This is a genomic window from Mesorhizobium sp. M0166 (genome assembly GCF_040322255.1).
Lineage (GTDB): Bacteria > Pseudomonadota > Alphaproteobacteria > Rhizobiales > Rhizobiaceae > Mesorhizobium.
Genome location: NZ_JAMYTD010000012.1, coordinates 57,672 through 112,889, shown reverse-complemented (window position 1 = coordinate 112,889; position 55,218 = coordinate 57,672). Strand labels below are relative to the sequence as shown.

General features: G+C 63.1%; 57 protein-coding genes and 1 tRNA gene (2 of these 58 running past the window's edge). 30 read left to right on the top strand and 28 right to left on the bottom strand.

Annotated elements, in window-relative coordinates; genetic code table 11:
- A protein-coding gene (locus NKJ46_RS15830; RefSeq protein WP_352665901.1) for a Do family serine endopeptidase crosses the window boundary here: on the bottom strand, positions 1-70 show its 5' portion. The gene continues 1,487 nt to the left of window position 1, outside the view; the window shows 70 of its 1,557 coding nt (coding positions 1-70); the start codon lies at positions 68-70; its stop codon lies beyond the left edge, outside the window.
- A gap of 185 nt (positions 71-255) precedes the next feature.
- Between NKJ46_RS15830 and NKJ46_RS15825 the strand changes: the two genes are divergently transcribed.
- Positions 256-525: a CopG family ribbon-helix-helix protein gene (locus NKJ46_RS15825; RefSeq protein WP_352665900.1), complete on the top strand. Its 270-nt coding sequence runs from the start codon at positions 256-258 to the stop codon at positions 523-525.
- Positions 526-655: 130 nt separating this feature from the next.
- Here the strand turns inward: NKJ46_RS15825 and NKJ46_RS15820 are convergent, their stop codons facing one another.
- From NKJ46_RS15820 to NKJ46_RS15780, 9 genes are all read right to left on the bottom strand, one after another.
- Positions 656-1,117 carry a cytochrome c-type biogenesis protein gene (locus tag NKJ46_RS15820; RefSeq protein WP_352665899.1) on the bottom strand — a complete coding sequence of 154 codons (462 nt, stop codon included), beginning with the start codon at positions 1,115-1,117 and terminating at the stop codon, positions 656-658.
- A complete protein-coding gene (locus NKJ46_RS15815) occupies positions 1,114-3,102 on the bottom strand; it encodes a heme lyase CcmF/NrfE family subunit (RefSeq protein WP_352665898.1) in 1,989 nt (662 codons plus the stop codon). Before NKJ46_RS15815 ends, NKJ46_RS15820 begins: the two co-directional genes overlap by 4 nt.
- Positions 3,103-3,173: 71 nt before the next feature.
- Positions 3,174-3,617 (bottom strand): cytochrome c maturation protein CcmE, encoded by a 444-nt coding sequence (ccmE, locus tag NKJ46_RS15810; RefSeq protein ID WP_352665897.1) that lies wholly within the window; start codon positions 3,615-3,617, stop codon positions 3,174-3,176.
- A 3-nt stretch (positions 3,618-3,620) separates the two neighbouring features.
- Positions 3,621-4,757, bottom strand: a complete 1,137-nt coding sequence (gene ccmI, locus NKJ46_RS15805; RefSeq protein WP_352665896.1) for a c-type cytochrome biogenesis protein CcmI — start codon at positions 4,755-4,757, stop codon at positions 3,621-3,623.
- A gap of 223 nt (positions 4,758-4,980) precedes the next feature.
- Positions 4,981-5,415, bottom strand: coding sequence for an RT0821/Lpp0805 family surface protein (locus NKJ46_RS15800; protein ID WP_352665895.1), 435 nt, complete (start codon positions 5,413-5,415; stop codon positions 4,981-4,983).
- A 122-nt stretch (positions 5,416-5,537) separates the two neighbouring features.
- Positions 5,538-6,950 carry an ATP-binding protein gene (locus NKJ46_RS15795; RefSeq protein WP_352665935.1) on the bottom strand — a complete coding sequence of 471 codons (1,413 nt, stop codon included), beginning with the start codon at positions 6,948-6,950 and terminating at the stop codon, positions 5,538-5,540.
- Positions 6,951-6,960: 10 nt separating this feature from the next.
- A complete protein-coding gene (locus NKJ46_RS15790; RefSeq protein ID WP_023718390.1) occupies positions 6,961-7,626 on the bottom strand; it encodes a response regulator transcription factor in 666 nt (221 codons plus the stop codon).
- 64 nt (positions 7,627-7,690) lie between these two features.
- The gene (locus NKJ46_RS15785) at positions 7,691-7,990 is read right to left on the bottom strand and encodes a hypothetical protein (protein WP_352665894.1); all 300 of its coding nucleotides are present in this window, start codon (positions 7,988-7,990) and stop codon (positions 7,691-7,693) included.
- Between the two features lie 374 nt (positions 7,991-8,364).
- Positions 8,365-8,775: a DUF3168 domain-containing protein gene (locus NKJ46_RS15780; RefSeq protein WP_352665893.1), complete on the bottom strand. Its 411-nt coding sequence runs from the start codon at positions 8,773-8,775 to the stop codon at positions 8,365-8,367.
- A gap of 234 nt (positions 8,776-9,009) precedes the next feature.
- Between NKJ46_RS15780 and NKJ46_RS15775 the strand changes: the two genes are divergently transcribed.
- Both NKJ46_RS15775 and NKJ46_RS15770 read left to right on the top strand, forming a co-directional pair.
- A complete protein-coding gene (locus NKJ46_RS15775) occupies positions 9,010-9,258 on the top strand; it encodes a hypothetical protein (RefSeq protein ID WP_352665892.1) in 249 nt (82 codons plus the stop codon).
- A gap of 43 nt (positions 9,259-9,301) precedes the next feature.
- Entirely contained in the window at positions 9,302-9,439 is a 138-nt protein-coding gene (locus NKJ46_RS15770) for a hypothetical protein (protein WP_352665891.1), read from the top strand.
- 66 nt (positions 9,440-9,505) lie between these two features.
- Here the strand turns inward: NKJ46_RS15770 and NKJ46_RS15765 are convergent, their stop codons facing one another.
- Both NKJ46_RS15765 and NKJ46_RS15760 read right to left on the bottom strand, forming a co-directional pair.
- Entirely contained in the window at positions 9,506-9,772 is a 267-nt protein-coding gene (locus NKJ46_RS15765; RefSeq protein ID WP_254819951.1) for a DUF1488 family protein, read from the bottom strand.
- Positions 9,769-10,041: a hypothetical protein gene (locus tag NKJ46_RS15760; RefSeq protein WP_292658482.1), complete on the bottom strand. Its 273-nt coding sequence runs from the start codon at positions 10,039-10,041 to the stop codon at positions 9,769-9,771. Before NKJ46_RS15760 ends, NKJ46_RS15765 begins: the two co-directional genes overlap by 4 nt.
- 244 nt (positions 10,042-10,285) lie before the next feature.
- Here NKJ46_RS15760 and NKJ46_RS15755 point away from each other — a divergent pair, with 244 nt between their 5' ends.
- The 3 genes from NKJ46_RS15755 (at position 10,286) to NKJ46_RS15745 (ending at position 12,610) form a co-directional block, all read left to right on the top strand.
- The gene (locus NKJ46_RS15755) at positions 10,286-10,648 is read left to right on the top strand and encodes a co-chaperone GroES (protein WP_352665890.1); all 363 of its coding nucleotides are present in this window, start codon (positions 10,286-10,288) and stop codon (positions 10,646-10,648) included.
- Positions 10,649-10,750: 102 nt separating this feature from the next.
- Positions 10,751-12,370: a chaperonin GroEL gene (gene groL / locus NKJ46_RS15750; RefSeq protein ID WP_352665889.1), complete on the top strand. Its 1,620-nt coding sequence runs from the start codon at positions 10,751-10,753 to the stop codon at positions 12,368-12,370.
- A gap of 78 nt (positions 12,371-12,448) precedes the next feature.
- Positions 12,449-12,610, top strand: coding sequence for a hypothetical protein (locus NKJ46_RS15745; RefSeq protein WP_352525670.1), 162 nt, complete (start codon positions 12,449-12,451; stop codon positions 12,608-12,610).
- Positions 12,611-12,690: 80 nt separating this feature from the next.
- On the opposite strand, the gene NKJ46_RS15740 is transcribed toward NKJ46_RS15745, so the two are convergent.
- Positions 12,691-13,395: a TetR/AcrR family transcriptional regulator gene (locus NKJ46_RS15740; protein WP_352665888.1), complete on the bottom strand. Its 705-nt coding sequence runs from the start codon at positions 13,393-13,395 to the stop codon at positions 12,691-12,693.
- Between the two features lie 19 nt (positions 13,396-13,414).
- Between NKJ46_RS15740 and NKJ46_RS15735 the strand changes: the two genes are divergently transcribed.
- The 4 genes from NKJ46_RS15735 to NKJ46_RS15720 all read left to right on the top strand — a co-directional run bounded on the left by NKJ46_RS15735 (position 13,415) and on the right by NKJ46_RS15720 (position 17,782).
- Positions 13,415-13,990, top strand: coding sequence for a cupin domain-containing protein (locus NKJ46_RS15735; protein WP_352665887.1), 576 nt, complete (start codon positions 13,415-13,417; stop codon positions 13,988-13,990).
- 410 nt (positions 13,991-14,400) lie between these two features.
- Positions 14,401-16,560 carry a transglycosylase domain-containing protein gene (locus NKJ46_RS15730; protein WP_352665886.1) on the top strand — a complete coding sequence of 720 codons (2,160 nt, stop codon included), beginning with the start codon at positions 14,401-14,403 and terminating at the stop codon, positions 16,558-16,560.
- A gap of 96 nt (positions 16,561-16,656) precedes the next feature.
- The gene (locus NKJ46_RS15725; protein WP_352665885.1) at positions 16,657-17,241 is read left to right on the top strand and encodes a DUF1214 domain-containing protein; all 585 of its coding nucleotides are present in this window, start codon (positions 16,657-16,659) and stop codon (positions 17,239-17,241) included.
- Positions 17,234-17,782, top strand: coding sequence for a DUF1254 domain-containing protein (locus tag NKJ46_RS15720; protein ID WP_292658433.1), 549 nt, complete (start codon positions 17,234-17,236; stop codon positions 17,780-17,782). The genes NKJ46_RS15725 and NKJ46_RS15720 overlap by 8 nt, the downstream gene beginning before the upstream one ends.
- Positions 17,783-17,796: 14 nt before the next feature.
- On the opposite strand, the gene NKJ46_RS15715 is transcribed toward NKJ46_RS15720, so the two are convergent.
- The gene (locus tag NKJ46_RS15715) at positions 17,797-17,982 is read right to left on the bottom strand and encodes a hypothetical protein (protein ID WP_352665884.1); all 186 of its coding nucleotides are present in this window, start codon (positions 17,980-17,982) and stop codon (positions 17,797-17,799) included.
- Between the two features lie 187 nt (positions 17,983-18,169).
- Between NKJ46_RS15715 and NKJ46_RS15710 the strand changes: the two genes are divergently transcribed.
- Positions 18,170-19,180, top strand: a complete 1,011-nt coding sequence (locus NKJ46_RS15710; RefSeq protein WP_352665883.1) for a DUF2336 domain-containing protein — start codon at positions 18,170-18,172, stop codon at positions 19,178-19,180.
- A gap of 10 nt (positions 19,181-19,190) precedes the next feature.
- On the opposite strand, the gene NKJ46_RS15705 is transcribed toward NKJ46_RS15710, so the two are convergent.
- From NKJ46_RS15705 to NKJ46_RS15695, 3 genes are all read right to left on the bottom strand, one after another.
- Positions 19,191-19,538 carry a DUF1491 family protein gene (locus NKJ46_RS15705; RefSeq protein ID WP_352665882.1) on the bottom strand — a complete coding sequence of 116 codons (348 nt, stop codon included), beginning with the start codon at positions 19,536-19,538 and terminating at the stop codon, positions 19,191-19,193.
- Positions 19,539-19,633: 95 nt separating this feature from the next.
- A complete protein-coding gene (locus NKJ46_RS15700) occupies positions 19,634-20,407 on the bottom strand; it encodes a peptidoglycan-binding domain-containing protein (RefSeq protein ID WP_352665881.1) in 774 nt (257 codons plus the stop codon).
- A complete protein-coding gene (locus NKJ46_RS15695; protein WP_352665934.1) occupies positions 20,382-22,127 on the bottom strand; it encodes a sensor histidine kinase in 1,746 nt (581 codons plus the stop codon). The genes NKJ46_RS15700 and NKJ46_RS15695 overlap by 26 nt, the downstream gene beginning before the upstream one ends.
- A 519-nt stretch (positions 22,128-22,646) precedes the next feature.
- On the opposite strand from NKJ46_RS15695, the gene NKJ46_RS15690 reads away from it, so the two are divergent.
- Together NKJ46_RS15690 and NKJ46_RS15685 are read left to right on the top strand one after the other, a co-directional pair.
- On the top strand, positions 22,647-23,015 hold the full coding sequence (locus tag NKJ46_RS15690) for a DUF5330 domain-containing protein (protein WP_352665880.1): 369 nt from the start codon (positions 22,647-22,649) through the stop codon (positions 23,013-23,015).
- Between the two features lie 113 nt (positions 23,016-23,128).
- Positions 23,129-23,557, top strand: a complete 429-nt coding sequence (locus NKJ46_RS15685; protein ID WP_352490832.1) for a SufE family protein — start codon at positions 23,129-23,131, stop codon at positions 23,555-23,557.
- A 102-nt stretch (positions 23,558-23,659) separates the two neighbouring features.
- Here NKJ46_RS15685 and NKJ46_RS15680 read toward each other — a convergent pair whose 3' ends face one another.
- On the bottom strand, positions 23,660-24,085 hold the full coding sequence (locus NKJ46_RS15680; protein WP_023677844.1) for a Ros/MucR family transcriptional regulator: 426 nt from the start codon (positions 24,083-24,085) through the stop codon (positions 23,660-23,662).
- Positions 24,086-24,757: 672 nt separating this feature from the next.
- On the opposite strand from NKJ46_RS15680, the gene NKJ46_RS15675 reads away from it, so the two are divergent.
- The 3 genes from NKJ46_RS15675 (at position 24,758) to NKJ46_RS15665 (ending at position 28,122) form a co-directional block, all read left to right on the top strand.
- Positions 24,758-26,884, top strand: coding sequence for a S9 family peptidase (locus NKJ46_RS15675; protein ID WP_352665879.1), 2,127 nt, complete (start codon positions 24,758-24,760; stop codon positions 26,882-26,884).
- Positions 26,885-26,966: 82 nt separating this feature from the next.
- Positions 26,967-27,593, top strand: coding sequence for a LysE family translocator (locus NKJ46_RS15670; protein ID WP_352665878.1), 627 nt, complete (start codon positions 26,967-26,969; stop codon positions 27,591-27,593).
- 145 nt (positions 27,594-27,738) lie between these two features.
- Positions 27,739-28,122, top strand: coding sequence for an SET domain-containing protein (locus NKJ46_RS15665; protein ID WP_352665877.1), 384 nt, complete (start codon positions 27,739-27,741; stop codon positions 28,120-28,122).
- A gap of 11 nt (positions 28,123-28,133) precedes the next feature.
- Here the strand turns inward: NKJ46_RS15665 and NKJ46_RS15660 are convergent, their stop codons facing one another.
- From NKJ46_RS15660 to NKJ46_RS15645, 4 genes are all read right to left on the bottom strand, one after another.
- Entirely contained in the window at positions 28,134-29,084 is a 951-nt protein-coding gene (locus NKJ46_RS15660; RefSeq protein WP_352665876.1) for a cytochrome c, read from the bottom strand.
- Positions 29,085-29,093: 9 nt separating this feature from the next.
- A complete protein-coding gene (locus tag NKJ46_RS15655; protein ID WP_352665875.1) occupies positions 29,094-29,537 on the bottom strand; it encodes a c-type cytochrome in 444 nt (147 codons plus the stop codon).
- Positions 29,538-29,712: 175 nt separating this feature from the next.
- Positions 29,713-30,309 (bottom strand): superoxide dismutase, encoded by a 597-nt coding sequence (locus NKJ46_RS15650; protein ID WP_023677850.1) that lies wholly within the window; start codon positions 30,307-30,309, stop codon positions 29,713-29,715.
- 107 nt (positions 30,310-30,416) lie between these two features.
- Entirely contained in the window at positions 30,417-31,295 is an 879-nt protein-coding gene (locus NKJ46_RS15645) for a branched-chain amino acid aminotransferase (protein WP_352665874.1), read from the bottom strand.
- 152 nt (positions 31,296-31,447) lie between these two features.
- On the opposite strand from NKJ46_RS15645, the gene NKJ46_RS15640 reads away from it, so the two are divergent.
- On the top strand, positions 31,448-32,110 hold the full coding sequence (locus NKJ46_RS15640; RefSeq protein ID WP_352665873.1) for a haloacid dehalogenase type II: 663 nt from the start codon (positions 31,448-31,450) through the stop codon (positions 32,108-32,110).
- A 174-nt stretch (positions 32,111-32,284) separates the two neighbouring features.
- Positions 32,285-33,109 carry a L,D-transpeptidase gene (locus NKJ46_RS15635; protein ID WP_352665872.1) on the top strand — a complete coding sequence of 275 codons (825 nt, stop codon included), beginning with the start codon at positions 32,285-32,287 and terminating at the stop codon, positions 33,107-33,109.
- A 356-nt stretch (positions 33,110-33,465) separates the two neighbouring features.
- Here NKJ46_RS15635 and NKJ46_RS15630 read toward each other — a convergent pair whose 3' ends face one another.
- Positions 33,466-34,998, bottom strand: coding sequence for a helicase HerA-like C-terminal domain-containing protein (locus NKJ46_RS15630; protein ID WP_352665871.1), 1,533 nt, complete (start codon positions 34,996-34,998; stop codon positions 33,466-33,468).
- A 274-nt stretch (positions 34,999-35,272) separates the two neighbouring features.
- Between NKJ46_RS15630 and NKJ46_RS15625 the strand changes: the two genes are divergently transcribed.
- From NKJ46_RS15625 to NKJ46_RS15610, 4 genes are all read left to right on the top strand, one after another.
- Positions 35,273-36,715, top strand: coding sequence for a methylmalonyl-CoA mutase family protein (locus NKJ46_RS15625; RefSeq protein ID WP_352665870.1), 1,443 nt, complete (start codon positions 35,273-35,275; stop codon positions 36,713-36,715).
- Entirely contained in the window at positions 36,712-38,835 is a 2,124-nt protein-coding gene (gene scpA / locus NKJ46_RS15620; RefSeq protein ID WP_352665869.1) for a methylmalonyl-CoA mutase, read from the top strand. The genes NKJ46_RS15625 and scpA overlap by 4 nt, the downstream gene beginning before the upstream one ends.
- Before the next feature lie 73 nt (positions 38,836-38,908).
- Positions 38,909-39,130 (top strand): AbrB/MazE/SpoVT family DNA-binding domain-containing protein, encoded by a 222-nt coding sequence (locus NKJ46_RS15615; RefSeq protein ID WP_352665868.1) that lies wholly within the window; start codon positions 38,909-38,911, stop codon positions 39,128-39,130.
- Complete coding sequence (locus tag NKJ46_RS15610) at positions 39,127-39,516, top strand: type II toxin-antitoxin system death-on-curing family toxin (RefSeq protein ID WP_352665867.1); 390 nt, start codon at positions 39,127-39,129, stop codon at positions 39,514-39,516. Before NKJ46_RS15615 ends, NKJ46_RS15610 begins: the two co-directional genes overlap by 4 nt.
- Here the strand turns inward: NKJ46_RS15610 and NKJ46_RS15605 are convergent.
- Entirely contained in the window at positions 39,513-39,986 is a 474-nt protein-coding gene (locus tag NKJ46_RS15605; RefSeq protein ID WP_352665866.1) for a GreA/GreB family elongation factor, read from the bottom strand. The two genes, NKJ46_RS15610 and NKJ46_RS15605, sit on opposite strands and share 4 nt — an antisense overlap.
- A 131-nt stretch (positions 39,987-40,117) precedes the next feature.
- Between NKJ46_RS15605 and NKJ46_RS15600 the strand changes: the two genes are divergently transcribed.
- Positions 40,118-41,494, top strand: a complete 1,377-nt coding sequence (locus NKJ46_RS15600) for a TIGR03808 family TAT-translocated repetitive protein (protein WP_352665865.1) — start codon at positions 40,118-40,120, stop codon at positions 41,492-41,494.
- Here NKJ46_RS15600 and NKJ46_RS15595 read toward each other — a convergent pair.
- Both NKJ46_RS15595 and NKJ46_RS15590 read right to left on the bottom strand, forming a co-directional pair.
- Entirely contained in the window at positions 41,487-42,491 is a 1,005-nt protein-coding gene (locus tag NKJ46_RS15595; protein WP_352665864.1) for an asparaginase, read from the bottom strand. The genes NKJ46_RS15600 and NKJ46_RS15595 overlap by 8 nt on opposite strands.
- A gap of 25 nt (positions 42,492-42,516) precedes the next feature.
- A complete protein-coding gene (locus tag NKJ46_RS15590; RefSeq protein WP_352665863.1) occupies positions 42,517-43,683 on the bottom strand; it encodes an acetyl-CoA acetyltransferase in 1,167 nt (388 codons plus the stop codon).
- Positions 43,684-43,907: 224 nt separating this feature from the next.
- Between NKJ46_RS15590 and betI the strand changes: the two genes are divergently transcribed.
- The 5 genes from betI to betB are packed head-to-tail and all read left to right on the top strand — an operon-like array spanning position 43,908 to position 50,210.
- Complete coding sequence (gene betI, locus NKJ46_RS15585) at positions 43,908-44,498, top strand: choline-binding transcriptional repressor BetI (RefSeq protein ID WP_352490810.1); 591 nt, start codon at positions 43,908-43,910, stop codon at positions 44,496-44,498.
- On the top strand, positions 44,495-46,024 hold the full coding sequence (gene betC, locus NKJ46_RS15580; protein ID WP_352665862.1) for a choline-sulfatase: 1,530 nt from the start codon (positions 44,495-44,497) through the stop codon (positions 46,022-46,024). Before betI ends, betC begins: the two co-directional genes overlap by 4 nt.
- On the top strand, positions 46,024-47,031 hold the full coding sequence (locus NKJ46_RS15575) for a threonine/serine dehydratase family protein (protein ID WP_502903407.1): 1,008 nt from the start codon (positions 46,024-46,026) through the stop codon (positions 47,029-47,031). The genes betC and NKJ46_RS15575 overlap by 1 nt, the downstream gene beginning before the upstream one ends.
- A gap of 3 nt (positions 47,032-47,034) precedes the next feature.
- The gene (betA, locus tag NKJ46_RS15570; protein ID WP_352665860.1) at positions 47,035-48,687 is read left to right on the top strand and encodes a choline dehydrogenase; all 1,653 of its coding nucleotides are present in this window, start codon (positions 47,035-47,037) and stop codon (positions 48,685-48,687) included.
- Between the two features lie 59 nt (positions 48,688-48,746).
- Positions 48,747-50,210 (top strand): betaine-aldehyde dehydrogenase, encoded by a 1,464-nt coding sequence (gene betB / locus NKJ46_RS15565; protein WP_352665859.1) that lies wholly within the window; start codon positions 48,747-48,749, stop codon positions 50,208-50,210.
- Here the strand turns inward: betB and NKJ46_RS15560 are convergent.
- The gene (locus NKJ46_RS15560) at positions 50,174-52,444 is read right to left on the bottom strand and encodes an AGE family epimerase/isomerase (RefSeq protein ID WP_352665858.1); all 2,271 of its coding nucleotides are present in this window, start codon (positions 52,442-52,444) and stop codon (positions 50,174-50,176) included. The two genes, betB and NKJ46_RS15560, sit on opposite strands and share 37 nt — an antisense overlap.
- 17 nt (positions 52,445-52,461) lie before the next feature.
- Positions 52,462-53,976, bottom strand: a complete 1,515-nt coding sequence (locus tag NKJ46_RS15555; RefSeq protein WP_502903406.1) for a phosphomannomutase/phosphoglucomutase — start codon at positions 53,974-53,976, stop codon at positions 52,462-52,464.
- Between the two features lie 204 nt (positions 53,977-54,180).
- Between NKJ46_RS15555 and NKJ46_RS15550 the strand changes: the two genes are divergently transcribed.
- Both NKJ46_RS15550 and NKJ46_RS15545 read left to right on the top strand, forming a co-directional pair.
- Positions 54,181-54,257: transfer RNA gene (locus tag NKJ46_RS15550), tRNA-Pro, on the top strand.
- A 237-nt stretch (positions 54,258-54,494) separates the two neighbouring features.
- Positions 54,495-55,218, top strand: the 5' portion of a protein-coding gene (locus NKJ46_RS15545) for a site-specific integrase (protein ID WP_352665856.1). Its footprint extends 566 nt past the window's final position; 724 of the gene's 1,290 nt are visible here — the first part of the coding sequence; the start codon lies at positions 54,495-54,497; its stop codon lies off the right edge, out of view.

Here is a 55,218-nt window from a genome sequence, read left to right as displayed (position 1 = left end):
TGGCCAGGGATGCGGCTGCGGCCAGCAGGCGTTTGCGGGTGCGAAGATATGAATTGGGGGCAACATTCATGGTTCTCGTATCCTCTTTTCAAGGGACGCCCCTTGATTGGCATCCTCGACAAAGGAAATAGCGAGCCGCACATTACGGCGCCATTTCCGGTACATGAAACTTTCGTAATGTATCACCGACAAAGGCGCATAAATCTCTGGTCGTGCCCGTCCGGTGCCCTATCAATTCAGCACAAGGCTTTCACTGTGACAGCAAACGCCACCATCACGATTCGGGTTTCGTCCGAAACCAAGCTGAAGCTTGAGCAGATCGCCGCTGTCACTCGGCGCAGTAAATCCGTCCTCGCGGCCGAGGCGGTTTCGGCCTATGTCGATCGCGAGCTTGAGATCATCGAAGGTATCAAAGGCGGCATGGCCGACGCGGCAGCCGGCCGTGTCATGTCCCACGACGAAGCCATGGCGGAAATCGACGCCATCATCCAAGCGGTGGAAGCCAAGCGCGCGGACAAGGCGTGAAGCGGTTCGTCGCCTGGTCGCGCGAAGCACTGGACGACATTAAACAGCAAGTCGCCTTCGTCGCACGAGAGAGCCCGGCCGCCAGACACGTCGCGCGACTGGCCGCCGGAGGAATGGCCGGATTAGCGGACTAGCTATCCAGCATCTTGTCCAGCGCCGCCTGTTCCTCGGCAGTTAACGCAGCGGTCGCCACAGAGCGGCGCGAGCGGGCGGCCAGCAGCATGAACGTCCCGCCAACGAGCAGCAGAAGAACTGGCGTCCCCCAGAGCAAGACATTGCGCAGATTGAAGCGTGGCTTCAGCAGCACGAACTCGCCGTAGCGCGAAACGACATAGTCCATCACCTGCTGGTCGGTATCGCCAGCGACCAGGCGCTGCCGCACAAGGATGCGCAGGTCGCGGGCGAGGTCGGCATCGGACTCGTCGATCGACTGGTTCTGGCAGACCATGCAGCGCAGGCCTTCCGACAAAGCGCGCGCCCGCGCCTCGAGCGCCGGGTCGGCGAGCACTTCGTCGGGCTTGACCGCCTGCGCGGCGCCGGCAAACAACAGCCCCAGCAGCAGGATCAGCGAGGCCAGTGTGACCCTGCTCATTGCGGGCTCGCCGATGGCACGGCGGCCGCGGCCTTGCGGCGCGACGGTGCGCCGACGCGCAGGCGACGGTCGAGCAGCGACATCGCCGCGCCCGCCATCATCACCAGTCCGCCGCCCCAGATCAGCGTCACCAGCGGCTTCCACCACAGACGAACGACCACGGAGCCATCGCTGCCCTCGTCGCCAAGCGAAAGATAGAGCTGGCTGAAGCCGATCGTCCTGATGCCGGATTCGGTCGTGGTCATCTGGCGCACCGGATATGAGCGCTTGGCCGAGGTGATCTCGCCGGTGACGCTGCCGTCGGCGCCAAGCAGGGCGAAGCGGCCGCGATCCTCACTGTAGTTAGGCCCCTGGGCCGGGTAGAGCCCCTCGAAGCGCAGCTTGTGGCCGGACAGTTCGACGGTCTCGCCGGCATGCATCGCCAAGATTTTTTCGGTGCCGAAGCAAAGCGTGCCGACAATGCCGAGCGTCGTCAGACCGAGGCCGAGATGCGCAAGCGCTGTGCCGAAGACCGAGCGCGGCAGGCCGGCGAAGCGCCTGAGCATGGCGGCGGGCGCGACGGTGCCGAAGCCGGATTTGACGGCGAGATCGGTGAGCGCGCCGCAGATCAGCCAGAAGGCAACGCCGACACCAAGTGCCGCCAACACCGATGCGCCATCGATGAACAGGGCCGTCACCAGCACGGCGAGCAGCGCCGCCGCGAAAGCCGCCATTAGGCGCTGGGCGACCGCGAAAATGTCGCCGCGCTTCCAGGCGAGCAGCGGCCCGAACGGCACGACGACCAAGAGCGGCACCATCAGCGGGCCGAATGTCAGGTTGAAGAACGGCGCGCCGACCGAAATCTTGTCGGCAGACAGGGCTTCGACGACGAGCGGGTAGAGCGTACCGACCAACACGGTGGCGGTGGCGGTGGTCAGGAACAGATTGTTCAGCACCAGCGCGCCTTCGCGCGAGATCGGGTGAAACAGGCCGCCGGCCGTCAGCCGGGAGGCGCGCAAGGCAAACAGCGCCAGCGAGCCGCCGATGAACAGCGTCAGGATGCAGAGGATGAAAACGCCGCGCGTCGGATCGGTGGCGAAGGCGTGCACCGAGGTCAGCACGCCGGAGCGAACCAGGAAGGTGCCGAGCAGCGACAGCGAGAAGGTCAGGATCGCCAGAAGCAGCGTCCAGATCTTCAGCGCCGAGCGCTTTTCCATGACGATCGCCGAATGCAGCAGCGCCGTGCCCGCCAGCCACGGCATGAAGGATGCGTTCTCGACCGGGTCCCAGAACCAGAAGCCGCCCCAGCCGAGTTCGTAATAGGCCCAGTAGGAGCCCATGGCGATGCCGCCGGTGAGGAACATCCAGGCAACCAATGTCCACGGCCTTACCCAGCGGGCCCACGAAGCGTCGATGCGGCCCTCGATGAGGGCAGCGACCGAGAAGGAAAAGCAGATCGAGAAACCGACATAGCCGAGATAGAGCAGCGGCGGATGGATGGCGAGGCCGAGGTCCTGCAGGATCGGGTTGAGATCGCGGCCCTCGATAGGCGCCGGATTGAGCCTGACGAACGGGTTCGACGTCGTCAGGATGAACAGGAAGAAAGTGGCGCCGATCGCGCCCTGCACGGCAAGCACATTGGCCCGGAGCGTCGCCGGAAGATTGCCGCCGAAGACGGCGACAAGCGCGCCGAAGAAGGTCAGGATCAGCACCCAGAGCAGCATCGAACCTTCGTGATTGCCCCAGGTTCCGGTGATCTTGTAGATCAGCGGCTGCAGCGAATGCGAGTTCTCCCAGACGCTCTCAACCGAAAAATCGGAGCCTGCGTAGGCGGTCGCCAGCGCCACGAAAGACAGCGCCGTCAAGGCAAAGCCGGTCAGCGCGGCCGGTGCGCCGACGGCCATCATCTTGTGGTTGCCGGTGCGCGCACCGAACAGCGGCACCATCGTCTGCACCAAGGCCAGTGCAAACGCCAGGACCAGGGCGAAATGTCCGGTTTCAACCATTGTCGCCGCGCTCGCTAGATCTTGCCGCAGGTTCTTGCCGCAAAACCGTGGAACACTTTTGCGGAACCTTCCTAGTCACTCTTGCTCTCCTGCCAAACGCCCTTGGCCTTGAGGCCGTCGGCCACTTCCTTGGGCATATAGGTCTCGTCATGCTTGGCCAGCACGCTATCGGCGACAAAGACCCCGTCAGGGCCGAACGAGCCTTCGGTGATCACGCCTTGCCCTTCCCGAAAAAGGTCGGGAAGAATGCCGGTATAGGTAACCTTGACGTCCTTCTGGTTGTCGGTCACCGAAAAGGCGACGGTGGCGCCTTGGCTACGCTCTACTGTGCCTTTTTCGACGAGACCTCCGAGCCTGATGCGCTGGCCAGGCTGAAGGCTGGCGGTGGCCAGATCGGCCGGCATGTAGAAATAGGAGGCCTTCTGGCCAAGCGCATAGAAGGTCAGTCCGGTTGCAACACCGAGAAACGCCAGCCCCGCGGCGATCACCGACAGTCGTTTCTGCTTGCGCGTCATCGTCTACTCCGTCGCCGTCACGCCGAGCGAGGCGGCAAAGGCGGTGAATTTCCTGGCCTGGTCGCTGTCGGCGCCAAAGACGGCGATACCGCGATTGAGCGCATCACGCGCCTGATCTGTCTTGCCCAGTACGGCATAGGAACGAACGAGCTGCATCCACCCTTCCTCGTCGCGCGGATTTTGCCGAAGCCTTTCGTCGAGGCCGGCAACCATGGTGCTGATCATGGCTTGCCGGTCCTGCGGCGACATCGAGGAGGCAGCATCGATATCCTCGGCGCTCGGCCCTTTCGCAGGCGTTTCCGAAGCGACGCTGCGGACGGCGGATTCGGCCAGCGCCTGCTCGACGGCGCCGCGCCACGGCGAGCCCTGCGGCAAGGCGGCAAGCATCTTTTGCCAGGCCGCCGTGGCTTCAGCTAAGCGGCCTTCCTGTGCCATGCCCATGGCGAGATAGAACGAGGCCTTCGGATTGGCCGGATCGAGCTTCAACGCCGCCTCGAACGCCGCCTGCGCCTCGGCCGAGACAATGCCGCCGGCCGCATTGGCGATCGCCTCGCCAAGACCCGCCTGGCGGGCGGCGCTGTCGCCGTCGAGGCGGATGGCATTGCGATAGGCGGTCACCGCATCGGCGTATCGCTGCATGCGCAGATAGACCGGCGCCAGCACGTCCCAGCCGCGGCCATCGGATGGGTTGGCCGCCAGGTGCGCCTCGGCGCGGGCTATCAGCTCGTCGACCGAGCTGTCGGCGGGGTTCTTGGCCAGGCGCTCGCTGAGTGGCTGCGACGGCAGGTCGGGTGAGCCGAGCTGGCCATAGAGGCCCCAGCTGACCAGCGGAACAACCAGCACGGCAGCCGTCGCCACCAGCCTTGCCGACCGCGACGGCTGCGTCGCCGTGTCGCCGGCCTGGCCGGCATTGCTCAGGCGAAGGATGCGGCGGGCGATTTCGGCGCGAGCCTCTTCGGCCTCCATTGGCTGGATCAGGCCACGCGCCATATCACGGTCAAGCTCGGCCAGCTGGTCGCGATAGACTTCAAGGTCGTGATCGCCGGCAGCGGACGCGTTCTTCGAGCCGCCGGTCAACGGCAGCAGCACCGCCAGGCTTGCGCCCAGCGTCAGGATTGCGGCTATGACCCAGAACAGCATGGCTCTTCCAATAGAACGAGACCCTTGCCCTGCCAACACAAGCGTGCTGCGACGCTTTGGCGGGGCCGCTCCGATCGATAATGCATGTCGCGCAAAAGTGTGCAGCGGTTTTGCGATAACGACCATGCATCAAAACAAGAACTTAAAGCGCGTCGCACGAGGCCGGTCGAACGCGCCGCGCTTTAGTGCCGGACCGGAATCGGCGGATCGACGGCCGGACCAGCTACGTCAGCGGCGTCCAGCTGCCGTCGGCATTGCGGCAGGCGGTTCCGCGGGCGGTGGCGCTAGCGGTGCCGGTAAACACCGTATGGGTGTATTGCCGGCAGTCCTGCGATCCGACGCGATAGGGCTGGGCGGCAACCACTTCGCCGCGATGGGCCGAACTGTCGCTCTTCCAAGCCACTTTCTGGCCGCTCGCCGTGTATTCAAGCGCCTTGTATTCCGCCTCGAGCGCGCTGCGCTTCTCGGTCTCGCTCAGGCCGGCGCCGATCGAGCTGCCGACGAGGCCGCCGCCCATGGCGGAGATGATTGTCGTCGCCACCTTGGCGCCGCTGGGGGGCGTCGCGGCCGGCGTCGCCGTAACGGCCGGGCCCTTGCCGAGCGTCGTGCAGCCGGAGACGGCGAGCAGGGCGGAAACGAGCGCGACGCGAATCTTCATGCCAATACCGGCTTTCTTGAGCTGGACCGCCGCGCTGTCAGCAGGCTGACGCGGCCATAATGTCGATGTTTGTCGGAAATTTGGCCGCAGCCGGCCACCAGGAAAAGCAATCTGGAAAAGCATTACTGAAGGCTCCGCAACCGAACCATCGCCTTCAATCCACCCATGACGGATCGTTCCAGCGCCAGAACGCCTCCATACTCGTTGACAAGGTCGGCGACAATGGCAAGTCCGAGCCCGCTGCCCGGTTTTGTCTCGTCGAGACGCCGGCCGCGCTGCAACACCTCGCGCGCCTTGTCGTCGGGAATGCCGGGGCCGTCATCCTCGATGCTGATCTCGAACAGATTGGCCGCGCCTTCCTTGCCGGCAACGGGCTTGACGGAAACGGCGACGGCGCTCCTTGCCCATTTCATCGCATTGTCGAGCAGATTGCCGAGCAGTTCCTCCAGATCCTCGCGTTCGCCGGCAAAGACGATGTCGGTGGCCGGCAGCGACAGCGACAGCGCTGTCTGCGGGTTGAGCTTCTGCAGCACCCGCACCATGCGCTGGACCAGCGGTGTCACCGGCGTCCGGTAGACGACGCTGTCGCGCTGCGCGGCGACGCGGGCACGTTGCAGATAGTGGTCCACCTGCTTTTGCATGGAGGCAGCCTGCTCAGCGATCAGCTGGCCCTTGGCGCCACCCAGCGCCCGCCCCTCATTGAGCAGCACGGCAAGCGGCGTCTTCAGCGAGTGCGCCAGGTTGCCGACCTGCGTGCGCGACCGCTCGACGATGCGCCTGTTGTTCTCGATCAGCGCATTGGTCTCGTTGGCGAGCGGTTCGATCTCGGCCGGGAAACGGCCGTCTAGGCGCTGCGCGGTTCCTTCGCGCACCATGGCAAGCGCGTTCCTCACCCGGCGCAGCGGCTGCAGGCCGAGCAGGATGGCAATCGCATTGATGGCGATCATGCCGACGCCGAACAGCGACAGATAGGTCAAAAGGCGCCGCTGGAAGGTGGCGATTTCCTGCTCGAGCTCGGTCTGGTTGCCCATGACACGGAAGCGCGCGGCGCGGTTTTTCGCATCGAGGACGAACTCGCTCTCGAACACCTCCAGTTGTTCGCCTTCGATGCCGTCCGCTGAATAGCTGCGCTGGAAGCTGGCATTGAAGGGCACCTCGGCAACGCTTGGCGACGGGATCGCCTTGGTCATCGACGACGAATGGAGATCGCCGTGCACACCTTCCGAGGCGGGCTCGACCGACCAGTACCAACCGGAATTCGGCTCCGAGAACCTCAAATCGCCAAGGTCGGGGGCGCCCGTCAACTGGCCGCTTTCGGAAACGCCGACCGAGCCGATCAGGTTGAACAGATGCGCCGAAAGCAGGCTGTCGAAACCGCGCTCGCTAGCCTGGCGATAAAGCGTGGTGATCAAGGTGAAGATGACGACCAGAGTGAGGATCGCCCAGACCGTGGAAAAGGCGATGACGCGAAACGCCACCGAACGCGGCCATGACCGCAGCGACGGCGTGTTCGAGACGGCGGGTTTTGTAGGCAGCGGTTCCGCGTTACGCCTCCGGCTTACGCATGCGGTAGCCCATGCCGCGAACAGTTTCGATCATGTCGATGCCCATCTTCTTGCGAAGCCGTCCGACAAAGACCTCGATCGTGTTGGAATCGCGGTCGAAGTCCTGGTCGTAGAGATGCTCGACCAGTTCGGTCCGGGAAACGACCTCGCCCATATGGTGCATCAAATAGGCAAGCAGGCGGAATTCGTGCGAGGTCAGCTTCAGCGGCACGCCGTCAACGTCGGCCTTGGAGGCCTTGGTGTCGAGACGCAGCGGCCCGCAGGTCAGCTCGGACGAGGCATGCCCGGCAGCACGCCGGATCAGGGCGCGCACCCTGGCCAGGATTTCCTCGATGTGGAAAGGTTTGGTGACGTAGTCGTCGGCGCCGGCGTCGATGCCGGCAACCTTGTCGCTCCAGCGGTCGCGTGCCGTCAGGATCAGCACCGGCATCTTGCGGCCGCCGCGCCGCCAGCGCTCGACCACGCTGATGCCGTCCATCTGCGGCAGGCCGATATCGAGCACCACGGCATCGTAGGGCTCGGTGTCGCCGAGAAAGTGCCCTTCCTCGCCGTCGAATGCGCGGTCGACGACATAGCCGGCATCGACCAGCGCGTCGCCGATCTGCCGGTTGAGATCCTTGTCATCTTCGACGACGAGTACGCGCATGCGGAAGGCCTGTTGAAGCTGTTCAGATATAGGCCGATTCCGGCAGACTGGGAAACGGCACGGTTCAGTTCAGCGGAACGACGATCTCCGAGCGACGGGGACGCTGCCCATCCTTGCCCGGAACGAGCACGACGATGACGCAGACCGGCTGGCCGCCGCGTGTCGACTGCGAGGCCTTGGCCAAGGTGCCGCCATTCTGCTCCGCCACCTGCTGGCCGATCGCGTAGCAGTCGGACGCGGCGAGGACGACTGGCTGAGTCCACTCGGGCGCGACAGCGGGGATCGCCATCGCTTGCGACGCAAGCAGGCCGGCGGCTGAGAGCGCCAGTGCCGCGGTCCGGAAGTGGAAGCGAAGGGTTTTCATGGCCAGCGTTCTAACGCGCCGGTGCTGAACGTGATATGAACGGTGAACGCTCGAATGCATGCCCGCCACACCCCTGAAGCGCGAGATTACCGGATTGCCATTTCGCCGCCCGGCCCCGCGAAATCGCCAATGTTTAACCTAGCCCTCCAATCCTTCGCCGACAACCGGCATCATCTGGCGGGCAGGACCATTTGGGAGGACGAAGCATCCGGCCCAAGGCAACCGATGGCAGTTCAGGCGAACCGAACCTGAAACAAAAAACCCGCCTCTGCGGCGGGTCGCTGGCGCCATCAGCACCATAGTTGAATTAGTAGCATAGCTGCCGGCACAAAGCAAGAACAAAATTGCCCGATTTGCGAAAAGGTGCCCGGTGGTCAGCCCTCGTCCTTGATCACGGCGCGGAAGCGCAGCAGCCCGTGATGGGCCGAAAGGTCCTCGTCGTAGCGGGCTTCAGCGAATTCGAGCTTGAGGTGGGCGCGGCGATGTCCGCCAAGCGAGAGTGCCGTATCGCGCAGGCGGGTGCTGACCAGGTCCATGATGTCATTGGTTTCCTTGCTGGCCTCTGATTTCGACCAGACATGCAACGTCAGCAACTGTTCTGTGTCGTTCTCCATCCCCGTTGCCCAATCGTAGACGCTGGTGCGGCCGAAGGTCATGTGGGGGAACGCAACATTTTCCGGCGCATGGTCGAACAGTCTTGCATCGCCCAGTGCCGCCGACAGGTCGGGATCGCCGTTCACTGCCTCGAATATGGCCCTCTGCAATTCGACGGCCGGCGCGGTCATCGTCTTTCCCTTCGCCCGTCGCGTCGACCTCCCGGCTGCGTAGCTGCGTTGCATGAAGGCATCCCGGCAAAGCTCGAATCAGCGCGTCTCATGCGGATTATGAACCTTCATGCTCTCAGGAATAAGCCCTACTCCTGCAACCCGCGATCCCGCGGCCTTTCGCGCCACGGACGCCCTTGAGAGTGACGCGAATTCATTTGGCATGCAGGGAGTTCGAAGAACGATGCTATGAAGATGTCTGGTTTCCAAACATTCGAGGTCGTTTTCGTACGCGAGCCACCGCTGCTGCCTGTTTTCGGAAAGCTTGGGTTCAGGGCGCCGACGGTCGCGATTGCGGCGCCGACCATGTCGATGACCATCGAAAATTTGGTCAACCGCACGCGGGAGGTGCTCTCGGCGCACGGTAGCCTGGCCCTGAAGCTGTCCGTCGTTTTGTGGACGGTGCTTGTCCTGGCGGCAGTATTCTTCGTCGCCCAAGCCTGACCGAGCGACACTCATCGATCGGGCGGAACTAAAGGACGCCAAGATGGCAAACCGCTACGCGCTGCGTATGGAACGTTCTCACTGCTGGACCGTCACCGGCCAGCCGGTCGAGCTCAAGCAGCAACCCATGGTCGGCATAAACACGCGCGATGCGGGCGGTCGATCGGCTGAACAGTCGTGACATCGCGGCGGGCGAAGGCGGACCGGAAGCGCCGAGAAAGCGTCTTGTGGACGGATCGCGACGGATCTAGCGAAAATCGGCCGCAGTCAGCACATATATGCTCCTGCGGGTGCGGGCATAGGCATTCCTGGCAACATCGTGGATCGAGTTGGAAGCCGTGTCGAATGCCGCCAGGTAGGTAGCTTCCGAGGCCGCCGTTCCCGGCTGCATCTTGGAGATGGCATCGGTTGCGACCGAGAAGGAAATCTGGAACATGCCGTCATGGCCGACGAAGCGGATGCGTTTGCTTGCCTCGTCGTAGCTGCGGCTGGGATTGGGAAATGTCAGGCTCATGATTTGGCCTCCGTCGATGCGGATACGGCATGCTTGACTGTCCGCGCCGCCCGCTTCTTCTTTGGGGCGACCGGATTCAGAGCTGCCGCCGCGCGATCCGCCTCTTCCTTGGCCAGTCGCAATTCCCTCAGCTTCGCCGTCTTGATCATCCTGGCCTTCGCCTCCGAGAGATATTCGGCAGTTGCTTTGTTCCGCTCCGCTGTTTTCTTTTGATTTTCCATGAAGCGAGCCTGAGCTTTTTCCATGATGTTCTGATTGCCTTCGGCCATCGGTAAAATCTCCCTTGCAGCGAAAGTCGTGAATGTGAGCTTCACCGTAAAATAGGTGTTCAAGGACAGAAATTCAATTTCATTAATATTCGGCAAGGCCCCGAACACCGGGGGATGGCCAAGCAAAATAATACATTCAATATTTGACATGCCCTATGAATATTTTTTGGCACTCCTATCAATCGAGTGCCAGAGCGCCTATAGAGAGGGGCGGCCGCCTAAGCCGGCCCCAGAAAGAGTCCCCATGAAATTCCGGCCACTCCACGATCGCGTCGTCATTCGGCGCGCCGAAAGCGACACCAAATCCAAGGGCGGCATCATCATCCCCGACAATGCCAAGGAGAAACCGCAGGAAGGCGAAGTGATCGCCGTCGGGCCGGGTGCGCGGGACGAAAGCGGCGTGCTGATGGCGCTCGACGTCAAGGCCGGCGACCTCATCCTGTTCGGCAAATGGTCCGGCACCGAGGTCAAGATAGACGGCGAGGACCTTCTGATCATGAAGGTGGCCGACATCATGGGCATCATCGACAAGAGCGAGATGGGCATCATCGACAAGAGCGAGATGGGCATCATTGCCAAGAGCGTGGCTGCCAAGAAGGCCGCCTGATTGGAATGCCGCGCGCCCAACCGGGCGCGCAAAGGATGCTCCAAGCTTTGATTCAGGCGCGCTGCAAGCGTCTTGCCACGACCAACCGAACTGGAAAAAATCATGTCTGCCAAGGAAATCAAATTCTCCACCGACGCGCGTGACCGCATGCTGCGCGGTGTCGAAATCCTCAACAACGCCGTCAAGGTGACGCTCGGCCCCAAAGGCCGCAACGTCATCATCGACAAGGCCTATGGCGCGCCGCGCATCACCAAGGACGGGGTGACGGTGGCCAAGGAAATCGAACTTTCCGACAAGTTCGAGAACATGGGCGCACAGATGGTGCGCGAAGTGGCCTCGAAGACCAACGACCTCGCCGGCGACGGCACCACCACCGCCACAGTGCTTGCCGCTTCCATCCTGCGCGAGGGCGCCAAATTCGTCGCCGCCGGCATGAACCCGATGGACCTCAAGCGCGGCATCGACCTTGCCGTCAGCGCCGTCGTCAAGGAAATCCAGGCCCGAGCCAAGAAGGTCAAGTCCTCAGGCGAGATCGCGCAGGTCGGCACCATTGCCGCCAATGGCGACACCAGCGTCGGTGCCATGATCGCCAAGGCGATGGACAAGGTCGGCAATGACGGCGTCATCACCGTTGAGGAGGCCAAGACCGCCGAAACCGAACTCGACGTCGTCGAAGGCATGCAGTTCGATCGCGGCTATCTCTCGCCTTATTTCGTCACCAATGCCGAAAAAATGCGCGCCGAGCTGGAAGACCCCTACGTGCTCATCCACGAAAAGAAGCTCGGCAATCTGCAGGCGCTGCTGCCCATCCTCGAAGCCGTGGTGCAAAGCGGCAGGCCGCTGTTGATCATCTCCGAGGACGTCGAGGGCGAAGCGCTGGCGACGCTGGTCGTCAACAAGCTGCGCGGCGGCCTCAAGGTCGCGGCCGTCAAGGCACCTGGCTTCGGTGACCGCCGCAAGGCGATGCTGGAAGACATCGCCGTGCTTACCGCCGGACAGATGATTTCCGAGGATCTCGGCATCAAGCTGGAGAACATCACCATAGACATGCTCGGCCGCGCCAAGCGCGTGCTGATCGAGAAGGACACCACCACGATCATCGACGGCGCCGGCGAGAAGACCACGATTCAGGCGCGCGTCCAGCAGATCAAGGGGCAAATCGAGGAAACCACTTCCGACTATGACAAGGAGAAGCTGCAGGAACGTCTCGCCAAGCTGGCGGGCGGCGTTGCCGTCATCCGCGTCGGCGGCGCCACCGAATCCGAGGTCAAGGAAAAGAAGGACCGCATCGACGATGCGCTGAACGCCACGCGCGCCGCCGTCGAAGAAGGCATCGTTCCCGGCGGCGGCGTCGCGTTGCTGCGCGCCAGGGCTGTGCTGAACGGGCTGACCGGAGCCAATGCCGATATGACGGCGGGCATTTCGATCGTGTCGAGAGCGCTCGAAGCGCCAATCCGGCAGATCGCCGAGAATTCCGGCGTCGAAGGTTCGATCGTCGTCGGCAAGCTCGCCGATAGCAAGGACCACAACCAGGGCTTCGATGCCCAGAACGAAGTCTATGTCGACATGATCAAGGCCGGCATCGTCGACCCCGCTAAGGTGGTGCGGACGGCGCTGCAGGACGCGGGCTCCATTGCGGCGCTCCTGATCACTGCTGAAGCCATGATCACCGACGTTTCAGCCAAGGAAGCCGCTGCTTCGACCGGCGGCATGGGCTATTGACCAGCTGCCGGAAACAAGCCTGAAAGACAGCCGCCGGGGTATCTTCCCCGGCGTGCCCCTCGGCAAGGAGATCGATCCATGATCGCATTCGTCCCGAAGCCAAATGCGGCGGCGAAGACCAAAGTGGCCGAGGAAAGCCGCTTCGATCGCATTCGCAGGCTTGCCGACAAGCACAGGAAAGCCGACGCCGGCACAATAGGCCGCGACCCGAAAAAGATCGCGGACAAGCGTCCCATGTGATCCGCGAGATCAGCGTCAGATCATGAGACCGGCGGCTAAAAGTCTACAGGCATCCGTTTCCAGCGCCGACGGTTGTCAAGTCAACGGCTTGTTACCTCGGCATCCCGCAAACTCGACCTGACGCTGCGGACGAGGACGAGCATGGTTTCCACCGCCTCTTCGTCAGAGAGGCCGTGGTTCTCGACAAGCGACAGCCAGGTCGTGAAGTCCAGCGCATGTCCTATCGCGGCAACGAGCAACCTTGCAGTTCCGCCATCCGGGTCGAGGTAGCCTTGTGAAAGGATCGCGACGCCTTTTGCGAGAACCTCTCGCCGGCGGGCCAGCGCGGCAGCGACAACCGGCATTTCGGCATCGCGATACAAATTGGCTAGGAGCTGCCGCTTGCGCCTGTAGTAGCTGTACAGTTGGAAAAGCGCCGTCCGGAGCCGGACTTCCGGTTCGACGATCGATCGCCAGGCTTCAGGGTTGGGGGGCGGGTCCTGGCCGAACGAATATGCCGAGCAAGCATTGAAGACCGCTTCCTCGTCGGGAAAATGGCGGTAGACGGTTAGCCGTTGCACCCCCGCTTTCTCGGCGATGGCGCTCACCGTCGTTCGCGATGGACCCACCGAACTGTGCAGATCGAATGCTGCGCGGGTGAGCGCAAGATGGGTCTCGGCCTGCTTGATCGCGCGTCGCTGCAGCCGGTATGAGCGACGCTGGCCTTCTTTCAGTGAACTCATATGATCACCGATATTGACTTGGGTGTGAATGGCTCGTAGAAATGGGTGATCGGCAGCGTACACCCATTTTCAGGAGGATGATATGGAACGCGCAGTGCCTGATCCAAGCCTCCAACGTGCGACGGCTTACTCGCCTCACAGCCATTCATCGGACCCCATCACAATTCTGCCTGGAGCTGGTGACCGCTTTGACTTGGGCGGTTTCGGCATCCACTGGAAGATAGACGGATTCCACACCGGGGAGCGCTTCTCCATCGTGCACCATCCGCTCGCCCCTCGTGCGCTGGCCGCGCCCTTGCACCGGCATCACCGTGAAGACGAATATTCATATGTGCTGAGCGGCAGTTTGGGCGCGTTGCTTGGAGAGAACGTTGTTACCGCCGGGCCGGGCACATGGCTGTTCAAGCCGCGAGGCGAATGGCATACGTTCTGGAACGCGGGCGACACGCAGTGCGAAATCATCGAGGTGATTTCGCCCGCTGGCTTCGAGAACTATTTCCGCGAACTGGCCGTCATCTGGCCAGACAGAACAAAGTCGGGCGAACTTTTGCGGAAGTACGAACTGGATATGGACTTCGATAGTGTTCCAGGCCTCTGCACCCGATTTGGACTGACATCCGCACGCACCGCCGCTGCAACGGTCGCACGGCAGAAATAGATACACGCCTGATCGCCTTGCGAGTGCATGCCGTTCGCGACGGCAGGCCGCTGCAGCAGACCCGCGAAGGTTTGACTGATTCCGCTGAAAATCACTGGGTGTGCGGGCGGCGGTACCAGGCCATTATCGCGTCTCGCCGCTGATCAGCCCGGCACGGTTCTTGACGACCGTCGCAACGAAGCGGATGACGGCGCGCACCGGCGCCTCTCGCGCAGGGCCGTCAGCATCTCACTGACGCCGCACGGGAGCCGTCTTCCCTTCGACAAACCTCCCGCTCATCTTCATCGCCCTCATCTTCATCGCCCTTGTAGGCAGCGCCAAAATGGACGAATAGTCATAGCGGCGCGCCGCCGTGAAATTGCCGGCATGCGGTTTCTCAGTTGGCGGCATCGCCGCAGCCGGATCCTGGAATGGCCAGTCCTTTGGAACCACGCAAGAGAAGAGGTCCAATCGCCGCAAGGCTGCTGGCGGTGGATGCGTGGATCGATTCCTCGGCCTACGAAGTCGGCTTCAGGGCGCGCCAGTTCTGGGAGGCGGCGACCATCTTCTCGCGGCGTTTCCGCGTCGGCGGCTGGCGCCGCGGCCTGATCGAACTGTTGAGTGAAGGCTTTACGCTCGGTGCCGGCGGCATCGTCGTGCTTTTGGCGCTGGCCTTGCCGGCCTTCCAGATAACCGCCGGCGACTGGCGCACGCAAGGCGACTTCGCCGTCACCTTCCTCGACCGCTACGGCAACGAGATCGGCCAGCGCGGCATTATCCAACGCGATTCGGTGCCGGTCGACGAGATGCCCGACCATGTCATCAAGGCGGTGCTGGCCACCGAGGACCGCCGTTTCTTCGACCATTACGGCATCGATGTGCTCGGCCTGTCGCGCGCCATATTCGAGAATGTGCGGGCAAATTCCGTCGTCCAGGGTGGATCGAGCATCACCCAGCAGCTGGCCAAGAACCTGTTCCTGACAAATGAACGGACGTTCGAGCGCAAGATCAAGGAAGCCTTCCTGTCGCTGTGGCTCGAAGCCAATCTGTCGAAGAAGGAAATCCTGCAGCTTTACCTCGACCGCGCCTATATGGGCGGCGGCACATTCGGCATCGAGGCCGCAGCCGATTTCTATTTCGGCAAGAGCGTCAAGGACCTGAACCTCGCCGAGGCAGCGATGCTGGCCGGCCTGTTCAAGGCGCCGACCAAATACGCGCCGCACATAAACCTGCCCGCTGCCCGGGCGCGGGCCAACGTGGTGCTGTCCAACCTGGTCGATTCCGGCTTCATGACCGAAGGCCAGGTGCTGCAGGCAAGATTGCACCCGGCCGAAATCGTCGACCGTGGCGAGCAGAAGAGCCCCGACTATTATCTCGACTGGGCCTTCGACGAGGTCAAGAAGATCGCCGCCAATGGCGGCCCGCACTCGCTTGTCGCCCACACCACCTTCGACGCCAACATCCAGAAGGCAGCCGAAGAATCGATGGAGTTCCACCTCCGCCAGTTCGGCAAGGAATACAACGTCACCGAGGGCGCCATCGTCGTCATCGAGACCAATGGCGCGGTTAGGGCGATCGTCGGCGGCCGCGACTACGGCGCCAGCCAGTTCAACCGCGCCACCAAGGCACTTCGCCAGACCGGCTCCTCGTTCAAGCCCTATGTCTATGCGACAGCGATGGAGCATGGCTTCACGCCGGATTCGGTGGTTTCCGGCGGACCCATCTCCTGGGGCAGCTGGTCGCCCCACAATTACAATGGCGGGTCGGCCGGCAACGTCACGCTGATCACGGCGATGGCCAAATCGATCAACACGGTGCCGGTGCGGCTGGCCAAGGATTATCTCGGCATCAAGCCGATCAAGGCGATGGCCGAGGCGATGGGCGTCGAGTCGCCGCTGGAATCGCATAAGACCATGGTGCTCGGCACGTCGGGCATGACCGTGATGGATCAGGCGACGGGCTACAGCGTGTTCGCCCAGAACGGCTTTGCCGGAACCCGGCACGGTATCAGCCAACTCTTCACTCGTACCGGCGAGGTCGTCTACGACTTCGCCAAGGATGCGCCGCCGCCGCACCGGGTGCTGTCGGAGCAGGCGCTCAAATACATGAACACTATGCTGGCTGCCGTTCCGGTGATCGGCACTGCCCGGCGCGCAGCCCTTCCAAACATCGTCGTCGCCGGCAAGACCGGTACGACCCAGTCCTACCGCGATGCCTGGTTTGTCGGCTTTACCGGCAACTACACGGCTGCCGTCTGGCTCGGCAATGACGACTTCACCGCGACCAACAAGATGACCGGCGGCACGCTGCCGGCCATGGTGTGGCAGCGGCTGATGCTCTATGCGCACCAGAATATCGACCTCAGACCGATCCCCGGCCTCGATCACCCCTTCGTCGATGCCGAAATCGCCGCCAAGGCCAAGGAAGCGGAAAAGAAGAACGCCGAACAGGCAGCAGCCGATGCCGCCGCCGAGCGTCCGCCGGTGCTGTCCAGCCGGACCACCCAGACCCTGAAGGAACTGACCAAGCTGTTCCATGCGGCACCCGTGCTCGATGCGCCCGCTGCGCCGGAGACCCTGTCGGCGCTGTGACGACCAATTCCGCGAGGCCGCTTGCCACAAGGCCCTGCGCCGCGATATCCCCGAGCGGCAATCTTTCAGTCCCGGCCTTCGGTTCCCTGCCTCCTCATGCTCAAGAACGCCTTCCTGACACTGCTCTCGATTGCCATCGCCGTCGTCGGCGGTGGCGGCAGCGTCTGGTATGCACTGAAGCTGCAGGACGGCGTCGGCGCCATCAGGATCGGCCAATGGACCGCCTTCCCGGATATCGGCACGCCGACGGCAGATCCCTATTCGAAGGCCCGCGTGGCTCGCGAAGGCGTGCTGGCGCTCGGACAGGCGGAAGGACTGTCCTTCATAGCCGAGCGCGATTCCGGCGGCGAACAGCTCAAGCGGCAATGTGCCTACAAGATTGCGGGCGGCTTTCCCACCGCCCGGTTCTGGACGCTTTATGCCGCCGACCAGTCGCTTGGCGTGGTCGGGACCGGCAAGCCGAGGCTGGCTGCGCTGCAGTCCTATCAAGTGCTGCGCCAGGCTGACAATTCGGTGGTCATTTCCGTCGGCAGCCGCCCTGCGCCCGGCAATTGGCTGCTGACCAGCGGCGCCGGCAAGATGTACCTGGTGCTTACGTTCTACGACACGCCGATCGCCAGCAGCACCGGTCTCTCGGACGTAACGCTGCCGCAGATCCAGAAGGTCGGCTGCAATGCGTAGCCTGCTGCACGCCGTGCTGCTCGGCCTGCTCGGCGCCGGCATCGTGCACATCATCGTGCTGCTGCTCGTCCCCGAGTTTTCCGAACGCGACGCCTGGTCGCGATTGGCCATGGCTTCGGATCTCTACAAGATGACCAGGCTCGACGCGGAAGCCGGCGGCGCGCCGGTGGTGAAATCGGTCGATCCGCTGTTTTATGCGGCGGCTTGCCGCTTCGACCTTGCCGAGGGGATGGTGCGGGTCAAGGCGCCGGGCAAGGTGCCGTTCTGGTCGATATCGGTCTATGACCGCGGCGGCCACAACATCTACTCGTTCAACGACCACAGCGCGACCGCAGGCGTGCTCGACACCGTTGTGCTGACGCCCGCCCAGATGATCGAGGTGCGCAAGGATCTTCCCGAGGAACTGCAAGGGGCCATCTTCGTCGAGGCGCCGATAGAGGAAGGCGTCTTCGTCATCCGTTCGTTCGTGCCCGACGACAGCTGGAAGCCGATCGTCTCGCGGTTTCTCGAACAGAGTTCCTGCGAACTGCAGGATTTTTAAGCCGGTTCCGATGCTCAGTGATGAGGTACCGGCAATGTCCCCGAAGGTCCAGGCTTGTCGGGGCCGGCCGGCCGCGTGTCGCCCGTCAGCGGCCGCTGCTCGTAGCGCACCCCGGGAAAGATGATCACTGCCGCCGGCGCGGTTTGTTGTGCTCGATTGGTTGCCGCCGTTCGCGGCACGAAAGACAGTACCATGCCCATGGTTCGCGTATTCCTCTCGGTTGCCCCGGAGCACAACGCAACGCCTCCGTAGTCGATTAAGAAGGCAGTAGGTTAACGGAGCGCTAACGGATCGCCGCTAAATTGATCTTTGTTCTTGGGAAACGCGAAACCGGTACAGCCCGGCAGAGCGCTGTCCAGATCGTGTCGAGTGTCGGGCGTATCCTTCGTGTCAGCTTCGGATTTCAGGCAAATCGCAGCAGGAGCTGAATCGGGAAAGGCCGAAAGGCTGTTTCGCGCCGCCGTGTCGGCATTCTGTTCGCTCACCCGCCCTTCGCGCCGCGAGATCGCGCAGCTCGAAGATCTGACGCTGCCGCTGTTCGATAATGTCTCGGTCGAATCGCGCCGCTACGTCGCGGCAGCCCTTTCCGAATGCGAATATGCACCCGCCGCGCTGGTGCGGCGGCTTTGCCAGGAGCGGGTCGACATCGCCGCTCCGCTGCTCATCCGCTCGCGTGCCCTCAGCGACGTCGACCTTATCGCGCTGATCGGGCGTCACGGCCTGCCGCATGCCCGTGCTATTGCCCGCCGCAAGGATCTCAATCAAACGATCGCGGATCTCATCAAAGTGCTCGAAAGGCCGACGCTGGTACGGTCGCAGCAGCCCGAGGCGACTGCCAACGCCGCGTCTGAAAACGCCGAAGTGGTTGCGGCCGATGCCAACAGGCAGGAGGCTTCCGATGCCGCCGCCGAAACTGTCCGCCACAGGCTGCGATCCATGATGCGCGCCGAGAGCGGCACCGCCATCGGTTCGTTCGTCGAGCCGCAAACCTACGTCAAGCTGCGCGAAACCGCACTGACCGGCAATGCGGCGTTCTTCCAGACAGCGCTCGCCGATGCGCTCGAAGTCGATTTTTCAACGGCGCGGACGCTTACCGTGAGCCACAACTACGCGCCGCTGCTGGCCGCCCTGCGCGCGCTCGACCTCAGCGAAGACAAGGCGTTCCTGATCACGGCCGCAATCTATCCGACCGCGTTTCCGCACCCGCAGGCGATCCGCATCTTCCTCGACCGCTACCGCCTGCTGCACCGCGACGCGGCATTGGATAGGCTCCGCGGCTGGAAGGCAGACACCGTGTCGAAAATCGTTCGCAAGCCCGGGCGCGTCGCCGCAAATGCCGACCTGCGCAAGCCGAACAACGCCGATATGACCGCCGCCCCAAAGGCGCGTCGCGTCTGAAGGCTTGCCGTTACGACGCCTTGACCGAGATAAGCTCCTCGACGGGAATGGCGCCCGCCTCGATTTCGACCACCCAGATATCCGGATCGAATCTCTTCTCGCGCTCCAGCCTCGCGTCAAAGATGGCGGCATCGTCGCCTTCGCCAAGCAGGCTGAAAAAACGGTCGTCCGGCCTGGCCGAATCGTAGCTCGTCTGCGGCGCCGGCCCGAACAGCGCCATCTCCCCCAGCCTGCCCCGCGCTAGCACGAAAACCGCGCCGGCTTCCGTCGCGCCGCGCTTGACCACGGCGGCAAAGCCGCCGGAGCTGAAAACCCGGCGCAACAGCGCCGACACCCACAGATCGGTGGTTACGCGCATAAGAAATTCCTGGACATGCGGCGGTCCTTACAGCATCGGCCGGAAGACCGTAAACGGTCTTTGCCGAGCCTACCGCCAAGCGGCCGTCACGACCCTCAGTTGGTCAGGCCGATCTCGCGCATCTTGACGTAAACGATTTCGTCGGGCTCGCCGGTCTCGGGCAGGCCGAACAGCGCCTGGAATTCCTTGATCGCCGCCTTGGTGCGCGCGCCGACGACGCCATCCAATTGCATGTCGTCATTGCCGAACGCTTTCAGTCCGGCCTGAATCTTGACGATGCGCGGATCAGGCGTTTGCGCTGCCGCATTTGCCGGTGCGGACACCGGAATGGCGGCCGGAGCAGCGGCCGTTTCGACCGGCCGCGGCACGGGATGCGGAACCACGGCCGCGGTCTTTGGCGTGGCGCCCAGTTGATCCAGCAGAACGCCGTCGATCTCGCCGGAGGCATTCAATCCGACCTTCTGCTGATAGGCTTGGATGGCCTTGCGCGTATTCGGTCCGGGAATACCGTCGACGGTGCCGGAATAGAAATCGAGATCCTTCAATATGCCCTGGACCTGTTCGACGACCGGGTCGCTCTTGATCGGCGCAGCGGCCGGACGCACGATGTTGATGGTGGTTTCGGGCTCGTCGCTGTCCGCCCGCGGAAAGCGCTCGATGCTTCTGGTGGCGAAAAACGCGCCGGCATGCGGAAAGGGCTGGTACCAAAGAGCGTTCGCCGAGACGTAGAACAGTGTCACCAGGAACGCGGTGGAGCCGCCGACCACAACAGGATTGCGCGAGATCAGGCTGCCCAGGGCCATCGCTCCGTGCTCGAAGGCATTGCCGCGGCGTTTGACCGCCTTAGGCTGTTTTGCGGAGCGACCCATTGCTCTCCCCTTTGCCACCGTCCGCTCTGACTTTGGCCGCGGACATCGGCACCACGCCGGTCTTCTCCCCCGAGCGGCCCGTCGGGCCGCTCACGGGAAGGCTGATCGTCACCGTGGTGCCCTCGCCCGGCATGCTTTCGATCGACATGGTGCCTTCGTGCAGCGCCACCAGCCCCTTCACCAGCGAAAGCCCGAGCCCGGTGCCTTCGAAACGGCGGGTATAGTCGTTCTGGATCTGCATGAACGGCTTGCCGAGATTGGCGAAATCTTCCTCGGCGATGCCGATGCCGGTGTCCCGGACCCAGAAATGCAGCCGCGAGCCGATGCGCTTGGCGCCGATGACGACATTGCCGCCTTCGGGCGTGAACTTGATCGCGTTAGAGACAAGATTGATCAGGATCTGCTGCACGGCGCGACGGTCGGCATTTATTTCGCCTGCGTCCGGCGCGATCTGGGCCTGCAAATCGATGGCCTTTGCCTCGGCTTGCAGGCACATCATCGACTGGCACATCTCGACCGCTTCGCGGAAGCGGAACGGTTCCGGTTCGGTCGCGTAGGCGCCCGATTCGATCCGCGACACGTCGAGTATTGAGGTGACGACGGCAAGCAGGTGCTGGCCCGAATCCCTGACCAGCCCGACATATTCCTTCTGGCGCGGATCCTTGAAGCTGCCGAACATCTCGTGCAGCAGCATGTCGGAAAAGCCGATGATCGCATTGAGCGGGGTGCGCAACTCATGGCTGACGACGGCAAGGAAACGTCCTTTTGCCACCTCGGCGGAGGCAGCCGCCTCATTGGCGGCGGCAAGCTCCTGGCGCAGTCCGGCCAGTTCATCGTTCTCGCGCAGAAGAAGCGTAAAGACAGTCCCCTGCGCCGGCGCGCGCATCATCTCGAGCGAGAACGGCCGGTAATTGTCGGCTGTCACGCCGCTGCTCTGCGGCAGCCGGACGCGAAGGTCGAGCCGGCGCGACAGGGCGCCATCGCGCATATCGGCCAGCGCACTGAGATACGGGACGCGGTCGGACAGATGGATGCGATCGAAAAGTCCGGTGCCGAAAAGCAACTCCGGTGGCAGCCTCAGCATCGTGCGTGCCTTGGCCGAGACGTCCAGAACCTCGCCATGCGCCGCGATTCGCAGCACGACGGCGTCGATGAGGTCTTCGAGCCGGTCGCTGCCGGCCGGATCGAGCTGTGCGCTGGCGGCGCCACGAAGCGGAGCGATACGCGGAATGAGCGTGAGTGCCCAGGCCAGTGGTACCAGCCAGTGGCATGCGGCGATTTCGGTCTGGTCGAGCGGCAAGACGGAACCGGCTAAAGGCTGCAGCAAGACTGCGACAAAGGCCGATATGGCGCCCCAGATCACGGCACGGCGCGACTGGCCGATCCACCAGGCTTCAAACGGCAGCGCCACCGCGAGCAGGGCAACCGGCGATGCCACACCGCCGGCAGCAGCGATAAGGGCACCGAGCGCAACGCTGCCGACGACCAAGGCGAGTTGGCCGGCCAGAGTCATCTTGCCCGATGCAGCCACCAGCAGGGCGGCGAACCAGCAAAGGCCGAACGCCGCAAAGATCGCAGCCACAGTCACGGCCGCACCCATGCCCGACGTGACCAGCGTCACCGCTGCACCCGCGCTGAAGAAAGGGGTCGCCAGCATGACGCCAATGAACCGGCTGTGGCGGCGACGATCGCTCTGGCCGAGCACGGACGGATGAACCATCCGTTCGCAACCGGCGGCTATCGCGCCCGGCAACTCGGCGTATCTGGCCTTGATCGCACTCAACTCAACGCACCCGGTCCTGAACGGCCCTGCTTTGCAGGCGGCTTTTGTCGATCCGAAACTCGCATCCAGCGTTTAAGGAATGGATAAGGCTGGACCGATCGTCCCCCGGCAGGCTGCAAATATCGGGATACCGGCGGGGAAAAACCGGGGCAATTGCCGCCATAGTAAACGGAGCGTTATCCGGACCGCCCGCGCCTGGCGTTGCGGCCGATGGCATCAAACTGTCACCAATGCAAAAAATAACGAGGAAAAACAAGTGGTTGGACGGTTATCATTTGCTGAATAAAATCTGAGCCTTTCGAGGCTAATGAACTTCAAAACGCTTCGTTTCGAATCTGCCTAAAATTTGAGGAAAACTGTTGCTTTCGGGACAAGCCGTCCTTTGCGCGTCTGTGCCAGTATCGCGGTACAAGGGTCGTGCGGTTCGGAGGCACGACCGTCATAGAGGACAGACAGATGGGCTTTCTGATAAGAGCTGCTTTCTGGTTTTCGCTGGTGCTTCTGGCGCTCCCACTGGGTGTCGGCGCCGATGATGCGGGCCGCGAAAGCGTCGGGCCGCTCCAGGCGCTGTTTGCCGCGCGCGAAGCCGTCGGCGACATCGCCGGTATCTGCGAGCGCAAGCCGGACGTGTGCGAGACCGGCAAATCGGCAATGCACACCATCACCGCCCGGGCGAAGGAGACCGCCAAGATTGCGGCCGCCATGCTGGACGACAAGGCCGCTGAACCCGATACGGTGACGACTACCGGCAGCGTGCCCGAGGAAATGGTCTTGCCGGCGAAAGTCGATTTGCCGGCGAAACTGCATTTGCCGGCGAAGAACTGAGACGGTTTTCGGCCGAATCCATCGCCAGACCGCAAGGCTACTCGCTTTCGGCGCCTTCGGCGTTTCTCCTCTTTTTCCGTGACGTGGCAGCGCCGGATGACTATATCCGGGGAATGACGACGACGATCCAGACCATCCGCGAGGACTTTTCCCTGCTCGACGAGTGGGAAGACCGTTATCGCTATGTGATTGAACTGGGTGAAGCGCTGCCGCCGTTTCCCGACGAGCAACGCATACCCGCCAACAAGGTGCCCGGCTGCGTCAGCCAGGTCTGGTTGACCACCGAACAGGGCGAAGGTGCCGACCCCGTTGTCACCTTCAAGGGCGATTCCGACGCCCATATCGTGCGCGGCCTGGTCGCCATCATGCTGGCGCTGTTTTCGGGACGGCCGGCCAGCGAAATCCAGAGGACTGACGCAGAGGCAACGCTAAAGGCACTCGGACTTGACGAGCACCTGTCGCCGCAGCGCGCCAATGGTCTTCGCTCTATGGTCAAGCGCATCAAGCGTGATGCCGAAGCAGCGTTGAAGCAGACCGCCTGACCGGACGGCAGTTGCCGGCACCATGGCGGGTTCGACCTTCACCCATAATACGAAACGGCGCCCGCAGGCGCCGTTTGAGTGTCAAACCGGAAGAGCCGCTTGTCAGCGTCCCTTGCGCTTGCGGCCGAGACCCATCTTCTTGGCGAGTTGCGAACGGGCGGCCGCATAATTGGGCGCAACCATCGGATAGCTCGGGTCCAGGTTCCACTTTTCGCGATACTGGTCCGGCGTCAGATCATAGTGGGTCATCAAATGACGCTTGAGCGACTTGAACTTCTTGCCGTCTTCAAGACAGATGATGTAGTCGTCATGCACCGAACGCTTCGGATTTACCGCCGGCTTCTGCTTGTCGGCAGGCGGCTGCTCGGCGGCCCCGCCCACGCGCCCGAGAGCGGCATGGACATCGGCGATGAGGTTCGGCAATTCGCCGACCGGCACGGGATTGTTGCTGACATAGGCGGCTACCACGTCGGCGGTGAGCTCGATCAGCGCGTCACTGTTTCTGGAAGGTGTTTCGGTAATATCCATGGCGTTCAGGCCCCAACGAGAATTGTTTCTGTTTGCGCCCGTTTCGATAGTTGGGCATCGCGCGAACTTGTGCAGGAAAAAGCCTCCGCGATTCGCGTCGCGGCATCTTAATGGGCCGGGCCGCCAAGTAAGTCAATTCGCTTCTTTCGGTCTATTCAGCGATACAAGTCAAATCTTCCATATTCAGCTTCACTCTTTCGTGCAAAGCGTAACTTTGCCGTTTTTTCTGGCCAGACAGCATCGACTGACGCCGCGGCAAGCACCCATTACACAAACGGCAGCAGGTAAATAGAGTTCGATGCTTGACCCTGCCGGCGGCATTACAGCCTGGATGATCGGCGAATTCAGTAAAATCATAGGTTGCGAAGCGTTACTGTTGCTCGCGAGCCGTCGCCGGTGCGGCGCGCCGTTCATTGAAATGGGGTAATGTATTTCCGTAGACCCAGCCATATCGGCCACTTGCCAAGCCGCGAAGGCAGTTGCATGAGATTGACCGGCACTGGCAGGGGTCATCGCAGCGACGGCGAGAACCGCGGCAGTCCGAGAAGAACATTCGTTATCCGCTCCTCCAGCCCGTCCCCTCGAGCCCCCACGACAATAGATCATAGCCCTTGAACCCGCGCTGCTCGGCGTGTTCATTCGCCATTCAAGTAGCTTCCACAGCGAGACGCAATGACCAAAACCCCAGTGTTTCCGACCGCCACGTTTCCGACCGCCACCCCGCCGCAACCGGAGAAGCGGCCGATCTTCGACACGCATCACGGCATGACGCGGACGGATGACTACGCCTGGCTGAGGGCCACCAATTGGCAAGAGATGTTCAGGGATCCGTCCCTGCTCGACGGCCAAATCCGCGCCAACCTCGAAGCCGAGAATGCTTACCAGGCGGCGCTGATGGCCGATACGCTCCAACTGCAGAAGCAGCTTTTCGCGGAAATGAAGGGACGCATCAAGGAAGACGATTCTTCCGTGCCGACGAAGGACGGGCCTTACGCCTACGGCTCCTCCTTCAAGCTTGGCGGCCAGCAGCCGCGTTATTTCCGCACGGCGCGTGACGGCGGCGACAAGCAGATCTTGCTCGACGGCGATGCCGAGGCCGAGGGCAAGCCGTATTTCCGCCTGGGCGGCGTCGATCATTCGGACGACCACAGCAAGCTGCTCTGGGCCTTCGACGACAAGGGTTCCGAATTCTACACGCTGCGCGTCCGCGATCTGGCCGGCGGCAACGATCTGGCGGACAGGGTCCCGGACACCGGCGGCGGCGGTGTGTGGGATGCCGGCAATGACGGTTTTTTCTACACCCGCCTAGACCCCAACCACCGTCCTTCCAAAGTGCTGTTCCATGCGCTTGGCGATGGTCCTGAAAACGACCGGCTGATCTACGAGGAGACCGATCCCGGCTTCTTCATGGATGTCGGCGGCACGCGCTCCAACGAGTGGATCATGATCGGCATCAACGACCATGAGACCTCGGAATACCGCATCATGAGCGCCAACGATCCGTTCGCCGCGCCGAAGCTGGTTGCGGCGCGCCAGACCGGCCTGCAGTACGAGCTCGAGGAAGGCGGCGACATCTTCTTCATCCTCACCAATGCCGACGGAGCCAAGGACTTCAAGATCATGACGGCGCCGGCCCATGATCCGGTGCGCGCCAACTGGCAGGAACTGGTGCCGCACGAAGCGGGACGGTTGATCCTGTCGGTGATCGGCTTCAAGGACCACATGGTCCGGCTCGAGCGCAGGGAAGGCCTGCCGCGCATCGTGGTGCGCGACCGCAGGAGCGGCGAGGAGCACCTGATCTCCTTCGACGAGGAAGCCTTCTCGCTCGGCCTGGCCGGCTCCTACGAATACGACACCGAGATCATGCGCTTTTCCTATTCGTCGATGACGACCCCGGCGCAGGTCTTCGATTATAACATGCGCACCCGCGAGCGCGTGCTGCTCAAGACCCAGGAAGTGCCGTCCGGCCATGACCCGGAACACTACGTCACACGCCGGCTGATGGCACCCGCCGCCGACGGCGAACTGGTGCCGATCTCGCTGCTCCATCACCGCGACACACCGCTCGACGGGTCGGCGCCTTGCCTGCTTTACGGCTACGGCTCGTATGGCATCACCGTGCCGGCCGCGTTCAACACCAATCTGTTTTCGCTGGTCGACCGCGGCTTTGTCTACGCGATAGCCCATGTTCGCGGCGGAAAGGACAAGGGCTATGGCTGGTACGACGATGGCAAGCGAGCGAACAAGATGAACACGTTCACCGATTTCATCGCGGTCGCCCAGCACCTCGTCGCCGAGCGCTACACGGCCCATGACCGCATTGTGGCACAGGGCGGTTCAGCCGGCGGCATGCTGATGGGCGCTGTCGCCAACATGGCACCGCAATGCTTCGGCGGCATCGTGGCAGAGGTTCCCTTCGTCGACGTGCTCACCACCATGCTCGACGCCAGCCTGCCGCTGACGCCGCCGGAATGGCCGGAATGGGGCAATCCGATCGCCTCGGCGGAGGATTACCAGACCATTGCCGCCTACTCGCCCTACGACAATGTCGCCGCACTCGACTATCCGCCGATCCTGGCGCTGGCCGGCCTGACCGACCCGCGCGTCACCTATTGGGAGCCGGCCAAATGGGTGGCACGGGTGCGCGACCGCAAGACAGGTGGGAATCCGGTGCTGTTCAAGATCAACATGGATTCAGGCCATGCCGGCGCGTCCGGCCGGTTCTCCAGGCTGGAGGAAATCGCCTTCACCTACGCGTTCGCGCTCAAGGTGACAGGCAAGGCCGAGCTTGCGGCGTGAAAACCCCGGGGGTGAGCGGTTATTGCCTTCCGCCCCGAGACGTGGCTTTCATTCGCGGTCAGACTTGCGGAGACGCCCACCAATGATCGATCTCACCACATTGATTGCGTATGTCGCGGTTGTGCTTGGCTTTGTCTTCATCCCGGGTCCTGCCACCCTTTTGACCGTGGCGCGGGCTACCAGTTCCGGAACCAGGGTTGGCATCGCGACCGGCGCGGGGATCGCGGTCGGCGACGTGGTTCACACCTTCATGGCGATCGTCGGCATTTCAGCGATCATCGCCACGTCGGCGGCGCTTTTCAGCATCGTGAAGTACATCGGCGCGGCCTACCTCATTTATCTCGGCATTCGCGCGATCATCGAGAAAACGCCTGCCTATCCGGCCGCCGGTGAACTTGCGATCCCCGCTACCAAAGCATTTCGGCAGGCTGTTTTGACCGAGGTTCTCAACCCCAAGACCGCGCTTTTCTTCCTTGCATTTCTTCCGCAGTTCGTGCGGCCTGAAAACGGATCGGTGATGCTTCAACTGGCGACTTTGGGCGTGATCTTTGTTCTGTTGGGCCTCGTCAGCACGGTGGTTTTCGCCGTGGGTGCGGGCGGCCTCGGCGCTTTCCTGCGCCGAAGCCCGACGGTGCTGAGATGGCAAGGCAAGGCTGTCGGCGGCATCTATTGCGCCTTGGGCATTCGGTTGGCGCTGCAACAGCGCTAGGGTCTCGACAGGCGACGCCGTATGAAGCTTCGGAAACTGAGCAGGCACAGCTGATTTTCCGCTCGCAATTGCGAAGGTCGCGCAGTACCCAGTGCGCGGCCTTTTTCACGGTCGCCGCCAACACTCAATCACCCAGGGATCTGCCATGTTGCTCGTCGATGTCTATCTCGACAAATCGCCCATCCAAGGCATCGGCGTCTTTGCCAAGAACCACATTCCCCGCGGCACGCTGGTCTGGAAGCTCGACACCAAATACGACCGCCGCATCGAGGTGGCGACCTACGAACGGGAAACCGGGCCGGTGAAAACCTATCTCGACCGCTACGCCTATCCGGACCGGCGCGACCCGAACTATATAGTCTTCGAAGCCGATGACGCGCGCTACATGAACCATGCCGACGACCCGAATTGCGACGTCTCGCAACCGGAGGAGACCTATGCCTTGCGCGACATTGAGCCCGGCGAGGAAATGACCTGCGACTACAATCACTTTTTCGAAACCGGCTTCGACTTTCTCGGCGACCGCTGACGCAACGGCCGTCAGCTCGCCGGCTTCTTGCGCGCCGGATAGCCGTTGGGGTGCGGCGGCACGGCTTTCAGATAGGCGGCGATCGCCGTGCGGTCCTCCGGGGTCAGCACGGCCATGTTCCGTTGCACGTCGACCATGGCGCCGCCGACCGTATCGAAATCCGGCGTGAAGCCGGTTTCGAGATAGTTGGCGATGTCGGCTTCGGACCAGTCGGCGATGCCGCCCTCGCCCGACGTGATGTTGGGCACGATGCCGCTGCCTTCGGCGGCGGCCGCACCTGCCAGCCATTGGCTCTTCGTGGTGCCGCCGGTAAGGTCCCGCGGCGTGTGGCATTCGCCGCAATGGCCCGGGCCTTCGACGAGATAGCGGCCTGCCAACACCGGATCCGATGTGCCGTCGGCGAAGGAAACGACCGGCTGGTCGCTCAGATAGAGCAGCTTCCACAGACCAAGACCGCGTCGGACGTTGAACGGAAATGCCAGCGAATTGGCGGGCGCCTTGCCGGCGACCGCGGGCAACGTCTTGAGGAATGCATAGAGATCGGCAATGTCGGCCGGCTTCATGCGCGCATAGGAAGTATAGGGAAACGCCGGATAGAGATGCTCGCCCGACGGCGACACGCCCTTCAGCATGGCGTTGGCAAAGTCCTCCACCGACCAGGCGCCGATGCCGTCCCTGGTATCTTGCGAGATGTTCGGCGGCACGAAGGTGCCGAATGGCGTCTTGAGTTCAAGGCCGCCGACCAGCTGAAGGCGGGCGTCGCCTTGCGAGCCGGGCTTGGCATGACAGGATGTGCAGCCGCCGGCGTAGAAGATGCGCTTGCCCCTGGCGGCGTCGCCAGGACCAAGGTCAGCCAGCGTTGCGGCATCGAGTCTGACCGGAGCCGACAGGAACCAGCCGGCAATCGCGGCCGCGCCGCCCAGAACGAGGGCGGCGCTGACAAGTTTCTTCAGCAAGCGCATTGCCCGCTATCAGCCTTTTTTCACCCTGTAGTTTTGATGACAGTTGCCGCAGCCGCCGCCGATGGTGTTGAACTGCGCCTTCAACGCGCCGGCGTCCGCAGGCGCTGCGGCGACCGCCGCCTTGACGTCGGCGAGGTACTTGCCTTCAGCAGTCTTGAAGCCGGCCATGTCCTGCCAGATTTTTGGGGACGCCGTGGTGTCGCCGGTGTCGCTGCCCGCCGGGAAAAGCGTGTCGACGCCGGCATGGAATTTCTCGGCATTGGCCTGCAGTGCCTGCAACGCCGTCAGCACCGAAGCTGCGTCGTAGGGCGTCTCGCCCTTGACCACTTTAGACAAGCCGGCGGCGATCTTGCCACGTTCCTTCATCAGGGCCTGCCTGTCAGCTACCGGGTCGGCAAATGCCGCCGGACCGGCGAAGGCGAGCATCGAGATGGCGAGGATAAGCTTTCTCATTCACTTAGCTCCATGTTGAAGGCAATTCATCAGGATGCGGTCCCACCCGGATGACAAACGGCAAGGATGGCTTAAAAATTCCGACGCTTCGCCTCACGCTTGCGTGAAATTTTTGCAGCTGTCGTTCTGATGCTGAAAAAAAAGCCCCGGTTCTGCCGGGGCTTTCTGGAACTGATCAGGCCTTTTCGTAGAGTTCGAGCACATAGTCCCAGTTGATGAGACTGTCGACGAAGGCTTCGAGATATTTCGGCCGGGCGTTGCGATAATCGATGTAATAGGAATGTTCCCAGACATCGACGCCGAGGATCGGCGTCGCACCATGGACGAGCGGGTTCTCGCCGTTCGGCGTCTTCGAGATCGCCAGCTTGCCGTCCTTGACCGAGACCCAAGCCCAGCCCGAGCCGAACTGGGTGGTGCCGGCGGCGATGAAGTCGGCCTTGAACTTGTCGTAGCCGCCAAGATCGCTGTCGACCGCCTTTTGCAATGCACCCGGCAGCTTGTTGCCGCCGCCCCCCTTCTTCATCCATTTCCAGAAATGGATATGATTGTAGTGCTGGGCGGCATTGTTGAAGAGCCCCGCATTCTTGCCGAAGGACTGTTTGACGGCTTCTTCGACCGACAAATCGCCCATGCCCGCCTCGGCGGCCAACTTGTTGCCGTTGTCGACATAGGCCTTGTGGTGCTTGTCGTGGTGATATTCCAGCGTTTCCTTGGACATGTAAGGCTGCAAAGCCTCGTAATCATAGGGCAAGGCGGGCAATTCAAAAGCCATCGGTCGTACTCCCTCGTGGAAAAATCCGGTGTCGCTACCGGACTAACATAGGACTGGATTGGTCTGGAACAACTCCGGAAACGAAGCGCCGGCCGCTTTTTAGCGGGTCAGCCGGGCGAAGTCGAATGCGCCCATTCCCAATAGAGTTCGCGCGCCTTCTTGGCCACCGGTCCGGGCTGCAGATTGCGATCCTCGATACGGGTGACCGGCACGACTTTCGAGTGGTTTCCGGTCGAGAAGATTTCGTCGGCCTCGAGAAAATCGCGGATCGACAGCGTCCTTTCCGTCGTCGTGAACCCGTATTCGCCCAGCAGGGCCATGGTGCGCGCGCGGGTAATGCCGGACAGGAAGGTGCCGTTCGGCGCCGGCGTCAGGACATGGCCGTCCTTGACCAGGAAAATATTCGAGGTGCCGGTCTCGGCGACGTTGCCCAGCATGTCGAGCACGAGCGCATTGTCGAAGCCGCGCATCTTGGCTTCGAGGATGGCTCGGCCGTTGTTGGGATAAAGGCAGCCGGCCTTGGCGTTGGTCGGCATGGTTTCGATGGTCGGGCGCCGGAACGGCGACACCGTCACCGAAAACCCAGCCGGCGAGATCATCGGCGATTCGTAGAGGCAAAGGCAGAAACGAGTCGAGGCCGGGTCGGCCGGCACGCCCATATAGCCGCCATGCTCGGCCCAATACATCGGCCTGATATAGACCGCCGTCTTGCCGTCGAACTTCTTCAGCCCGTCCCAGGTCAGGCCGACGATCTTTTCGGTGCTCATCGTCGGTTTCAGGCCGAGCGCGATCGCCGAGGCGTTTACCCGCGCTGCATGGCGATCGAGATCGGGAGCGACGCCCTCGAACCAGCGGGCGCCGTCGAACACGCTGGTGCCGAGCCACATGGCGTGGCTACGCGGCCCTAGAATGGCAACGTTGCCCTCGTACCAGTCGCCGTCGACGAAGGTCCATGTCGCGGATTGCGCCGCAGTCGCCAGTGTCATTGCCAGGTTCCGTCCGATGCTCGTTGCGGCGCATTGGAAGATGCTTTGGCGGCCGCCGTCAACCGGCTTGGCTGAGATTTGTTGAGGCCAGCGGGCGGGCAGGACTGCAATCAGCGCTTGCGCCTTGCCTTGCGCGGCCTCAAAACTGTCGGATGCAGTTCGCGGCTTACGTTTTCGACGCCTATGGCACGCTGTTCGACGTGCATGCGGCCGTGCGCCGTCACGCCGACCAGATCGGGCCGGACGGCCAGTTGCTGTCCGAGATCTGGCGCGCCAAGCAGCTGGAATATTCCTGGGTCAGGACGCTGATGGGGGCCTATGCCGACTTCTGGCAGCTCACCGAGCAGGCTCTCGACTTCGCTCTGCGCAAGGTTCCATCCGCGGATGCCGGGCTGAGGGCGAAGCTGCTCGAGGCGTATTGGCGGCTGGACTGCTATCCGGAGGTACCGGCCGTGCTCAAGGCGCTCAAGGCATCGGGGGCAAGGCTGGCTATCCTGTCCAACGGCTCGCCTGAAATGCTGGAGGCGGCCGTCAAGTCCGCCGCGCTCGACCAGGTCCTGGACGACATCTTTTCCGTCGACAGCGTCAGGCGCTTCAAAACCGATCCGTCGGTCTACGACATGGTCACCACTGGCTGGCGCCTCTATCCAGGCGCTGTCTCTTTCCAGTCATCCAACCGCTGGGACGTCGCCGGCGCCACCAAATTCGGCTTCAGGACGGTGTGGATCAACCGCGCCAATCAGCCTGAGGAATACCGGGATTTTCCACCGGCCCTGATCTTGCCGTCCCTCGAAGGCCTGGTTGCCGCGGGTTGACACCGGAAATGTTGCGTCGGCGCAACAGTGACGGTCCAGTCACAGCTTTGCCTTTGTTTGTCCACCCTGCGGCCAGAATTGGAACCGCCTATCGCGCCGGGCATTGCTCGAGCACCTGCGCGCAACCGAACGCATTTATGCTTTGTTGCGATTTGAGACTTAAAAAAGGCAATCATGTTCACACCCCTATCGTCCTCCCTGCGCCTGAGCCGTCGCGGTTTCCTCAACGCCGCAGCCCTTGGCGCCGCCTCGGTCGCGGTCTCCAGTTGCACTACGCTGTCGCAACAGCCGGTCGAGCCACCGCCGCCGACCTATGTCGAGCCGGCGCTCGGCGACTACGTGACGATGTATGGGCCGATGTCGGATGGCGGCTTCGAGCTACCGGCCATAGCGGTTGACAAGATCGACCCGCAGTTCCTGCGCCAGATCGTGGACGATCCGACCGGGCAGCAGCCGGGCACCATCGTCGTCGACACGACCAATCACTTCCTCTACCTGGTGCGCCCGGGCGGCCAGGCGATCCGCTATGGCGTTGGGCTCGGCCGCGCCGGCTTCGAATGGTCGGGCGATGCCGTGGTCCAATGGAAGCAGAAATGGCCGAAATGGACGCCGCCGGACGAAATGATAACGCGGCAGCCGGAGTTGAAGCCGTACAGCGCCGATAATGGCGGCATGCCGGGCGGGCTCAAGAACCCGCTTGGCGCACGGGCGCTTTATCTGTTCCAGGGTAACCAGGACACGCTCTACCGCCTGCACGGTTCGCCCGAATGGCGATCGATCGGCAAATCGGTGTCGTCGGGCTGTGTTCGCCTGATGAACCAGGACATTATCGATCTCTATGACCGTGTGCCGAACAAGACCCCGGTCGTGGTGACGGCCGATATCGGCCAGCCGATGATGGCGACAGCAAACCGCAAAGCCATTCCGATCGACGCCGGCGTCCCGGAAGGATCAATCCTGCTCGGCCCGATAAAATCGATCACAAACTCGATCTTCTGAGCTGATCGAAAGCACAGGGGCGGCGGGCTTTCGCCGCTCTGGACCGCGCCTAGAAAGGTGCGTGCGCTGATCGACATCCTCATCGAGCGGTTCGGCGCCCGTTGAGCGTAATCGCTGCAATGGGTGGCGATCACGGCGGTACCGCGAGAAAGCGGATTCAACCCATGATCGATCATTCGTAAGCGCGTCTCCAAACCTGACGTTCGCGCTATGCGTGATGCCGGCCCGTTCTGGTCGTTGAGAAAATGCATGTCCGAACGGTTACTTCTGGCATAACGGCCGTCGGTTGCCCTCCAAATTTTCTGCTGTGCTTGATGCCAAGACAGCATTTGCCAAACTCGGTGGTCTGATGCTCCTTACCGCCCCCTGGCCAAACTGCCCAGAATACCCCGTACGATCGCCCGTCCGACCGACGAGCCGACCGAGCGCACCACCGATTTGATCGCCGCCTCCGCCACCGTCTGGCGGTTGGAGGGCCGCGGCGCGCGGCGGCCACCAGATGGCTGAGAATCGTCATTGCCGAAGCCGGGAATGGTCCATCGCGAACGGCCGCTCTCCTGCTGCTGGGCTTGCGCCTCCTGGGCGTCCTTGGCCTTTTTCTGCAGCATCTCGAAAGCCGATTCGCGGTCGATGGTCTGGTCGTACTGTCCCGCTACCGGGCTCTCAGTGATCAGCTTGCGGCGCTCTTCGGGCGTGATCGGACCAAGGCGCGAGGACGGCGGGCGGATCAGTGTCCGCTGCACCATGGACGGCACGCCCGTGGCTTCCAGCGTCGAGACAAGCGCCTCGCCGGTGCCGAGCTGCGTGATCACGGTTGCGCAGTCGAAATCGGGATTGGGCCTGAACGTCTCGGCCGCCGTCTTGACGGCCTTCTGTTCGCGCGGCGTATAGGCACGAAGTGCGTGCTGTACGCGGTTGCCGAGCTGGGCCAGCACCGTTTCAGGGATATCCAGCGGATTTTGCGTGACGAAATAAACGCCGACGCCTTTCGACCGGATCAGTCGCACCACCTGCTCGACGCGGTCGACCAGCACTTTCGGCGCATCGTCGAACAGAAGATGGGCCTCGTCGAAGAAGAAGACCAGCTTCGGCTTGTCCGGGTCGCCGACTTCCGGCAGTTCCTCGAACAGTTCCGACATCAGCCACAGAAGGAACGTCGCATAGAGCCTGGGATTCATCATCAGCTTGTCGGCGGCGAGCACGCTGATGGCGCCGCGTCCATCGCGCGTGGTGCGCATGATGTCGGCGATCCGCAATGCCGGCTCGCCGAAGAAATTGGCCGCGCCCTGCTGCTCCAGAACCAGCAGCGTGCGCTGGATGGCGCCGACCGAAGGTTTGGTCACATTGCCATAGCGGGCGCCGATCTCTTCGGCGCGGTCGGCGATATTGGCAAGCAGTGACTGCAGGTCCTTCAAATCGAGCAGCAGAAGGCCTTCCTCGTCGGCGATGCGGAAGGCGATGTTCATGATGCCTTCCTGCGCCTCGGAAAGGTTCATCAACCGCGACAGAAGCAGCGGCCCCATCTCCGAGATGGTGGCGCGGATAGGGTGGCCCTGCTCGCCGAACAGATCCCAGAAGATGACCGGGAATTCCTGGAATTTATAGGGATCGAGCTTGACCTGTTCGGCCCGCTTGGCCAGGAAATCCTGCGCTGTGCCCATCATGGCGATACCCGACAGGTCGCCCTTGATGTCGGCGCAGAATACCGGCACGCCGGCATTGGAGAAACCCTCGGCCAATATCTGCAGGGTCACCGTCTTGCCGGTGCCGGTCGCGCCGGTGACCAGGCCGTGACGATTGCCATACTGCAGCAAAAGCTGTTCGGGCCGCTGATAGCTGTCGTCCGGCTTGCGGCTGGCTCCCATGAAGATACTGGTGTCGTCGGCCATGTGTCCGGTCTCCGCAAACCTATAGGGTTGAATGCCCTGATCCCTTGAAGAAAGGGAGCCCCGCCGCAGGTATAGTGAGGCCATTGCGCAGCGACAATGGGCGTCGTCGAAAATGGCTTTTGGAGCTTGCGGAACCTGCCCATGTTTGGCAATCGGTTGATGGTCACAATCACGGAAGGCGTGTTGCACGGCATGTGTGCTGCATTGTGATATCGAGCCGGGGACCGTAGACTGACATAGTCGGCCGCTGCGGCCGCTAGAACGAGGAGAACCGATGGGCGCCGGTGCCTTGACCCAGGATGCCGACCTTCCGAACGCCGACCGGCAACGGTGGCTGGCGTTGGCAGAGAAGGCGCTGGCCGGCGGGTCCTTCGAGGAAAAGCTCGTCTCGCATACGGACGACGCCATCCGCATCGAGCCGCTCTACGAGCGTTCGGTAACCGCCGAGCCTGTCGTGCGCGCCAACCCGGGATCACCGTGGATCGTCAGCCAGCGTATCGACGATCCGGATATAGGCCGGGCCGGTGCGCAGGCGCTGGAAGACGTCGCGCAGGGTGCTACCGGACTTTCGCTTGTCTTCGAGGGTGCGCCGAACGCCTTCGGCTACGGCTTGCCGAGGACGGCGGAGGCGCTGGAGGGCGTGCTCGACGGCGTGCCGCTCAACCGCATCCAGATCCGCATCGACGCCCATCCCTGGAGCCGTGCCGTGGCCGACTGGTTGGTGGCGTTTTTGACCAAGCGCCGCTCCGACCCGGCAAAGCTTAACCTCTCCTTCGGCATCGATCCGGCGGCGATCTTTGCCGGGACCGGCCGGCTGCGCATGTCGATCGAGGCTTTGCAGGCTTCGATGCCGCAGTCGCTGGCGCATTTCTTTTCGATGGGGGTGCCCGGCGTGCTGCTGGAAGCCGACGGGCGGGTGTTCCACAATGCCGGCGCCACCGAGGCGCAGGAGCTTGGCACCATGCTGGCCTCGGCCGTCTCCTATCTGAGGCTGTTCGAGAAGGCGCGCCAGCCGCTCGTCTATGCGGCGCCGCATATCGGTTTTGCGCTGAGCGTCGACCAGGACCAGTTCGTGTCGATGGCCAAGGTCAGGGCGTTGCGCAGGCTGTGGGCGCGTGTCCAGGAGGCCTGCTCGATACCGCCCTCCACCGCCAGCATCCATGCCGAAACCTCCTTCCGGATGATGACGGCGGCCGACCCGGAAACCAACATCCTGCGCACCACCATCGCCGCTTTTGCGGCTGCCGCCGGCGGCGCGGATTCGATCGCCATCCTGCCGCACACGATCGCGCACGGCCTGCCTGCCGGTTTTGCCCGCCGCGTTGCCCGCAACGCGCAATTGATCATGGCCAATGAAAGCCACATCGACCACGTCGCCGATCCGGTTTGCGGTTCGGGCGCTGTCGAAGCGCTGACTGCGGAGCTCTGCGCGGCGGCCTGGCAGGAGTTCCAACAGATCGAGGCGGAAGGTGGCGTGCTGTCCAGCCTTGAGCAAGGCGATATCCAGAAACGCGTCCGGGCAGCTTCCGCCCGCCGCAACGCTGCCTACCAGGCGGGCGAACGGGCGATGATCGGCACGACGCTGCACCCACCGAAAACCGAGCGTCCTGTCGAGGCACTGGCGGCGGAGCGGCGGCCAGCCTTCACCGAAGGCGTTGCGGTGTGCGAGCCGCTGTTTCCGATCCGCATCGATCAGTCGATCGGAGCCGCACCATGATCCCGGATTTCAGCCAGATCGGCTGGTCGCCGCCACGGCGGGTACCGCTCGAGGTCAAAGGCCAGCGGATGACGCCGGAAGGCATCGCCGTCAAGCATCTCTACAACCAGGGCGATCTCAAGGGCTTGCCGCATCTCGATACCTATCCGGGCCTGCCGCCCTTCGTGCGCGGCCCCTATCCGACGATGTATGTCCAGCAACCCTGGACGATCCGGCAATATGCCGGCTTCTCGACGGCCGAAGAGTCCAACGCCTTCTACCGGCGCAACCTTGCCGCCGGCCAGAAAGGCCTGTCGGTCGCCTTCGATCTCGCCACGCATCGCGGCTACGACAGCGACCATCCGCGCGTCGCCGGTGATGTCGGCATGGCCGGCGTCGCCATCGATTCCATTCTCGACATGCGCCAGCTGTTCGACGGCATCCCGCTTAACGAGATGACGGTATCGATGACGATGAACGGCGCGGTGCTGCCGATCATGGCCCTCTATATCGTGGCGGCGGAGGAACAGGGCGTCGCGCAGAAGGATCTCGCCGGGACCATTCAGAACGACATCCTGAAAGAGTTCATGGTGCGCAACACCTACATCTATCCGCCGAAACCTTCGATGCGGATCGTGTCGGACATTTTTTCCTACACGTCGAAGCACATGCCGAAGTTCAATTCGATCTCGATCTCCGGCTACCACATGCAGGAGGCGGGAGCGACGGCGGACCTCGAACTCGCCTACACGATCGCCGACGGTATCGAATATGCGCGCGCCGGCGTCGCGGCCGGCCTCGACATCGATCGTTTCGCGCCGCGCCTTTCCTTCTTCTGGGCGATCGGCATGAATTTCTTCATGGAAGTCGCCAAGCTGAGAGCAGCCCGCCTTTTGTGGGCCAGCCTGATGCTGAAGAACTTTTCGCCTAAGGACGATCGCTCGCTGTCGCTGCGCACCCATTGCCAGACTTCGGGCTGGTCGCTGACGGCGCAGGACCCCTACAACAACATCATCCGCACCATGATCGAGGCGATGGCCGCCACTCAAGGGCAAACGCAGTCGCTGCACACCAATTCCTTCGACGAGGCAATGGCGCTGCCGACCGACCATTCGGCCCGCATCGCCCGCAACACACAGCTCATCCTGCAGAAAGAGTCCGGCACGACGCGCATCATCGACCCGTGGGGCGGCGCTGCCTATGTCGAACGGCTGACGCATGATCTGGCGGCGCGCGCGCTTGCGCATATCGAGGAGGTCGAGGACCTCGGCGGCATGGCCGCGGCGATCGAAAAGGGCCTACCGAAGCTGCGCATCGAAGAGGCTGCCGCGCGCACCCAGGCGCGCATCGATTCCGGCGAACAGATCGTGGTCGGCGTCAATGCCCACCGCCCGGAGACGGACATCGAGGTCGACGTGCTGAGGATCGACAATGCCGAAGTCAGGGCGCGGCAATTGTCGAAGCTGCAGCGGCTGAAAGGCACGCGTGACGTCGCCGCCGTCGAGAGCGCGCTCGATGCGCTGACCCGTGCTGCTGGCAGTAACGGAAACCTGCTGGAATTCGCCATCCGGGCCGCACGCGCCAACGCCACGGTCGGCGAGATTTCGTTGGCGCTGGAAAAGGTTTTCGGCCGCCATGTCGCCTCGGTGCAGACGATCTCCGGCGTCTATCGGAACGCGCTCGGCGACAATCCAGTCGTCGACCGGCTGCAGGACAAGATCGTAGCGTTCGAGGAGAAGTCCGGCGGCAAGCCGCGCATTCTGGTCGCCAAGATGGGGCAAGACGGCCATGATCGCGGTCAGAAAGTGATCGCCACCGCCTTTGCCGACCTCGGCTTCGACGTCACCGTCGGGCCGATGTTCCAGACGCCGGACGAGATCGCCAGGCTGGCGGTCGAGCATGACGTGCACATCGTCGGCGCCTCGTCGCTGGCAGCAGGCCATTTGACGCTTATTCCCGAACTCAAGCAGGCGCTGAAGAAGCTCGGCCGCGACGACATGCTGATCGTCGCCGGCGGCGTCATCCCGCCGCAGGATTACGACGCAGTCCGGCAGGCAGGCGCCACTGAAATCTTCCCGCCCGGCACGGTCATCCCGGAAGCGGCGGACCGGCTGATGAATCGCCTGCTGCAGGCCGGCTGACGCTTTGTTGTAATGTCTGTTGTAACGAGAAACACGCAGAGTTATAATCAGCGTTGCAACAGGATGTCTCACCATGAACACGACCATTCGCAAGATCGGCAATTCCGAAGGCGTGATCCTGCCGAAGGAAATTCTCGATCGTCTGAACCTGAAGGCCGGCGATCAGCTTCAAATCGTTGAAACAGGTGACGGTCTTGCGCTGAAGCCGGTGGACTACAGCTTCGAGCGGCAAATGAATGCTGCCCGCGAGGTGATGGACAAATACAAGGTAGCGCTTCAGAAGCTCGCCGAATGAGCTGGGAGTTTCTGACGCGGCGTGCAGTCGAAGCGATGCACGCGGAACAGTTGCACCGACACGGCGGAGCACAAGGGTTGAGGGATGAAAATGCCCTTGAATCGGCGCTCGCACGCGCCGAGAACAAGGCCAACTACGGAGACCCGTCGGTTGAAGAACTCGCAGCCGCCTACGTCTTCGGCATTGCCAGAAATCATGCCTTTGTCGACGGCAACAAACGCACGGCCATTGTCGCTGCCGGCGCATTTCTGATTGTGAATGGTTATGCCCTGTCGGCCAATGACGGCACGCTTTACGAATTCGTCATGGGCGTCGCCGCCGGCGAAATCGAGGAGGCCGGCGCCGCGGCGTTCTTCCGCGATCATGTCATCAAGCTCGAAGACTAATTGTCGGAGAGCTTGACGATCTCCCATTCCTTGCCATTGACCACGGCAACTTCGCCGACCTTCTTGCCGAACAGCGCCATCGCCATCGGCGACATATGGGAAATTGTCCCCTTGGCCGGATTGGCTTCGTCCTCGCCGACGATCTTCCAGTGCACCTTCTTGCCGTCGTCGCTTTCCAGGGTGACGCCCATACCGAAGCGAACCATGTCGCTGCCCGGTTCCGGCACCGAAAGCTCGGCGCTTTCACGCCGCGCCGTCCAATAGCGGAGATCACGCGACACCAGCGCGATCCGCTCGCGGTCGGCCCGCTTTTCGGCTCTGCCCAGTTCGTCGCGCAGAGCGGCCACCTCCGCATCGATCAGCGCCAGGCCGCGTTCCGTCACCAGATTGCGGTGATGGCTGATCGGCCGCTCGCCGATGCCGGCGATGGCGTTTTCGCTGTCTTCCTCGCGGGTGAAGGCCCTGCTCATCTATCGAACTTATGCCTGACGCGACGACTCCACAAGCCGTAGCCGGCGAACCGACGTCGGGGCCGGTCCGGGCCGAGCCTGTCTGGCACGAATCCTGCGGCGCGACCGTTGAACGCAAGGAATCTGTGCCGATGTTGAACAGACGAACGCTGCTTGCGCAGACCGCCGGCTTTGCCGTCATGGGGCTTTCGCTCGGCAAGGCCGCGGCGAAAAACCTGCCCGGCATCGAGAAAGCCGCGATGCGTGGCGCGATCAACGCGACCGAGCTCGGCGTTCGGCCCGGCGCGCTTGACGACCAGAGCAAGGCTTTCACCAAGCCGCTGCGCGACGCGCACGACCGCGACGTGCCGGTGTTCCTGCCGCCGGGGATCTATATCGTTTCCAATCTGTCGCTGCCCGGCCGGGTACGCCTGTCCGGCGTGCCGGGCGCGTCGCGGATCGTCTACGGCGGCAATGGCCATCTCATCATGGCCGAACAGGCCGAGCATATCGAACTCAGCGGGTTGGTGTTCGATGGCAGCAACCGCTCGATGGGCGACTACACACAAGGCCTGCTCGATCTGCGCCGCATCGTCCATCTGGTCGTCGACGATTGCCAGATTACCGGCAGCGGCAAGAACGGTCTGGCGCTCGAGCATGCCTCGGGCCGCATCGAGCGTTCGGAGATATCCGGTGCAGCCGACGCCGGCATCTATTCGGTGGAGGCCGATGGCCTGGAAATATCAGGCAATAGCGTCTCCGACTGCGCCAATGGCGGCATCCTCGTGCACCGCTGGCAGGCAGCGGAAGACGGCACCATCGTCAGCGGCAACCGCATCGAACGCATCCAGGCGCGCAGCGGCGGAACCGGCCAGAACGGCAATGGCATCAATGCCTTCCGCGCCGGCAATGTCATCATCTCTGGCAATATTGTTTCGGACTGCGCGTTTTCGGCGATCCGCGCCAACAGTGCCAGCAATTTGCAGATCACCGGCAATACCTGCTCGCGCTCGGGCGAAACGGCCGTGTATTCGGAATTCTCATTCGAAGGAGCGGTCATCGGAAACAACATCGTTGATGGCGCCGCCAACGGCATTTCGATCGTCAATTTCAACGAGGGCGGCCGCATGGGCGTCTGCTCCGGCAACATCGTCCGCAATCTTTCGACCAGCGGCCCCTACCCTGCCGATGCGCCCGGTTTCGGCGTCGGCATCAGCGTCGAGGCAGACACCACAGTTTCCGGCAATGTCGTCGAGAATGCGCCGCTCTACGGCATGCAGATCGGCTGGGGACCGTTCATGCGCAATGTGGTCGCCACGGGAAACGTCATCCGCAAGGCGGGGACCGGTATCGTCGTCACCGTGGTCGAAGGTGCCGGAACGGCAATCATCTCCGACAATGTCATCGACGGGGTCCAGAACGGCGCGATCGTCGGCCAGCGCTGGGCCGAGCCAGTAACCGGCGACCTCGCCGCGTCAGGCAATGCCGGCTATGCGCATCTGACCGTCGAGCGCAACCACGTCAGTTGAGGGCGGCCGTGGGCCGGAGCGCGCCGACTTTGGCGGCGATCCGGCTTTCGATAGGCGGATTTGCCTGTTCGGTCAGTTTTGCCGCGAGCGCGTGGTTGGCGTGCAAAAGCTTTGCCAGCACGGCCGCGACCATCACTTCAGCGGCGCGGCCAGCGCCGTCGTCACATTTCAGCGCGATGCCAAGGCCAAGCTCCGGAAGGGCGGCGCAAAAAACACCTTCGGCGCCTCCCTTGACGAAAATCCGGCCCGGCGCTGCCTCCATCATCGCGACATCGGACCTGCCCGTGCCGGCGACGAAAAACGGCTCGGCCATGCAGGCGGAAAGCAGCCGCTCCGCCGCCCGGGCGCGCACCGGCTCGAAGCCGGCACCTGTCGCCATGCGGGCAAAGCCAAGGGCAAAGCTGCGCAGCGGCACGGCGTAGGTCGGAATCGAGCAGCCGTCGGTGCCGCGGTGATCGGCGTCATGGGCAGCACCAGTCACCGCCTGCATCGCTTCGCGCACCATCTCCTGCGACGCATGGCCAGCCTTGACGTAACCGCGATGGGCGATGCCGCTGTGAACGCAGGTGCATAGGAAGCCTGAGTGCTTGCCGGAACAATTGTTGTGCAGCGCGTTCGGCACGTTGCCGGCGCGGGCAAGTGCCAGCGTCGCCCCATGGCTCGACGGCCAATGCGCGCCGCATTCGAGTGCCGTCTCGTCGAGGCCGGCCTTCGCCAGCATGGCCCGCGCGAGCTCGACATGTGGCGGTTCGCCGGAATGCGAGGCGCAGGCCAGCGCCAGCTCCCGATCACCGAAGCCGTAGGCATCGGCAGCGCCGCTCTCGACCAGCGGCAACGCCTGGATCGCCTTGACCGCCGATCGCGGGAACACCGGCTGTGCCGTGTCGCCGATCTCCCAGACAGCCTTGCCGTCGGTATCGAATACGGCAACAGCGCCGCGATGCGCGCTCTCGACGATTGCGCCGCGCAAGACTTCGACCAGAACCGGATTTGTCATGTCACCTCCCGCAATGCGGGCGGGTTTATCTGATCCGGTCGAGAATGGAAACGTAGTTGGCGACCGCAGCACCACCCATGTTGAAGATGCCGCCGAGCTTTGCTCCCGGCACCTGGATGCCGCCCGCCTCGCCGACGAGCTGCATGGCGCTCAGCACATGCATCGATACACCGGTGGCGCCGATCGGATGGCCCTTGGCCTTCAGCCCGCCCGACGGATTGACCGGCAGCCTTCCATCTTTCGCCGTCTCGCCATCCAGGGCCAGCTTGGCGCCCTCGCCCGGCCTGGCCAGGCCCATGGCCTCATACTCGATCAGTTCGGCGATGGTGAAACAGTCATGCGTCTCGACGAAGGACAGGTCGCCGAGCGTCACGCCCGCCTGCTTCAGCGCCTGGTTCCAGGCCTGCTCGCAGCCTTCGAAGGCGAGAATGTCGCGCTTCGACATCGGCAGGAAATCCTGCACATGCTCATTGGCGCGGAAGGCGACGGCGCGGCGCATCTTCAGCGCCGTGGCCGTGTCGGCAAGGACAAGCGCGGCGGCGCCGTCCGACACCAGCGAGCAGTCTGTGCGCTTCAGCGGACCGGCGACGAACGGGTTCTTCTCGCTTTCCTGCCGGCAGAACTCGTAGCCGAAATCCTTGCGCATCTGCGCGTAGGGATTGTCGACGCCGTTCTTGTGGTTCTTGGCGGCGATCATCGCCAGCGCATCCGACTGGTCGCCGTAGCGCTGGAAATAGGCTTGGGCGATCTTGCCGAAGACGCCGGCGAAGCCTGCCGGCGTGTCACCGTCCTCCGGCAGATACGAGGCCTTGAGCAGGTTCTTGCCGATCTCGGGACCGGGAGTCGTCGTCATCTGCTCGGCGCCGACCACCAGCACGATACGGGCGGCATTGGCGTCGATGGCGCGGATGCCTTGCCTGACCGCCGCCGAGCCGGTGGCGCAGGCGTTCTCGACGCGGGTCGCCGGCTTGAAGCGCAGCCGGTCGTCGGCCTGGAGGACCAGGCTCGCGGTGAAATCCTGGGCGGAAAACCCGGCGTTGAAGTGGCCGAGCACGATCTCGTCGACGTCATCTGGACCGATGCCGGCATGATCGAGCGCCTCGACTGCCACCTTGGTGATCAGGCCCTCCAACGTCTCGCCTTCGAGCTTGCCGAAGCGCGAATGCGCCCAACCGACGATGCATGCTGTCATGGCGATCTCCATCCTGTGGACCTGGGCCACGCGATACTGCGGCGCGCTCAGCATTGTTCAAGCATGAACCGTTCCGCCGGCTTCGTGAAGGGGCCAGAACCGCACAATCGCTTGATCTTGATCATCTGGTCATAGTGCCTGGCTTTTGCCAGCAAATCAGGCTGGATTTTTGTTGATTGATGCGTCAATAAAAAATAATCTTGCCACGACAGGCCGGAGCAGGAATGCCGAAACTCGGAATGGAACCGTTACGCCGCAGGGCGCTCATCGACGCAACGATCTCGGCGATCGGCGAGCGCGGCTCGCTTGATGTGACGATGTCGGAAATCGCCGGGCGTGCCGGCGTGTCCTCGGCGCTTGCCCACCATTATTTCGGTGCCAAGGACGAGTTGCTGTTGGCGACGATGCGGCACATCCTGAGCGAGCTCACCGCCGACACGCGCCGCGCGCTTCGCGCAGCCGGCTCGGCGCGGCAGCGCGTCTCGGCAGTGGTCGCGGTCAATTTCTCCGACATCCAGTTCCGGCCCGAAACGATCGCCGCATGGCTCGCCTTCTATGTCGAGGCGCAGAAATCGGCAGCACTTCGCCGGCTGCTCAGGGTCTATGCGCGGCGGCTGCATTCCAATCTGCTCAGCGGGCTGACCGGCATTCTGCCGAGAAGCGAGGCCGACCGGATCGCCGAAGCGACGGCGGCGCTGATCGACGGGCTCTATATCAGGCGCGCGCTGAAGGACGGCGTCCCCGATGCCGCGACCGCGATTGCACTGGTCGAGGACTATCTCGAAACGAAGCTCAGCGGACGGCAGAAGCAGTGACATCCAAGCGACCCAACATCCTGATCGTGATGGTCGATCAGCTCAACGGAACGCTGTTTCCGGATGGGCCGGCGGACTTCCTGCACGCGCCGCATCTGAAGGCGCTGGCCGCACGTTCGGCGCGTTTTTGTAACAATTACACCGCCTCGCCGCTCTGCGCGCCGGGCCGCGCCGCATTCATGAGCGGCCAGTTGCCGTCACGCACAGGGGTCTATGACAACGCCGCCGAATTCGTGTCTTCGATCCCGACCTTTGCTCATCATCTGCGCGCTGCCGGCTATCACACCTGCCTCTCCGGCAAGATGCATTTCGTCGGCCCGGACCAATTGCACGGTTTCGAAGAGCGGCTGACCACCGACATCTATCCGGCCGACTTCGGTTGGACGCCGGACTATCGCAAGCCCGGCGAGCGGATCGACTGGTGGTATCACAATCTCGGCTCGGTGAGCGGCGCCGGTACTGCCGAGATCACCAACCAGCTGGAATATGACGACGAGGTCGCCTTCCATGCGGTGCAGAAGCTTTATGATTTTGCCCGCGTCTCCGACGACGCCGCACATCGCCCCTGGTGCTTGACGGTTTCCTTCACCCATCCGCACGATCCCTACGTCGCACGGCGGCGCTACTGGGACCACTACGAGGATTGCCCGGCGCTCGAGCCGGAGGTCGGCTTCATTCCTTATGACAGGCAGGACCCGCATTCGCAGCGGCTCTACCGCGCCAGCGACTATGACAGGTTTGACATCACCACGGAGCAGATCCGCCGCGCGCGGCGCGGTTATTTCGCCAACATCTCATATCTCGACGACAAGCTCGGCGAATTGCTGTCCGTGCTCGAGCTTACGCGCATGCTCGACGACACGACCATCCTGTTCTGCTCGGACCATGGCGACATGCTTGGCGAGCGCGGCCTGTGGTTCAAGATGTGCTTCTTCGAAGGTTCGGCGCGGGTGCCGCTGATGATCGCCGGCAACGGCATACACGCCGGGCTGATCGAGACGCCGGTTTCCAATCTCGACGTGACGCCGACGCTTTGCGATCTCGCCGGCATCGACATCAGCGCGATTGCGCCGTGGACCGACGGCCAGTCGCTGCTGCCGCTGCTGAACGGAAAGAAACGCTCCGCGCCGGTGCTGATGGAATATGCGGCCGAAGGCTCAAATGCGCCGATGGTGGCGATGCGCGAGGGCCACTACAAATTCATCCATTGCGAGATCGACCCGCCGCAACTGTTTGATCTTGAATCGGATCCGCGGGAACTGACCAACCTCGCCGCCGATCCGGCCAATGCGGCTTTGGCGGCCGCTTTCACCGACAAGGTGCGGGCGCGCTGGAACATGGCGGCGTTCGACGCGGCGGTGCGTGCCAGCCAGGCACGCCGCTGGGTGGTCTACCCGGCGCTGCGCAACGGCACCCATTACCCCTGGGAATTCCAGCCGCTGCAGAAGGCATCGGAGCGCTACATGCGCAACCACATGAACCTCGACCTGCTCGAGGAGCAGAAGCGCTTTCCGCGAGGCAAATGATGGCAGACAGTCTCGTCCCCTCGCTCGACCATCTCAGGCAGGCCTATGCCGTCACCTCCAAGGCGACGCAGGTCACGCCGCTGCTGGAATCGGCGGCACTCGCCCGCGAGACCGGCGCCGCCCGCGTCTTCGTCAAGGCCGAGTCGCTGCAATGGGCCGGATCGTTCAAGGTGCGCGGCGCTTATTGGCGGCTGAAGCGGCTGTCGCCCGACGAAGCAAAAATGGGCGTCGTCGCCTATTCCTCCGGCAATTTCGCGCAAGGGCTGGCGGCGGCAGGCCAGGCGCTTGGCATTCCCGTCACCATCGTCATGCCGATCGACGCGCCGGCCGCCAAACGCGATGCCACGTCGGGCTATGGCGCCCGTGTCGTGCTGACCGACCATGGCGAGCGCGCGCGTGAGGAAGTCGCCGCCGCCAAGGCGCGCGAGATCGCCGCGAGCGAAGGCCTGGCGCTGCTGCACCCGTTCGACGATCCGGAGATCGTCGCCGGCCAGGCCGGTGCCGGGCTGGAGGCACTCGACCAGCTCGCCGCCAGGCAGGTCGAGGCCGATCTCTTGTTCTGCTCGGTCGGCGGCGGCGGCCTGATCGGCGGTGTTTCGCTGGCCTTCCAGTACCTGTCGCCAACCACGAAGATCATCGGCGTGGAGCCGGAAGGTTTTGACGGCATGGGCTCGTCGTTGGCGCATGGCGCCATCGAAACCATGCCGATCGGGCCGAAATCGATCTGCGACGGGCTGATGTCGCGGCGGCCCGGCGACGCGCCGTTCGCAGCGGTGAAGGCCGCCGGCGTTCGCGGCGTCACCGTCGACGATGCTTCGGTGCGGCGCGCAATGCGCATCGCCTTCGAGCGGCTGAAGCTGGTGCTCGAACCTTCGGGCGCTGCTTCGCTGGCGGCACTGCTCGGCGGCAAGGTCGATGTGACCGGCAAGACCGTTCTCGTAATGGCAACCGGCGGCAACGTCTCGCTGGCCGATTTCATTGCGCATATGAACCATGGGCGCGCATGAACCATGCTTGAAGCGGATTTCGTCATTATCGGCTCCGGCTCGGCCGGTTCGGCCATGGCCTACCGGCTGTCGGAGGACGGCAAGCATTCGGTGATCGTCATCGAATATGGCGGCAGCGATATCGGGCCGCTGATCCAGATGCCGTCAGCGCTGTCGATCCCGCTCAATATGAGCCTCTACGACTGGGGCTTTGCCAGCGAGCCGGAGCCGCACCTCGGCGGCCGCGTGCTGGCGACGCCGCGCGGCAAGGTCATCGGCGGCTCGTCGTCGATCAACGGCATGGTCTATGTGCGCGGCCATGCCCGCGACTTCGACCATTGGGCCGAACAGGGCGCGGCCGGCTGGGGCTTTGCCGACGTGCTCCCCTATTTCAAGCGCATGGAGGACAGTGCAGGCGGCGAGGATGGCTGGCGCGGCCATGGCGGCCCGCTGACCGTGCAGCGCGGCTCGAGGACGAACCCACTCTATGGCGCCTTCGTCGAGGCAGGCCGGCAGGCCGGCTTCGAGCTGACCGACGACTATAACGGCGCGAAGCAGGAAGGCTTTGGGCCGATGGAGCAGACCATTCGCGGCGGCCGTCGCTGGTCGGCCGCGAGCGCCTATCTGAGGCCGGCGCTGAGGCGGAAAAATGTCAGCCTGGTCAAAGGTTTCGCCCGGCGAATAATCATCGAGAATCAATGCGCCACCGGCGTCGAGATCGAAGTGCGCAAACGGATTCAGGTGGTCAGAGCGCGGCGCGAGGTGATCGTTGCCGCGTCCTCGATCAACTCGCCCAAGATCCTGATGCTGTCCGGCATCGGCCCCGGCCAGCACCTTAGGGAGAACGGTATTCCGGTGATCGCCGACCGGCCCGGCGTCGGCCGCAATCTGCAGGACCATATGGAACTTTACATCCAGCAGGAATCGACGAAGCCGATTACGCTGAACTCGGTGCTGAACCCGTTCTCGAAGGCGCTGATCGGGGCGCAGTGGCTGTTCTTCAAGTCCGGCCTCGGCGCCACCAATCATTTCGAGGCGGCCGCCTTCGTGCGCTCGCGCGCCGGCGTCGACTATCCCGATATCCAGTATCACTTCATCCCGGCCGCGGTCCGCTATGACGGCAAGGCGGCGGCCAAGGCGCATGGTTTCCAGGCGCATGTCGGGCCGATGCGGTCGAAGTCGCGCGGTTCGGTCACGCTGCGCTCGCCCGATCCCAAATCGAAGCCGGTGATCCGCTTCAACTACATGTCGCATCCGGATGACTGGACGGAGTTCCGTCACTGCATCCGGCTGACCCGCGAGATCTTCGGGCAAGCGGCCTTCGATCCGTACCGCGGCAAGGAACTGTCGCCGGGCTCGCATGTGCAATCGGATGAGGAGCTCGACGCCTTCATTCGCGACCACGCCGAAAGCGCCTACCATCCTTGCGGCACCTGCAAGATGGGCCGTGCCGATGATGCGATGAGCGTCGTCGATCCGGAATGCCGCGTCATTGGCGTCGAAGGGCTTCGGGTCGCCGATTCCTCGATCTTTCCACGCGTCACCAACGGCAATCTCAACGCGCCGTCGATCATGACCGGCGAGAAGGCCGCCGACCACATTCTCGGGCATACGCCGCTGCCACCGTCCAACCAGGAACCATGGATCAATCCGCGCTGGCAGGCGTCGGACAGATAGGCCATGATCCGGCGGACGCATATTCCGCATGCCGCGAAAAGACGATTTGGAGAACAGTCATGCGCGCCCAGCCAACGGCATCGCATTATGTCAACGGCCGCTATATCGACGACGAGCGCGGCGCTGCGCTGCCGGTCATCTATCCCGCAACCGGCGAGACCATCGCCATGCTGCGCTCGGCGACACCGAACGTGCTGGAGCTCGCGATCGAAGCCGCGCGTGCGGCACAGCCGGCCTGGGCACGGCTGAAGCCGGTCGAGCGCGGCCGCATCCTGCGCCGCGCCGCCGACATTTTGCGGGCGCGCAATGCCGATCTGGCGCGCATCGAGACGCTGGATACCGGTAAGCCGATCCAGGAGACGCTCGTTGCGGACGCCCCGTCGGCGGCGGATTGCCTCGAATATTTCGGCGGCGCCATCGCCGCCTTTAATGGCGAGGCCGTCGATCTCGGCGGACCCTTTGCCTATACCAGGCGCGAGGCGCTCGGCGTCTGCGTCGGCATCGGCGCCTGGAACTACCCGATCCAGATCGCCGGCTGGAAATCCGCACCCGCGCTCGCCATGGGCAATGCGATGGTGTTCAAGCCGTCGGAGAACACGCCGCTTTCAGCACTGGCGCTCGCCGAAATCTATACCGAGGCCGGCCTGCCGGACGGGTTGTTCAACGTCGTGCAAGGCTTTGGCGATGTCGGCGCCGGCCTTGTCGGACATGATGTCGTCGCCAAAGTCTCGGTGACTGGCTCGGTGCCGACCGGCCGCAAGATGCTGTCGCTCGCCGGCTCGAAGATGAAGCACGCGACGATGGAGCTCGGCGGCAAGTCGCCGCTGATCGTCTTTGATGACGCCAACCTCGAAAATGCCATCGGCGGCGCGATGCTCGGCAATTTCTATTCGACCGGCCAGATCTGCTCCAACGGCACGCGGGTCTTCGTGCAGAGGAGCATCCATGACCGTTTCGTCGAGAGGCTGACCGAACGGACGAAGAAAATCCGCATCGGCGATCCGCTCGATCCGGACACGCAGATGGGGCCGCTGGTCTCGAAGGCGCAGCACGACAAGGTCATCTCATATGTCGAGACGGGCAAGCAGGATGGCGCGGTGCTCGCCTGCGGCGGCAACGTGCCTTCGCTGCAGGGCTTCCAGGGTGGCTTCTTCGTCGAGCCGACGGTGTTCACCGGTGTCACCGACACGATGCGCATCGCCCGCGAGGAGATTTTCGGGCCGGTGATGAGCGTGCTGAAATTCGACAGCGAGGACGAGGTGATCGAGCGCGCCAACGATACCGAATTCGGCCTCGCCGCCGGCGTGTTCACCCGCGACCTGCAGCGCGCCCACCGCGTCATCGCTGAACTGCAGGCCGGCACCTGCTGGATCAACGCCTACAATCTGACGCCGGTCGAAATCCCCTTCGGCGGCTTCAAGCAGTCCGGCATCGGCCGCGAGAATTCGCTCGCAGCACTGGCACTCTATTCGCAGCTGAAGTCGGTCTATGTCGAGACCGGGGATGTCGCCAGCCCGTACTGATCCTTGCGGGCGGTACCATCCAGATACTGGGTCAGTGCGCAGACCAGATGGTAGAAGATGCTGGCCGGCACCTCGTTTGCCAGCGAGCGGCCACGCTCGTCGATGCGGTCGATCCACAAGCCGAGCGGTGCGGGATTGATGTGCCAGCGGAACAGCCGGCCGACCCTGGCTTCGATCTCCGGCTTCAGGTCGGGACCGCCCGAACCATCCAGCGCGATCGCCGCCTTGATCGCTTCGGCCTGCGGCCAACTGCGCGAGACGCGGTCGAGCGGCAGCCCTTGCCGCGAGACCGCGCCGTAGGCGAGGCCTGTGGCGCGGTTGAGGCCATTGGCAATTGCCGACGCGTAAAGCTTCCGGGCAAGGCCGGTCAAGCCGCTCTGGCCGCTGCGCCCGGCGAAGTCGACCAGCAGCGAGGCCCATTCGAAATGATGGCCGGGTTCGGTCCACGTGCCCTTCTCGCCAGGGCCCGGCCGCCATTCATTGTCGAAATACTCACCCAGCGTCCAGCTTTCCGGGTCGAAGAAATGGCTGCGGAACAGATCGACGATGCGCGCGGCGCGGCGAAGATAGGCGCGCTCCCCGGTCGCCTGATGCCAGGCCAGGAATGCCTCGAGCAGATGCATGTGCGGGTTGGAGCGGCGCTCGCCCTCGCCGCTCGAGGTCTCGCGGAAGCCTGTCAGGCGTTCGTCCTCGAGATGCGCGTCGATGAACGCAAAGGTCTCCTCGCCGAGCCGCAACGCATCGGGATTGCCGCACATATGGGCATGTGCCAGCGCCAGGAGCACGCAGGAATGGTCGTAAGCATCCTCGGCGGCGTCGGCGACAGTGCCGTCGATGTTGAGCGTGCGTACCCAGCCGCCATTGTCGGTACGTCCGTGCCTGGCCATGAATTCGAGGCCGTGGCTGATCAGCCGATCGGCCGGGCCGTTCCAGCCGCGCGCCTTGGCGACGGCGAAGGCGTAGATCTGTCTGGCCTGCGTGCGCATACGCTTGGGTTTCATCAGTGGGGCGGCATCGAAGCCGAGCGCCTCGTGGAACCCGCCATGACGCTCATCGACGCCGACTGTCGACCATAACGGCACCGTCTCCTCGAACAGCCAATGGTGCACGCGGCGCTGCCACGCGCCGCTTTCGATGACGCGGTCGTCGGCGGGCGTGAACCTGGTCTCGAGGCGGCCGCTTTTTTCGAGCTGCTCGACGATCTTCTTGACGTTCTGGCTGTGGCTGACGGGAGCAACGAAAGTGGCGTCGGCGGTCGACACGATCGCGACGTCCTTCAGGCCTATGGCCGACAGCAGGCGACCGTCGCTGCGGATATAGGAGTTCTCGCAATCGATGGCGACGACATCGCCGACGATGACATTGCCGTGCGTGTCGGAGGGGCCGACGTCGAGCAGCGATTGCCAGGAGCCGAGATCGTTCCAGCGAAAGCCGGCCGGCACCATGGCGATGCCGCTGGCGCGCTCCATGATCGCATAGTCGATCGATGTCGATGGGATGGCGGCATAGAGCTCCAGAGGCATGTAGAGGCCGGAAAGGTCCGATGTGGCACCCTGGTAGGCAGCCTCGGTGGCGCTCCAGATGTCGGGCTGGAAAGCCATGAACGCGTCGCGCATGGCACTGGCGCGAAACAGGAAGATGCCGGTGTTCCAGTAGAAATTGCCGGTCTCGAGATAGCTCTGCGCCGTGGCGAGATCGGGCTTTTCGACGAAACGCGAGACATCGCAGATGCCATCGCGCTCGCCGGCCACCTCGATGTAGCCATAACCGGTCTCGGGTTGGGCGGGCTTGATGCCGAACACCACCAGCCTGCCCTGGCGCGCGGCCGCCGTGCCGGCCTCGACGCTCCGCCAGAATTGCTGTGCGGTCGCGATCTCATGGTCGGACGGCACCACCAGCACCAGGCTGTCGCCGAATTCCGAGAGCGTGCGCAGGCTTGCCAAAGCGACGGCCGCGGCGGTGTTGCGTCCGGTCGGCTCGAACAGCGGACCGCCGCCGGAAAGCTCGTGGCCGGCAATGTCGGCATGAACGCGGTCGGCGTGCCTTTCCGAGGCAATCAGGAAAACCGGCGTTTCGCCTTCCGGGCGCGCGGTCAGTCGGCGCAGCGTCTTGGCCAGCATCGAGCCGTCGCCGGAGAAATCATGGAACTGCTTGGGATTGTCCTCGCGCGACAGCGGCCACAGCCGCGAGCCAACGCCGCCGCTCATCACAAAACTGACGATCCGTTCGGTCATGAAAACAAGCCTCGTGCTCAAAAGGTCTGATTGTAGGCGCCGACTTCGGGGCTGCGGCGCAGCACCGCATCGACGGCTTCGAACATCTGCCGGCGCCGCTCGGATGATACGGGGCTCTCCACCACTACCACAAGCTCCGGCTTGTTCGATGATGCCCGCACCAACCCCCAGGTACCATCCTCCGCCACGACCCTGACGCCGTTGACGGTGATCAGTTCGGCGATCTTCTGGCCGGCGAAGACCGCGCCCTCGTCCTTCATCTTGCGAAAGTCGCCTACGACGCGCTCGACGACGCCGTATTTGAGCTCGTCGGCGCAGTGTGGCGACATGGTCGGCGTGCCGAAGGTCAGCGGCAGATCGCGGTAGAGATCGGCCATGCTGCTTTGCGGGCTCCGATCCAGCATCTGGCATATGGCGATGGCCGTAACCAGGCCATCGTCATAGCCGCGGCCGATCGGCGGATTGAAGAAGAAATGGCCCGATTTCTCGAAACCGGCGGCGGCGCCGAGTTCGGCGACGCGCCGCTTGATATAGGAGTGACCGGTTTTCCAATAGTCGGTGACCGCGCCATTTTCCCGCAACACCTTGTCCGTCATGAACAATCCGGTCGACTTGACGTCGACCACGAAAGTCGAGCCGGGATAGAGGTGCGAGATGTCGCGCGCCAGCATGACGCCGACCTTGTCGGCGAAAATCTCGTTACCTTCATTGTCGACCACGCCGCAGCGGTCGCCGTCGCCGTCGAAACCGAGCCCGACATCGGCGCCCGTTTCCAGCACCTTGTCGCGAATGGCGTGCAGCATCTGCATGTCTTCGGGGTTGGGATTGTAATTGGGAAACGTATGATCGAGCTCGACGTCGAGCGGGATGACCTCGCAGCCGATCCTTTCCAGTGCCTCGGGAGCGAAAGCCCCGGCGGTGCCGTTGCCGCAAGCGGCCACCACCTTGAGCTTCCTGGAGATACGCTTTCCCGCTGTCAGATCGTCAAGGTAGGTTTTGCGGAAATCCGCAACGAAGTCATAGGAGCCACCACCGACAAGGTCGAAATCGCCTGAGAGCACGATAGCCTTCAGCGCGCTCATCTCCTCCGGACCAAAAGTCAGCGGGCGCGCCGCGCCCATCTTGACGCCGGTCCAGCCATTCTCGTTGTGCGAGGCAGTGACCATGGCGACGGATGGCGTGTCGAGCGCGAACTGGGCGAAATAACCCATCGGCGACAGGGCCAGACCGACATCCTTGACCCGTGCGCCGGCCGCCATCAGCCCGGAAACCAGCGCCAGCTTTATGGCAAGCGAATAGGCGCGGAAATCGTGGCCGGTGACGATGTCGGGTCCGGCACCCAGGCGATGGATCAGCGTGCCGAGCCCCATGCCGAGCGCCTGGACGCCGATGAGATTGAGTTCCGGCGTTTCGTTCGAGCCAGGATGGCCGAACCACCAGCGCGCATCATATTCGCGAAACCCGGACGGCTTGATCAACGCCGAGGTTTCAAACTCAAAAGTGTTTGGTCTGACATCGCTAACGATCTTCATCGACAACTGCGAACTCCAGGCGGCTGAATCAGGTGCTTCGAGACAAGTGGACGGTTACACAGAAGCCCCTTTAAGCCGTGTTTGTGCGACAGGAAACTGAAACCTGTATGACGTGGCGGCTAAAGCGAAAGAAATGCGACGGAAGCGCTGCCATAGGCGCTTGCAGTAACTAAACGCGGCGGCTATAAGCCCGCGGTCTGGTCACGGAGTGTAGCGCAGCCTGGTAGCGCACATCGTTCGGGACGATGGGGTCGCAGGTTCAAATCCTGCCACTCCGACCAGAAAAAACATGTCTACCCCGGGAGGCATGGTTCAGGGCTCGTAGGCGCTCTTTCCAAATTGCGCCTTTACATTCGACAAGATGGCAAGTCTGGCCGAGGAGAGGCCAAGCGGTGCCCCAGTGGCATCGGATCCCGATATTGCCGACGCGAGCGGATGTCACGAACAAAAAGCGAGATTTCCAAGGCACCGGAAACGTCCCCCGCTTCGGAATGCCAAGTCGTCCCGTGAAGGCCGGCGTGAGATTTACACCTCAGTTGCAGCCGCAACATGGGATAGCCCGAACCACCATTTTGATGCGGCTGTCAGCACCCTCCGGGAACTCACCAAACTCATCGTCCGGCGGGAAAGCCAAGCCGGTGCGATTCCTTCGCCGCATTTCGCAAGTCTTTGTTTCTCGCAGCGCTATCGCCCATTTTGCTTGTTGCAGAGCCGGTCTTGTTGCCTCTCTAATGATTCCCGTCCGCAGGACGAACACGTTCGTAGCGAAAAGGGTGATCATCGTGACGACCCATCATCATGCCCGCACGGCAGCGGCGTCTAGCGGCGTAGGTATGCTGCGCCCTCAACTCGGGCCTGCTTCCGCCGACAAATATCAGCAGCCGATCTCCAAGACCGATGCGCGCAGCCTGACTGTCGGTGACATCCTCGCCGCCTATTCCGAAGCGCGCCAGGCCAAGATTGCCGGTCGAAAGGAATTTCTCGCCAGGATGCGTTTTCTGAACGAATTCTTCGGCACCGAGCCGGTCGCGAGCATCAATGGAGATCGCTGCCGCGCCTATGTCGAGCACCGTTCGCGCGAGCGCAATCGAGTAGAGCGTGAGCGAATCGCCAAGCTCAACGCCGCGGCGATGGAGACCCGCCGTGCGTTACTCCCGGCGTGGCGAGACAAGGACTTTACATCAGGCCCGCGTCGCGATCTTGAGGACCTCCGCTCGGCGATCAACTTTTGGGCCAAGGAAT

Coding starts and splice junctions, on each gene's coding strand:
- NKJ46_RS15820 (WP_352665899.1), bottom strand. CDS start 1,117: ATGAGCAGGGTCACACTGGCCTCGCTGATCCTGCTGCTGGGGCTGTTG.
- NKJ46_RS15815 (WP_352665898.1), bottom strand. CDS start 3,102: ATGGTTGAAACCGGACATTTCGCCCTGGTCCTGGCGTTTGCACTGGCC.
- ccmE (WP_352665897.1), bottom strand. CDS start 3,617: ATGACGCGCAAGCAGAAACGACTGTCGGTGATCGCCGCGGGGCTGGCG.
- ccmI (WP_352665896.1), bottom strand. CDS start 4,757: ATGCTGTTCTGGGTCATAGCCGCAATCCTGACGCTGGGCGCAAGCCTG.
- NKJ46_RS15800 (WP_352665895.1), bottom strand. CDS start 5,415: ATGAAGATTCGCGTCGCGCTCGTTTCCGCCCTGCTCGCCGTCTCCGGC.
- NKJ46_RS15790 (WP_023718390.1), bottom strand. CDS start 7,626: ATGCGCGTACTCGTCGTCGAAGATGACAAGGATCTCAACCGGCAGATC.
- NKJ46_RS15785 (WP_352665894.1), bottom strand. CDS start 7,990: ATGAAAACCCTTCGCTTCCACTTCCGGACCGCGGCACTGGCGCTCTCA.
- NKJ46_RS15780 (WP_352665893.1), bottom strand. CDS start 8,775: ATGACCGCGCCGGCCGTCGAATTGCAGAGGGCCATATTCGAGGCAGTG.
- NKJ46_RS15775 (WP_352665892.1), top strand. CDS start 9,010: ATGTCTGGTTTCCAAACATTCGAGGTCGTTTTCGTACGCGAGCCACCG.
- NKJ46_RS15770 (WP_352665891.1), top strand. CDS start 9,302: ATGGCAAACCGCTACGCGCTGCGTATGGAACGTTCTCACTGCTGGACC.
- NKJ46_RS15765 (WP_254819951.1), bottom strand. CDS start 9,772: ATGAGCCTGACATTTCCCAATCCCAGCCGCAGCTACGACGAGGCAAGC.
- NKJ46_RS15760 (WP_292658482.1), bottom strand. CDS start 10,041: ATGGCCGAAGGCAATCAGAACATCATGGAAAAAGCTCAGGCTCGCTTC.
- NKJ46_RS15755 (WP_352665890.1), top strand. CDS start 10,286: ATGAAATTCCGGCCACTCCACGATCGCGTCGTCATTCGGCGCGCCGAA.
- groL (WP_352665889.1), top strand. CDS start 10,751: ATGTCTGCCAAGGAAATCAAATTCTCCACCGACGCGCGTGACCGCATG.
- NKJ46_RS15745 (WP_352525670.1), top strand. CDS start 12,449: ATGATCGCATTCGTCCCGAAGCCAAATGCGGCGGCGAAGACCAAAGTG.
- NKJ46_RS15735 (WP_352665887.1), top strand. CDS start 13,415: ATGGAACGCGCAGTGCCTGATCCAAGCCTCCAACGTGCGACGGCTTAC.
- NKJ46_RS15730 (WP_352665886.1), top strand. CDS start 14,401: ATGGCCAGTCCTTTGGAACCACGCAAGAGAAGAGGTCCAATCGCCGCA.
- NKJ46_RS15725 (WP_352665885.1), top strand. CDS start 16,657: ATGCTCAAGAACGCCTTCCTGACACTGCTCTCGATTGCCATCGCCGTC.
- NKJ46_RS15720 (WP_292658433.1), top strand. CDS start 17,234: ATGCGTAGCCTGCTGCACGCCGTGCTGCTCGGCCTGCTCGGCGCCGGC.
- NKJ46_RS15715 (WP_352665884.1), bottom strand. CDS start 17,982: ATGGGCATGGTACTGTCTTTCGTGCCGCGAACGGCGGCAACCAATCGA.
- NKJ46_RS15705 (WP_352665882.1), bottom strand. CDS start 19,538: ATGCGCGTAACCACCGATCTGTGGGTGTCGGCGCTGTTGCGCCGGGTT.
- NKJ46_RS15700 (WP_352665881.1), bottom strand. CDS start 20,407: ATGGGTCGCTCCGCAAAACAGCCTAAGGCGGTCAAACGCCGCGGCAAT.
- NKJ46_RS15695 (WP_352665934.1), bottom strand. CDS start 22,127: ATGGTTCATCCGTCCGTGCTCGGCCAGAGCGATCGTCGCCGCCACAGC.
- NKJ46_RS15690 (WP_352665880.1), top strand. CDS start 22,647: ATGGGCTTTCTGATAAGAGCTGCTTTCTGGTTTTCGCTGGTGCTTCTG.
- NKJ46_RS15685 (WP_352490832.1), top strand. CDS start 23,129: ATGACGACGACGATCCAGACCATCCGCGAGGACTTTTCCCTGCTCGAC.
- NKJ46_RS15680 (WP_023677844.1), bottom strand. CDS start 24,085: ATGGATATTACCGAAACACCTTCCAGAAACAGTGACGCGCTGATCGAG.
- NKJ46_RS15675 (WP_352665879.1), top strand. CDS start 24,758: ATGACCAAAACCCCAGTGTTTCCGACCGCCACGTTTCCGACCGCCACC.
- NKJ46_RS15670 (WP_352665878.1), top strand. CDS start 26,967: ATGATCGATCTCACCACATTGATTGCGTATGTCGCGGTTGTGCTTGGC.
- NKJ46_RS15665 (WP_352665877.1), top strand. CDS start 27,739: ATGTTGCTCGTCGATGTCTATCTCGACAAATCGCCCATCCAAGGCATC.
- NKJ46_RS15660 (WP_352665876.1), bottom strand. CDS start 29,084: ATGCGCTTGCTGAAGAAACTTGTCAGCGCCGCCCTCGTTCTGGGCGGC.
- NKJ46_RS15655 (WP_352665875.1), bottom strand. CDS start 29,537: ATGAGAAAGCTTATCCTCGCCATCTCGATGCTCGCCTTCGCCGGTCCG.
- NKJ46_RS15650 (WP_023677850.1), bottom strand. CDS start 30,309: ATGGCTTTTGAATTGCCCGCCTTGCCCTATGATTACGAGGCTTTGCAG.
- NKJ46_RS15645 (WP_352665874.1), bottom strand. CDS start 31,295: ATGACACTGGCGACTGCGGCGCAATCCGCGACATGGACCTTCGTCGAC.
- NKJ46_RS15640 (WP_352665873.1), top strand. CDS start 31,448: ATGCAGTTCGCGGCTTACGTTTTCGACGCCTATGGCACGCTGTTCGAC.
- NKJ46_RS15635 (WP_352665872.1), top strand. CDS start 32,285: ATGTTCACACCCCTATCGTCCTCCCTGCGCCTGAGCCGTCGCGGTTTC.
- NKJ46_RS15630 (WP_352665871.1), bottom strand. CDS start 34,998: ATGGCCGACGACACCAGTATCTTCATGGGAGCCAGCCGCAAGCCGGAC.
- NKJ46_RS15625 (WP_352665870.1), top strand. CDS start 35,273: ATGGGCGCCGGTGCCTTGACCCAGGATGCCGACCTTCCGAACGCCGAC.
- scpA (WP_352665869.1), top strand. CDS start 36,712: ATGATCCCGGATTTCAGCCAGATCGGCTGGTCGCCGCCACGGCGGGTA.
- NKJ46_RS15615 (WP_352665868.1), top strand. CDS start 38,909: ATGAACACGACCATTCGCAAGATCGGCAATTCCGAAGGCGTGATCCTG.
- NKJ46_RS15610 (WP_352665867.1), top strand. CDS start 39,127: ATGAGCTGGGAGTTTCTGACGCGGCGTGCAGTCGAAGCGATGCACGCG.
- NKJ46_RS15605 (WP_352665866.1), bottom strand. CDS start 39,986: ATGAGCAGGGCCTTCACCCGCGAGGAAGACAGCGAAAACGCCATCGCC.
- NKJ46_RS15600 (WP_352665865.1), top strand. CDS start 40,118: ATGTTGAACAGACGAACGCTGCTTGCGCAGACCGCCGGCTTTGCCGTC.
- NKJ46_RS15595 (WP_352665864.1), bottom strand. CDS start 42,491: ATGACAAATCCGGTTCTGGTCGAAGTCTTGCGCGGCGCAATCGTCGAG.
- NKJ46_RS15590 (WP_352665863.1), bottom strand. CDS start 43,683: ATGACAGCATGCATCGTCGGTTGGGCGCATTCGCGCTTCGGCAAGCTC.
- betI (WP_352490810.1), top strand. CDS start 43,908: ATGCCGAAACTCGGAATGGAACCGTTACGCCGCAGGGCGCTCATCGAC.
- NKJ46_RS15575 (WP_502903407.1), top strand. CDS start 46,024: ATGGCAGACAGTCTCGTCCCCTCGCTCGACCATCTCAGGCAGGCCTAT.
- betA (WP_352665860.1), top strand. CDS start 47,035: ATGCTTGAAGCGGATTTCGTCATTATCGGCTCCGGCTCGGCCGGTTCG.
- betB (WP_352665859.1), top strand. CDS start 48,747: ATGCGCGCCCAGCCAACGGCATCGCATTATGTCAACGGCCGCTATATC.
- NKJ46_RS15560 (WP_352665858.1), bottom strand. CDS start 52,444: ATGACCGAACGGATCGTCAGTTTTGTGATGAGCGGCGGCGTTGGCTCG.
- NKJ46_RS15555 (WP_502903406.1), bottom strand. CDS start 53,976: ATGAAGATCGTTAGCGATGTCAGACCAAACACTTTTGAGTTTGAAACC.